At 36.2% G+C, this 57,671-nt stretch carries 42 protein-coding genes and 1 pseudogene (1 of these 43 running past the window's edge); 20 read left to right on the plus strand and 23 right to left on the minus strand.

What is annotated here, in order from left to right; translation table 11 throughout:
• A pseudogene (locus tag CWS31_RS10015) lies at positions 1-242 on the minus strand (DUF5011 domain-containing protein); the annotation flags it as partial.
• A gap of 1,136 nt (positions 243-1,378) precedes the next feature.
• On the opposite strand from CWS31_RS10015, the gene CWS31_RS10020 reads away from it, so the two are divergent.
• From CWS31_RS10020 to CWS31_RS10040, 5 genes are all read left to right on the plus strand, one after another.
• The gene (locus CWS31_RS10020) at positions 1,379-3,553 is read left to right on the plus strand and encodes a hypothetical protein (protein ID WP_101344942.1); all 2,175 of its coding nucleotides are present in this window, start codon (positions 1,379-1,381) and stop codon (positions 3,551-3,553) included.
• 104 nt (positions 3,554-3,657) lie between these two features.
• Complete coding sequence (locus CWS31_RS10025; RefSeq protein ID WP_148747755.1) at positions 3,658-4,572, plus strand: hypothetical protein; 915 nt, start codon at positions 3,658-3,660, stop codon at positions 4,570-4,572.
• A gap of 155 nt (positions 4,573-4,727) precedes the next feature.
• Positions 4,728-5,483 carry a hypothetical protein gene (locus tag CWS31_RS10030; RefSeq protein WP_101344944.1) on the plus strand — a complete coding sequence of 252 codons (756 nt, stop codon included), beginning with the start codon at positions 4,728-4,730 and terminating at the stop codon, positions 5,481-5,483.
• A gap of 3 nt (positions 5,484-5,486) precedes the next feature.
• Entirely contained in the window at positions 5,487-6,041 is a 555-nt protein-coding gene (locus CWS31_RS10035; protein ID WP_101344945.1) for a LemA family protein, read from the plus strand.
• A 550-nt stretch (positions 6,042-6,591) separates the two neighbouring features.
• On the plus strand, positions 6,592-6,873 hold the full coding sequence (locus tag CWS31_RS10040; RefSeq protein ID WP_101344947.1) for a hypothetical protein: 282 nt from the start codon (positions 6,592-6,594) through the stop codon (positions 6,871-6,873).
• A 113-nt stretch (positions 6,874-6,986) separates the two neighbouring features.
• On the opposite strand, the gene CWS31_RS10045 is transcribed toward CWS31_RS10040, so the two are convergent.
• The 13 genes from CWS31_RS10045 to tagH all read right to left on the minus strand — a co-directional run bounded on the left by CWS31_RS10045 (position 6,987) and on the right by tagH (position 23,294).
• Entirely contained in the window at positions 6,987-7,985 is a 999-nt protein-coding gene (locus tag CWS31_RS10045) for an AgmX/PglI C-terminal domain-containing protein (RefSeq protein WP_101344948.1), read from the minus strand.
• 5 nt (positions 7,986-7,990) lie between these two features.
• Entirely contained in the window at positions 7,991-8,497 is a 507-nt protein-coding gene (locus tag CWS31_RS10050) for an ExbD/TolR family protein (RefSeq protein ID WP_101344949.1), read from the minus strand.
• A 5-nt stretch (positions 8,498-8,502) separates the two neighbouring features.
• Positions 8,503-9,060, minus strand: a complete 558-nt coding sequence (locus CWS31_RS10055) for an ExbD/TolR family protein (protein ID WP_101344950.1) — start codon at positions 9,058-9,060, stop codon at positions 8,503-8,505.
• Positions 9,061-9,678 carry a MotA/TolQ/ExbB proton channel family protein gene (locus CWS31_RS10060; protein WP_101344951.1) on the minus strand — a complete coding sequence of 206 codons (618 nt, stop codon included), beginning with the start codon at positions 9,676-9,678 and terminating at the stop codon, positions 9,061-9,063.
• A 117-nt stretch (positions 9,679-9,795) separates the two neighbouring features.
• A complete protein-coding gene (locus CWS31_RS10065) occupies positions 9,796-10,194 on the minus strand; it encodes a hypothetical protein (protein WP_101344952.1) in 399 nt (132 codons plus the stop codon).
• A gap of 93 nt (positions 10,195-10,287) precedes the next feature.
• The gene (locus CWS31_RS10070; protein ID WP_101344953.1) at positions 10,288-13,356 is read right to left on the minus strand and encodes a bifunctional serine/threonine-protein kinase/formylglycine-generating enzyme family protein; all 3,069 of its coding nucleotides are present in this window, start codon (positions 13,354-13,356) and stop codon (positions 10,288-10,290) included.
• Between the two features lie 90 nt (positions 13,357-13,446).
• A complete protein-coding gene (locus CWS31_RS10075; protein WP_101344954.1) occupies positions 13,447-14,205 on the minus strand; it encodes a PP2C family protein-serine/threonine phosphatase in 759 nt (252 codons plus the stop codon).
• A gap of 59 nt (positions 14,206-14,264) precedes the next feature.
• Positions 14,265-14,984, minus strand: coding sequence for a type VI secretion system-associated protein TagF (tagF, locus tag CWS31_RS10080; RefSeq protein ID WP_170252849.1), 720 nt, complete (start codon positions 14,982-14,984; stop codon positions 14,265-14,267).
• On the minus strand, positions 14,984-18,544 hold the full coding sequence (tssM, locus tag CWS31_RS10085) for a type VI secretion system membrane subunit TssM (protein WP_101344956.1): 3,561 nt from the start codon (positions 18,542-18,544) through the stop codon (positions 14,984-14,986). Before tssM ends, tagF begins: the two co-directional genes overlap by 1 nt.
• A 44-nt stretch (positions 18,545-18,588) precedes the next feature.
• Positions 18,589-19,530 (minus strand): type IVB secretion system protein IcmH/DotU, encoded by a 942-nt coding sequence (gene icmH / locus CWS31_RS10090; protein ID WP_211355821.1) that lies wholly within the window; start codon positions 19,528-19,530, stop codon positions 18,589-18,591.
• 24 nt (positions 19,531-19,554) lie between these two features.
• A complete protein-coding gene (gene tssK / locus CWS31_RS10095) occupies positions 19,555-20,889 on the minus strand; it encodes a type VI secretion system baseplate subunit TssK (protein WP_101344957.1) in 1,335 nt (444 codons plus the stop codon).
• A gap of 52 nt (positions 20,890-20,941) precedes the next feature.
• Entirely contained in the window at positions 20,942-21,460 is a 519-nt protein-coding gene (tssJ, locus tag CWS31_RS10100) for a type VI secretion system lipoprotein TssJ (protein WP_101344958.1), read from the minus strand.
• A gap of 109 nt (positions 21,461-21,569) precedes the next feature.
• Positions 21,570-23,294 (minus strand): type VI secretion system-associated FHA domain protein TagH, encoded by a 1,725-nt coding sequence (tagH, locus tag CWS31_RS10105; protein ID WP_101344959.1) that lies wholly within the window; start codon positions 23,292-23,294, stop codon positions 21,570-21,572.
• A 742-nt stretch (positions 23,295-24,036) separates the two neighbouring features.
• Here tagH and tssA point away from each other — a divergent pair.
• The 13 genes from tssA to CWS31_RS10170 all read left to right on the plus strand — a co-directional run bounded on the left by tssA (position 24,037) and on the right by CWS31_RS10170 (position 41,496).
• Positions 24,037-25,155, plus strand: a complete 1,119-nt coding sequence (tssA, locus tag CWS31_RS10110; RefSeq protein WP_101344960.1) for a type VI secretion system protein TssA — start codon at positions 24,037-24,039, stop codon at positions 25,153-25,155.
• Between the two features lie 71 nt (positions 25,156-25,226).
• Positions 25,227-25,742, plus strand: a complete 516-nt coding sequence (gene tssB / locus CWS31_RS10115) for a type VI secretion system contractile sheath small subunit (RefSeq protein WP_101344961.1) — start codon at positions 25,227-25,229, stop codon at positions 25,740-25,742.
• The gene (gene tssC, locus CWS31_RS10120) at positions 25,742-27,235 is read left to right on the plus strand and encodes a type VI secretion system contractile sheath large subunit (protein WP_101344962.1); all 1,494 of its coding nucleotides are present in this window, start codon (positions 25,742-25,744) and stop codon (positions 27,233-27,235) included. Before tssB ends, tssC (CWS31_RS10120) begins: the two co-directional genes overlap by 1 nt.
• 290 nt (positions 27,236-27,525) lie before the next feature.
• Positions 27,526-29,040, plus strand: coding sequence for a type VI secretion system contractile sheath large subunit (gene tssC / locus CWS31_RS10125; protein ID WP_101344963.1), 1,515 nt, complete (start codon positions 27,526-27,528; stop codon positions 29,038-29,040).
• A 38-nt stretch (positions 29,041-29,078) separates the two neighbouring features.
• A complete protein-coding gene (tssE, locus tag CWS31_RS10130) occupies positions 29,079-29,567 on the plus strand; it encodes a type VI secretion system baseplate subunit TssE (RefSeq protein ID WP_101344964.1) in 489 nt (162 codons plus the stop codon).
• Positions 29,568-29,569: 2 nt separating this feature from the next.
• Positions 29,570-31,405, plus strand: coding sequence for a type VI secretion system baseplate subunit TssF (gene tssF / locus CWS31_RS10135; RefSeq protein WP_101344965.1), 1,836 nt, complete (start codon positions 29,570-29,572; stop codon positions 31,403-31,405).
• Positions 31,369-32,553: a type VI secretion system baseplate subunit TssG gene (locus tag CWS31_RS10140; RefSeq protein ID WP_101344966.1), complete on the plus strand. Its 1,185-nt coding sequence runs from the start codon at positions 31,369-31,371 to the stop codon at positions 32,551-32,553. Before tssF ends, CWS31_RS10140 begins: the two co-directional genes overlap by 37 nt.
• 4 nt (positions 32,554-32,557) lie before the next feature.
• The gene (locus CWS31_RS10145) at positions 32,558-33,028 is read left to right on the plus strand and encodes a hypothetical protein (RefSeq protein ID WP_101344967.1); all 471 of its coding nucleotides are present in this window, start codon (positions 32,558-32,560) and stop codon (positions 33,026-33,028) included.
• 253 nt (positions 33,029-33,281) lie between these two features.
• Positions 33,282-36,002, plus strand: a complete 2,721-nt coding sequence (tssH, locus tag CWS31_RS10150) for a type VI secretion system ATPase TssH (protein WP_101344968.1) — start codon at positions 33,282-33,284, stop codon at positions 36,000-36,002.
• A 167-nt stretch (positions 36,003-36,169) separates the two neighbouring features.
• Positions 36,170-37,630, plus strand: a complete 1,461-nt coding sequence (locus CWS31_RS10155; RefSeq protein ID WP_148747756.1) for a tetratricopeptide repeat protein — start codon at positions 36,170-36,172, stop codon at positions 37,628-37,630.
• Entirely contained in the window at positions 37,630-40,479 is a 2,850-nt protein-coding gene (locus CWS31_RS10160; protein WP_101344970.1) for a tetratricopeptide repeat protein, read from the plus strand. Before CWS31_RS10155 ends, CWS31_RS10160 begins: the two co-directional genes overlap by 1 nt.
• A gap of 43 nt (positions 40,480-40,522) precedes the next feature.
• Entirely contained in the window at positions 40,523-41,149 is a 627-nt protein-coding gene (locus tag CWS31_RS10165; RefSeq protein WP_170252851.1) for a tetratricopeptide repeat protein, read from the plus strand.
• Positions 41,149-41,496: a hypothetical protein gene (locus CWS31_RS10170; RefSeq protein ID WP_148747757.1), complete on the plus strand. Its 348-nt coding sequence runs from the start codon at positions 41,149-41,151 to the stop codon at positions 41,494-41,496. Before CWS31_RS10165 ends, CWS31_RS10170 begins: the two co-directional genes overlap by 1 nt.
• 270 nt (positions 41,497-41,766) lie before the next feature.
• Here CWS31_RS10170 and CWS31_RS10175 read toward each other — a convergent pair whose 3' ends face one another.
• From CWS31_RS10175 to CWS31_RS10195, 5 genes are all read right to left on the minus strand, one after another.
• Complete coding sequence (locus tag CWS31_RS10175; RefSeq protein ID WP_246143476.1) at positions 41,767-43,029, minus strand: DUF1501 domain-containing protein; 1,263 nt, start codon at positions 43,027-43,029, stop codon at positions 41,767-41,769.
• The gene (locus CWS31_RS10180; protein WP_211355822.1) at positions 43,029-44,522 is read right to left on the minus strand and encodes a DUF1800 domain-containing protein; all 1,494 of its coding nucleotides are present in this window, start codon (positions 44,520-44,522) and stop codon (positions 43,029-43,031) included. Before CWS31_RS10180 ends, CWS31_RS10175 begins: the two co-directional genes overlap by 1 nt.
• Positions 44,523-44,894: 372 nt before the next feature.
• Positions 44,895-46,211, minus strand: a complete 1,317-nt coding sequence (gene glgC / locus CWS31_RS10185; protein WP_101344974.1) for a glucose-1-phosphate adenylyltransferase — start codon at positions 46,209-46,211, stop codon at positions 44,895-44,897.
• 76 nt (positions 46,212-46,287) lie between these two features.
• Entirely contained in the window at positions 46,288-46,602 is a 315-nt protein-coding gene (locus CWS31_RS10190) for an isoamylase early set domain-containing protein (RefSeq protein ID WP_101344975.1), read from the minus strand.
• 426 nt (positions 46,603-47,028) lie between these two features.
• Positions 47,029-48,402 (minus strand): DEAD/DEAH box helicase, encoded by a 1,374-nt coding sequence (locus tag CWS31_RS10195; protein WP_101344976.1) that lies wholly within the window; start codon positions 48,400-48,402, stop codon positions 47,029-47,031.
• 297 nt (positions 48,403-48,699) lie between these two features.
• Here CWS31_RS10195 and CWS31_RS10200 point away from each other — a divergent pair, with 297 nt between their 5' ends.
• Positions 48,700-52,104: a DEAD/DEAH box helicase gene (locus CWS31_RS10200; RefSeq protein ID WP_101344977.1), complete on the plus strand. Its 3,405-nt coding sequence runs from the start codon at positions 48,700-48,702 to the stop codon at positions 52,102-52,104.
• 226 nt (positions 52,105-52,330) lie between these two features.
• The gene (locus CWS31_RS10205) at positions 52,331-53,287 is read left to right on the plus strand and encodes an AEC family transporter (protein ID WP_101344978.1); all 957 of its coding nucleotides are present in this window, start codon (positions 52,331-52,333) and stop codon (positions 53,285-53,287) included.
• A gap of 134 nt (positions 53,288-53,421) precedes the next feature.
• Here the strand turns inward: CWS31_RS10205 and CWS31_RS10210 are convergent, their stop codons facing one another.
• The 4 genes from CWS31_RS10210 to CWS31_RS10225 all read right to left on the minus strand — a co-directional run.
• Positions 53,422-54,204, minus strand: a complete 783-nt coding sequence (locus CWS31_RS10210; RefSeq protein WP_101344979.1) for a hydratase — start codon at positions 54,202-54,204, stop codon at positions 53,422-53,424.
• 303 nt (positions 54,205-54,507) lie between these two features.
• Positions 54,508-55,746: a retropepsin-like aspartic protease family protein gene (locus tag CWS31_RS10215; protein ID WP_101344980.1), complete on the minus strand. Its 1,239-nt coding sequence runs from the start codon at positions 55,744-55,746 to the stop codon at positions 54,508-54,510.
• 347 nt (positions 55,747-56,093) lie between these two features.
• Positions 56,094-56,888, minus strand: a complete 795-nt coding sequence (locus CWS31_RS10220) for a phytanoyl-CoA dioxygenase family protein (protein WP_101344981.1) — start codon at positions 56,886-56,888, stop codon at positions 56,094-56,096.
• A 68-nt stretch (positions 56,889-56,956) separates the two neighbouring features.
• Positions 56,957-57,671: the 3' portion of a YfiR/HmsC family protein gene (locus CWS31_RS10225; RefSeq protein WP_101344982.1), read on the minus strand. 1,277 nt of this gene lie beyond the right edge of the window; only the last 715 of its 1,992 coding nucleotides appear in the window; its start codon lies off the right edge, out of view; the stop codon is at positions 56,957-56,959.

The raw sequence follows: 57,671 nt of genomic DNA on the forward strand, positions 1-57,671 counted from the left end.
GCGCTAGCACCTGCATCGATATACTCAGAGCCAACGCCGTGTGTAATAGTGCTATCGCCATTTAGAGTAATAACCGGAGCTGTTGTATCTGGGGTTGGGGTTGGGGTTGGGGTTGGTGTAGGCTCTGCAGAATCACTACCACCACAAGCACTTAATACGAGTACTGATGATAATAATAATGGTGTTAGTAACTTTGAAGCAGGTGATTGTATTTTTGATGATGGTAAAGAGGATAACTTCATAAACCTTCCCTGTGTATTGTAAGTAAAACAAATTAGGTAATTTGTTTAATAAAAATAAATTAGTAAAGCGTTTTTAGACTTTGTCTTAAAAACCTCAGAGGTTATCAAGCTCTAAGCTGTAATTAAAACAGTCAAATGTAATGATACGTTTATCGATTAACATGCCCGTAAGCAGGCTAATCAACATTTTAGTAAGCTTTTCAGCAAACATGCCCGTAAACAAGATGTAAGCTTACCGTTAAGCAATTAACTTAGTATCTTAATCTCGCATCGATTACAGTGACTTAGACAAAGTCCTTTTCGTGCGCGAAATTAACATATTTTAAACTTAATTGACACCATAATAACTAAACTTGCTCATTATTGTGTAGTAAAAAAATGTACTCGTTTGTAACGCTACTTGTCATTAAATACAGATTAAGTAGCAGACACCGTTAATAAATTATATACGTGTTAATAGCTGCTAACGGTTAAGCATAATTTAAATGAGGATTTATTAGGTGAGTTAAAATTGAAGCGTGAGCCACGACCAATAATTTGATCGACAACGGTTAAATTTATACATTCCTTGTTAAACTTATCATCGAATAAATTATTTATATTTTTATAAAATAATTACTCATTAGTTGTTAATATATCAACTAAATATCGACTTTTCGTATGAGAAAAATAAGTTATTAAATCCATTTTTTACTCGCGTTATAATTATATTTATATTTTAACAAGCATATAAATTGATAATTTCTAGCGCGCTAAAAAATAGCATAAACTTCCCCAGCTGTATACTGCAGCCATTTAAAAAATTACGGGGTCTATTTGGTCGTATTACTTAGTCGTATAACATTGTATAACTATGCCTTACACTTGCTTTTCTTTGTATATAAACACCACTTACCTTGTTATATAATTGTAACAAAAAACCTAAAACCATAATAAATCATCTAATAAAATGATGTTGTTCAATACTTTTTGTTTAACAATGTTTGAATAAAACAACCGTTCACCCTTTAGTTTTTATCCGTTCAATTAACTAACAACACTTAAAAAATCAAAAAACAACGTGCATTTACCATTAAAGCCTAGTTATAATCCCTTGCAATAATATCATTGTATTCAACGGACTGTGGCGCAATAAAATGTTAACTTCACAAGGATTTAAAAGTAGAACTGGCCAACACTATACGTTACGCCTTTCTTGTAAAAGTAATCAGTTTACTGCATCAAAAGCTGAAGCTTTTACCAACCACAACTCTGCTTTACAATTTATTCACAACTTACAATTACCTCTGTTCTTTTTAGAGAGTCTTGCTCAAAGCAATAGTTTTTACAGCTACAGCAATTGGCGTAATGCTAACCCATGGGCAAAAATTGAAGACTATATCGCGCAAACATTACTGCAAGGCAGTATTAAAGCTTATAGTTGCGCATCACCAAATGCCCTTAACGAGTCACGTCAAATTAGAAGCTTTAAAGACGCTCAAGGTAAAAGTTTTGAGTTACAACCGGCCAGCGCTTTATTAATTGATATCGCTGCTGAAGTAAAACCCGTTACCGATACAAAAAGTGCCGAAAAAATACTACAAGAACTTGCTATTACAGCAGAATCTGCCGAAGTATTAACTAAATCTCTCAACATTCCAGCAAACAGCAGTAATAGCATTGACGCACTGAAAAACGCTTTAATCAATGGCGACATAGTCGTAAAAGAACAAGCACAAGCCCTAAAACCAAGTGGCGATGGCCAGTTTATTGAAGAAGTGGTTACACAAGCAACATCTCCTGCAAATTCAGCTCCCCCAGCAAAAGAAGAAAGCGCTGAAAAGAAGGAAAAAGAGGAAGAATGTGATTTTTATAATTTAAGACTTCATTGTCAGCATAAAGTCAACGGCGAAAGAAAGTTTGAATTAGATGTTATTAACAAGCAACCAAATCATAATGGCTCTCAATACGGTTTACAGGTAATTGCTCCACCTAAAACGCCAGATTACATTAGTGTATTGTTTAATGGTGTATGCCGACAAGGCTCTGATACCTGTGGTGGCATTAAAGTTTCAGGTCCAAATACGAGTAAGGTGATAACCGACAAAACGAGCTATTGCTTTAGCGTTGCACCTAAAAAACTAGGCACAAATGAGAGCTCAAATTCTTTTATTAACTTTCTCAAAACAAACCTTATTCCTAGCTTAGATGGCCTTCAATACGAAACCTATACCGTTGAAAGCCAAAGTTGTAATTCAGCACATTCACATAAAGCAATAATTCAAGCTTTCCCTTCATTTAAATGGGCAGGTGAAATAGCCATTGGTTATAAACAAGATGCAGATAAAACCTCTGAAAACACTTGGTATACCAAAGGGAAAATAGGCGGGAACATTGGTGAGCGCACCCTTTCTTACGACACTGAAACTAAAAATAAAGCTGAAGACTATTTCCCTGGTTTACAAGGCGTTTTAGGAAACACGCTATCACAATTAAGTAAGTTTTCAGAAGCTAAAGGAAACTTCGGCTCACTAGTTAAGTTTGATATTAACTCAGCTATTTCTCTAGGCGGTAGCCTTGATTTAGAAGAATCCACTAAAAACTATGATGTTGGCTTTGGTGGTGAAGTTGCTGTTAACCTTAACCCTTTATTTGGAGCAACAGTAAGCGTAGATATTTTTGATTGGTTAGCATTATCTACCGGAGGTCCAATTTTTCTAAAGTATAAAGAAATGGCGGCTAAAGGCGAAGATCATGCCGTAGTACTTAAAGCTGTAATTTCAGTTAAGGGCGATATCATTGCAAATTTAAAATGGAAAAAAGGCGTTGATGATAAATGGCTCAGTACCGAAGGCACCGTAAGCAGTCAAGCTGCTTTAGGTGTCACTATTGGGCTTGAAGCGGAAATTAGCGCTAAATCAAAAATATTCCTGACAGAAATAACCGTTTCGGTAGGTGCAAAAGCCGCGCTACAAGGTGCTAGAAGTAATGCTGAAGGCATAGGCATCATTAGTACCCTCACCGCAACTACAGCAGAAGATAAACCAGCCGTTTCGGGAAGCATTGCATTTACCGGCGCTACTCTTTATTACAGTTATTATGCTGAAGTTGGAGTGAGTGAAGCTAAGAGTGAAACTGTTCAAAGCACTAGTGATGATGAAACAGTTGAAAGGTCTAGAGGGGGTGATGACGATGCAGGTACTCCCGCAAGCTCAAGTGAATCAAAAGTTAGAGCAGGAAAAGAAAGTAAAATACCTATTTTCAAATACAGAGAGTGGCCTAAAATAAGTACCGTTAGCGAAGCAGTCATGATCGATCAAATCAAATTCTAATTATAGGTTAAAACAGGTTCGCAATGAAAAAAATTATAACTTTAATATTAACCGTAAACATAGTGTTTATAGCTTTTTACCTATCTGCTGCAGAGGATAACAGAATGACCATATTACAAAAACAACCCGTTTTCGACTTAAAAATCGAAGGTTTAGGGGCTATGTACTTTATAGAATTAAATGGAGTTAGAGTATTAAAACAGTATAATGCAGAAGGCAAAATTTCTACAAGAATCCCTGTAAATCATTATATGAGATCAGGTAGTAATACTTTAAAAATATTAACTTGGTCTGGTGATGAGTATCCAATTAACGAGCATGCTTATGTAAATTTAGAGCTTATTGTAAGTGAAAGTAGTCAACCAAATGTAGAGTACCCTATAAGTACGATTGTATTCGATAACACCCAAACAACAGAAGAAAAGTCGAGTAACAGTAGCCTATCAGGTAAATATAACTCTTTGAATGGGTTCTCCGCTTCTAGCTCTGGTGACGTAACTGTGGAAGATATCATGTATAAACAAGTTAAAAATGTATATACATATAGCCGCACGATAGATATACCTTCATCTTTACCTCTATGGGCATTTTTTTCTAGTGATAATTTACCTAATTACAATGGGATGGAAGATAATGAATATTATCAGAATGTAGATAACTTATTAGTTGAGTACATGAAAGTACAAGAAGCCATAAAAAATAATACCACTGATCAGATTATTTCTATGTTTGAAGAGCGAAATAAAGAGCTCGATGCCGCTTTTTATTACCCGCCTGGCACGTATGAAAATAAAATAAAAGTTGCGCTAAAAGATGCCGCAAATGATGATACCGCAGAATTGGTTTCTCTTAAGCCAAACGATATATTTTTTGACTTATCGAACAATAATAAATTAAATAGATTAGCTAGAAAAGGTAAAGGCCCTGCAATTGCCCTAAACTTCAAAGATATCGAAGGCTCCTATAGTTTCGACATGATCTTCCGCATGCAAGATGGAAAGTGGATTTTAACTAGATAAGTTAACCTCTATTTATTTCCACTAAAAACAAGCCATTTGCTAATTGATTCAGTAATTAACAAATGGCTTTTGTTTTTATGAGGTACAATTGATGCACTTACCATGTCGACACCCCGCATAGATTATGTGTTTTTATAACCTCACTAGGTTCTTTTATGCTTACTAAATACCCAAAATTACTAAAATTATTCAAACTGCTAGGTTCTATCATTCTAATCTTGGCATTTTTTGCGAATACCTTTGCTTTTTTCTTTATTTTTATTGTTGGCATTATAGTAGTTAATATTTTCAAGCCTTCTACCAAAAGTAACTTTTTAAAACTACAGGCTGTATTACCTACATCAAGTATTCGCTCGTTAGCTGTTGGTTTAGCTGAAATACAAGGTAAAACAAAATGTGCGGACTTAATACCAACTAAAATAGGTAATGGCAAGTGTATCGCCTACCTTTATACTGTGAAGCGAGAAACCAAAGACAGCGACGGAAAGTCTAGCTTTGAAGTTATCGATAACGAAAGTAAAACTTCTCCTTTTTTTATAGCTGATGACACCGGAAAAATAGAAATTAACACTGATGGTCTTGATTTTGTTTGGTTACCAGAGAAAGGCTCTTATCAGTCGGGTAATATGCATTACACACAGCGTGTACTTATGCCGAATGAAGAGGTGTTATTAATCGGCAACGTGAGCAGTAAAAACGGTAAACTTACCATGGAAAAAGATGAACACAATAATGTTTTTAATTTGACTCTTGCCTCTTCCGTTTCTCAATGGAACACTTACAAGCCTTTGCTAAATTCGCTGTATGTGTTTGGTGCGTTATGCTGTTTGGTTGCAATTGTGGTAATTAAGAGTGATGTATCCATCGAAGATGGGGTTGTTTTTTATAGTTTTAGTAATTTATTTGGGTGATTTATGACTGATATCGTAATTTTGGTAACACTAATAATATTAGGTATTTTTATCTTTAAATACTTAATGGACACATACAATCGATTAGTCATGCTTAACTTTAATACTGATAAAGCGTTCGCTAATATCGATGTGGTATTAATGCAGCGTGCAGAAGAGATACCAAACCTAGTCAAGCTTCTTAATAAACACATTGAATACGAAAAAAGCACTTTAGAAAAGCTCACACAACTTAGGGTAAGTTGCCAAACAGCTAAAAATCAAAATGATAAAGTTGCGGCTCATAACGAAATGACGTCTTTACTAGGAAATGTGCTTGCTGTTGCAGAGAACTACCCTGAACTTAGATCTAGCGAGTCTTTTTTAGGGCTGCAAAAAAGAGTATCAAAAATAGAAGATATTATTAGTGATCGCCGAGAGTTTTTTAACGAAAGTGTTAACTTATACAACATTGGTATTCATCAATTCCCCGATCTCTTTTTAGCCAAAATAATGAGTTATAAAGCGAAGTCTTTATTGATTATCAGTGAACAAGAGAAGCACTACGATGGAATTTAATTTTACGTTACCCCATTACCTTTTAAGTTTTATTAATTCTCAAGACGCAGAGATGTTACTCATTTTTATCTGTTGCTTTGGGATGTTATTTTTTATGCTTATTTTGGCATTATTAATGAAGCCGTTTCAACACTACATTAAATTATATACTGTGGTTTTGCTGCCAATATCCCTAACTTGGCCAATAAGCACCCTCTTTAGTGTTGTTTTATACCAGCTTGATGTTGAAGCCATTAAAGTAATAACGATGATAGTGTTAATTTATTTTTTAATGTTTGTATACTGCATGCTAAACCTAAAGCTCTTTGTAAAATACCAACTAGATTATGCTAATAAACAAAATTGATAACCACAGCTTACTAACACTCAAAACTTAAAAATTCTCGCAAGGAAGATATATGAGTAAAGTATTCATCAATTACCCGTAATATTTTTTGAGTATTTAGCACTTCAAGTGTAATATTATTGTTAATTTATATCTTCAATAAAAACACAATATATTAACAACCCAAGTATAAAAACATACATTAAAATATTATGGAGAAATACAATGCCGGGAATTAAAAGTACTATTAAAGATACCAGAAATATTAATTGGACCTATCAAGAGATTAGTCAAAGTAGAAATAGAGGTTTACATATTTGGGGGAGTGGCGGTAACTTCAGTAGAATAGTACGTCCTGATCCACACTCGGCTGATTCAAAATATTACAATAAAAAGCAAGTTAAATGGTATCAAGAAGCTGCAGAGCAAACTATTAACTTTTTTGTTGAAAATGGTAACTGGCCTAGCAGCATTGAAGTTAATGGTTACACATACACTTACCAATAATCGGCAACCGGTTACTTATCAAAATATAATATAAATGGGTAATACCTCTTGGTACTACCCATTTATTTTTACAACGTTTTATATTAAGTATTTAAATGTATACATAAATATAATTAAGACGGTAAAAACTCTATCGGATAAGTCACAGTAACCGCTTTTACGTTTGCAGCACCAAAGTTAAATTGCTTAACTCGAGAAACAATACGTGCTTCAAGACTTTTATCATCAAGCTCACTCGAAGCAATATTTACAGCAAGCACGCTACCTTCAGGAGAAATAGTTATTTCTAATACTATTTTCCCTTTTAAACCTGGGTTACTTCTACGTGCTTTACGATATAAAGCATGCAGCTTGCTTTTGTTTTTATCCATAACATAAGCAATATCTTCTTCTGGTCGGTAATTACCCGTACGTACAAAAGCCTCCTCTTTAGCCTTACTAGCTTCTGGTTTACCTTTAACTAAAGTAGTATCGGCACGAGCTGCTAATAATTGTTGTTGCGCCGCGGCTACCTGGGCTTGGTCTAACTTAACACCACTGCCACCGCTATTAAGTACCTTAGTAGAGCTAACACCACCACTGCCCTTTGTTGCGTTAGCAGCTAACAAAGCATCACGTTGGGCTTTACCAGCTTGATTACTACCTGTGTTTTTAGCAACTTTATTGCCTACCATAGCATCAATGCTTGAGGTATCCATTAAATCAGATAACTCATTGCTCAACGCTAACAAACCGCTTTCGCTGGCCACCTCACGAGCTTTTTCTTGTTTTTTAGTCAATACTTGCTCTTTTTTAACCTGCTGTTTTTTAACTTTGGGTTTGTCTTTTTCTGGCTCTGGCTCTTTTTTAATAACCTTAGGTTTAGGCGGTTCTTTTGGAATAACCTTAGGCTTAGGTTGAGGTTTGGGCTTTTCTAATATAAATTTAGCTACGCGCTCTGGTACAACTACTTTTGCTCGCTTAGTTTCTTTAGGCAGCTCTATCGAGCCCATATAAAGTCCTAAACCAACAAACAGTAATACAAAAATTGTGGCAAAAATAACAAATGATTTATCACTTTTACTTTGTGGATGCCAATCAAGCGCTAACTGTTGATAACTAGCAATTGTCATTAATATTACCCTTTGCCTTTAGCTGTTTGTACTGCGGCAAAAGCTATTTTGGTGTAATTAGTTTGACGACAACTGGCCAGTATTTTACGCAATAGTTGATAAGGAATATTTTCATCACCCATGATAGTTATAGCCTGCCCTTCAGTTGGTTCGGCTTGTGCGTATAAGCGATTTTCGGTTCTGAAATTTAATTCTGTTACCAATTCGTCAATGAGAATTTCATCACTGTCTTGTATTGATGCTATATCAACAACTTTCTTGCCTTGTACTAACACTGCTGAATCAGTGATACTGATAATGAGCGTTTCTTGAGGAACCTTGTCGGCAACAGATGTCGGCAATGTAATATCTTTACTACTAGGTAACTGCTGTGAGCCAGAGCTAACCAATAAAAAGAATACTAGGATTGTAAAAATATCCATCAATGACACGAGGTTTAACCCGCCGTGTTTATGAAGACCTTCAAAACTCGACATACGTTTTGAACGGCCGGATAACTTAGCTTTGCTCATAATATTTACTCTTTAGCACTTTTATTACTTGTTTCACTATTGGTATCAATGGTGTCATCAACAGCTTCGGCAGTAACCGGTTGGGCGTCACCGATAGAAATATCAGGAAATAGCACGACGGTTTCTACTTCAAATCCTGAAACGACATCGCCACTACGCACTTTATCCATCACTTTGATCATGGTTTTGTAGTCAACATCAGGCTCAAGTAGCAATGAAATACTGGTCTCATCAGGAAAGCGAGTTTTAATAGCAACCATGGCTTCAGTAAATTGTTTCCACTGGTTAGGTTTTTGACTGCGCTCAATACTTTTTATCAATCCAATGTTAGCATCTTGAATATCAAAGCTATTTTCGCGTACCACCAACTCTAATTGCAGCTTTACCTTTTCAGAGGTATCACCTTTTGCATCAAGCGCAGGTAAATTTAACTCAAGTACAGTTAGTCTTGAAAAAACGGCTGTGATCAACAGAAATGGGACTAATATCACCATTAAATTTAAAAAGGCGGTGATATTCAGCTCTTCAGCTTGTTGTATACCTTTTAAGCCTCTTTTTTTCATTTAATCTCTAACCATTAAGTTAAGGGCTTTAAGCGCAGATTTTTCAATACTGTCAACTAAGTGTGCTGTTTTAGTAATTAAAAATGAATGAATTAATAACAACGGAATAGCGGCAATCAAACCAAATGCTGTAGTGTTCATTGCAACCGCGATACTTGCAGATAATAAATCTGCTTTCTCAGCTGGATCTGCCTGTGCAACAGCCGTAAATGCTTGGATTAAACCGATAATAGTACCTAATAAACCAAGTAGCGTGGCTATATTAGCTAATGTTGCTAAGTAATGGGTACGTTGCGTTAACTGCGGCATTTCATCCATAATGCCTTCTTCTAATGCCGCTTCAATTACTTCACGGCTTTTGTTGTCAATATGGCGTGAAAATCCATAATTAAGCACATGAGCTATAGGCGTTTTTACTTCTGAAGTTAGCTTTACAGCACGTTGAAAATCTAACGCTTTTAGCATAGGCACAAGCTCTGACCATAATGCGTTAGTAGCTTTTTCCGTTTTGAGTAAATAAATAAATCGCTCAATAGCGATCACTAAACCTAGTGCAAAAACCAATAAAATCGGGTACATAAAAGTGCCACCCGCTTGAAATAATTTAACGATTTCCATGAAAATACCTTTTTATTAAATGTTTAAGTTATGTGTTAAAAGTTATATGTTTAAAGTTTTATTTACTGTTTACGTTGTTTGTTACTGTACATCCGTTATAAGTTCAAAATATATACATTAACGGTTATTGCTTCCCTTAATAAAATTAAGGCATTTATCTATTTTTCCTGCAAAATAAGGTTGTGTTTTATCAACATCATTCTGATTTAACTCATTTTCGTCATCAACTTGTTGAAACTCAACATGCTTGCCATTCACCTCATTTGCTTCAACACCAGTACTTTCATGTTGGTTTTTATCAAAATGAGGTACCGTATTGTTATTGTCGCCATTATTCATTACTGTTGCTTCAGATAAATGCGATGTAACGTTAAAAGGGGTTACGCCATTAATGTTTAAATCAAGGTTGTCTAATAGCTGCTTACGCTCATAACGATAGGTATCCACCGAGATACTATAATTAGCATGAGCTTTGCTGATCTTTCGTAATTGCTTTGAGCATTCAGTAATATTCATTATCTTACCTGACTAGTTTACTAGTTCATTTTCAATTTATTGATTAATAAGTGGGTTAATTATCAACTTAGTAATCTAAGTTTCTTCTTTGTATTAATTGCCCACTAAATCTCTAACTAAGCGAAAGCCTGTTACCTTGTCCGCTTCACCGGTGTGACTTATAGTTTCTTCACTGGTACAAACATCCATCGCGGTTTGGTATGAGCCGCCTACCGCTGCCACTTTTTTAGCTGAAACATAAACAAGCTCTTGTGCATTACCCGCATAATTAACCACTCCCCAGCTATTTTGTTTACCTGTAGTGGTTTTAATTAATTCATCACCTTTTTGGATACCACGAGAACTAATTTGACAGTTACGATTAGAGTCAAGTTGATTATCGTTAGACTTAGCCGCATGTAACCATTCACGTTTATGAGGTAAACGATAGGTTTTACCTGTGGCTTTATTCAACCAATCTATATAGCCAGTAATATTTGCTAAGCTAATATTAGTAACGGGTAGACGAGAGTCTGCACTGGTTATTTCACTACACGCTTGAGATTTATTACAATAAACATTGTATTGATAAATAGATACTTCATATTTACCAATAGCAAAGGGCTGAATTTTATCATTACCAGGAATAACAAGCATTGTTGGGCCTGTACCACCGACTTTAAGCGTGTCTTTACACACAGCACGATTGCCTCGAGCACCTAACCCCGCAATAGACATTTGACAGCCATCTAACTCTTTAATTTCAACGGCGGCTAATTCAGCGCTATCAGCAAAGAGTAATAAAGCATATCGCTTAGCATCTTTTGCATAATCTGGGCTAATCTGCCCCATAGAAACAATACAGGAAGCTAGGCTTTTGGTTATATCATTTTCTGCTTTTTGATAGCGTGAAAAGTCCAAAGTACGCAGTTTTTCAATGGCAATTTTAAAGTCTCGCATGTTCAAGCGTTGCGAACATTGCAGTTGCTCTTTTACGTTGTCCATGGCTAAGTTATATAAATTAGTGGTAGTTTTTTTATCAACTGCTTGCTCTTTTTTAGCAATAGCTTTTTCGGCATTAATTGCTGCTTTACGTTGTTTCTCTATTTCAGCAAGTCGCTTCGCTTCCGCTGCTTTTTTATCTGAGGCTGCTTTTTCAGCAAGTTTGGTTGCTAAGTTAAGTTTATATTGATCGAGCTCTGTTTGGTCATCGGTATAAGCTATGGCATTCTTAATTAATTCATTCGCACGAGTGAAACTTGTCGCTGAAATCGCTTTACCTATTTGCACTGAATACAACTGATAAATCTCTTCACGCTTAGTGAAGTACCATGGCGTTGGTTTTTCAGGAAATAAATCGGCCATTGACTGAACTTCTTCACGTAGTGAGGCCTGCCACTCTCTTGAAAAACTAGGTGATGCAATAAAACGTTCAATGTTTTCTTGTAACACTTGATAACGAATTTTAAACTCCATTTTATTCATTAATTCAGCTTGAGATACTTTAGGTAATTCAACTTTTGTCACTTCGTGATAAGCAAAACCAGCTAAACCTAAGGTTAATGCGATGCCAAACCACATACCGCCCGTGGAGGTTTTATGCTCTGTTATTTGCTTGTAAAACGCAGCGACAGAAACAATGCGATCTTTTCGTTCAAAAGCTAATGCCGCTTCAATGGCTTTCCAATAACGTTTTTTAATACCTTGAATTCGTTTAGGTTTTAATTTTTTATCGTAAGCTTCATCGGCAGGTAACCGAGTAAATGGATGATCACCTGTTAAAATTTCATACGCGATACAACCTAACGCATAAATATCGTCTCGTACGTCAGGTACTTGCCCTAACAACATTTCTCTACTGGCATATGCAGGCGTTAACGCACCAAGGTTGCCCGCATCAAATACCGTGCGGTCTTTTTCGTTATGGCTACGATCAATTTTTTGTACGGCGCGCGCAATACCAAAATCAAATATTTTAGCGGTGCCATTGTCAGTAACAAAAACGTTTCCTGGCTTTAAATCAGAATGAACAATATCTTCTTTATGTGCGTGTATTAACGCTTCACACATACCATATAAAATATTCCACGCTTCATTTCTAGGTAAGCCGGTGGCGTGATATTGCTTTACCATTTGATCAAGTGGTTGTCCTACCATGTATTCCATGGTCATAAAAACCACGTCACCATCACGGTCAAAATCGTATACTTTTACAGTATTTTGATTAGCAATATGTTGAGCTTTTTTCGCTTCACGCTGTAATGAAATAAAGGCTTCAGGATGAGTTCTAAACTCTTCACTTAATACTTTAATGGCAATGTAGGGATCTCTATCTTGCGCTTCAACTTTAAGTAAGTCTTTAGCTTTATACACAACTCCCATGCCACCAATACCTAGAATATCTTCTAGCTGAAAACGTCCTTTAAGTAGCTTTAACTTACCGTTAGCATTACTTGTGGTATCAACTGATAAATTGGGGGCGGTATTGTCTGAGTTATTACCTGATATAGTATCAAAAGCTTGAGCGTTTTCTTTAAAATCACTGCTTCCATTAATTAAATCAACAGCACTACCACCATTAGTTTGAGTGGTGGGTTCACTTGCTCTAATGCGCGGGGAAAAAATAGTTTTGTCTGAATTAACATCATCCACGCTTTCACTTGGTAAACCATTGTTACTAGTTACAGCATTAGGCGAAAATCGCGTGGCATCCTCTTCAAAATTTTTAACAGTCGGTTGAGGTGCTACTCGAGGTGCGAAAACAGTTTTGTCTGAATTAACGTCATTAATTTTGTTTTCAGTAGCAAATTTTTCTTGAGTTTGAGCTGTGCTAGGTGCAAAACGCGTAACATCATTTTGACTATTGTCAGTTTCAATCGTCGGTTTTACAGGTGCTCTAGGCGCGAATACAGTTTTATCTGTGCTTAGTTGAGCAGCATCAGTCGCGCTTTTTTCTTTAGCTAATGCTACCGCTTTGGCTATCTCTTGTGCTTTACTTTTAGAAATAGGCTTTCTAAATACAGTTTTTCCCGTATTATCTTCCGTGTTATCTTCCGTGTTATTGCTTTTTATATGAGCAGATTCTATTAGATCATCCGAGTGGCTTTTATCAACATATTCGTTAGAACTATTATGCTGCTCACTTTTATTATTATTATTGTTTTTATTATCTTGATTCGACATAGCTACTTATCAGTTACCGCATCATTATCTATCGACTCACTCTTATAGCGACTCACTAAATTTTATGACTGGGTAAGTACTCCATTACGCTTATACACTGACATTTTGATGAATGCCTTTGACTAAAACTACCGACACATTATCAGAGGCTTTATTATTTAATGCTGTTTGTATTAATTGATTTACTGAGCTATCTAAAGCACTTTCACGCAGACACTGCATTATTTCATCGTCTGTTACTGCGTTATATAAACCATCACTGCAAAGTAAAAACAAATCCCCTACTCTAACGTCAAACACGTCAACATCTATATCAAGTCGCTCAGAGGTACCTACAGCGCGAGTGATCACATTGGCTTCGGGATGATTTTTTGCTTCCTCTTCAGAGATTAAACCTTCGCTAACTAACTCAGCAACATGGCTATGATCTCTACTTATCTGGCTTAGTTTATTTTGTCTGAATCGATAAAGCCTTGAATCACCAGCCCATAAACAAACCCCAATATTACCTTTAATTAATAGCGACACAAATGTGCTACCAATAATTCGACCGTTGAGCTCAACTTTTGAATATTCTAATAATCGATTATTCGCATCGGTAACTGTGTTTTCAATGTCAGTTACAAAATTATCTAAATTAGCTTTTGACTGTAAGCGACTCAAGTTTTCAACGATCATTTGACTTGCAACACTACCGCCATCATGTCCGCCCATACCATCAGCAACTGTCCATAAGCATATTTCTGGCTGGCAAAGAAATGAGTCTTCATTTAAAGGTCTTACAGTACCAACATCTGTTGCGCCTTCGCTAACCCAAGTTAAGGGACGCCTTACTGTTATGTCATTCATAATTAATTCTTTCTTGTTTTAATGTCGCTGAATTAAGATTTTATTCATTGCGAATAACACTAATTAGCTATATAAGTTTTTGGCCAACCCCAATGCGCCCAGTTACCATCCATCATCGCGGGTAACTGACTGGCAGGTGGTAAACCTTGCACATTAAAAAGGCAAGGTGAGATATTCTCAGAGCCACTAGTAGACCAAACACTGTAACTGTTTAAGCTAGAAGTAAGTACACTATCAAGTAAATGTGCGTAAACAGTCATCGGCAATTCTTCGGCAAATGACAAGTCTATATGCTGACTAGATGTTGTTAATTGTTGGCCAGTTTTTTTGTAAGCCATAGGTACCATTAAGTCTTGATGGTTTGCTTGTTCCAGTAATTCTTCAAGGGTAAATTGACCATCTAGTGCCTGTAATGCAAGCTCTTCAAGATGAGCAAACCAGCGACTATTTGTCGACATAAACTCTAGTGGATTAACATTATTAGGTAATGGTACAACAAGAGTAAACGGGTAATAACGTCCAACTTGATCAACACTTGGCAATACAATGCCGGCCCAGTTATTTTCGTCAATAACACCTGAAGATAAAACAAAACGCCAAATTGGACTGGTTAAATAAATATCTAGCCAATGTTCGCCTATTTGTTCTTTTGAACTAGCAACAAAAAGTTGTAACCATTCATCCCAAGTAGTAAGAAACTTTGTTGGTAAGTTACGGTGAATAAAGTCACCATAACTTGGTAATTTACCATATAAACCTAAAGGGATTTCAACCTTCATTAGATCCTCTCTGGGCATTTAAATAAGCTTAACAATTGTTTTTCAAAAGGATTGTTAATGCTATTGGCTTTAATTTTATAAGTAATTTTGTATTGCGCGTCAAAAGACTGTTTTTCATCATCTGTATTATTAGCAATCGCATAAGTAACTAAATAGGTACTCGATTCATTCGTTTTAGTTAATTTAGATTGTGCTAAAAGCCTAAACCAAGCCCAAGGTCCTTCAAATGTTTCACTGTGTTGTTGTTCATTTAAGTCTTCAAAAACAATACGAACACGACTTTGCTCGCTATCAGCCGACCACTTTAATGACTTCCAAAATTTAGGACCATGACTATAAGCTATTCTGGTACTGCCTACTTCAAGCATAAATCTCACGTTATTTTTAGGCATAGCGTCAGGCTTTAAACTAAAGCCTAAGCTTGGTGTTTCAGCACTATCTCTAAACAACACGCTTTTAATTTCTAAAGCTCGCTCTATTTGTGACAATGTTGCTTTAGATAAGCCAAGGTTATATTTATCAACCGTTTTGTTCTGCCAACCACCACGTGTGGTGATAAACGGCTTTACGTTTTCTTGATAAAAGGTATCAACAGTGCCATTAGGTTTAAAGAAAGCGACAAAATCAAATAAGGCTATGTCATTACTTGAGTTTTTAGCTACAGGGTAACGCCCTTCAATACTATCCATGTACGGCTGATAAACAGTATTTCGCCATTCATTATTAATGTGCTGATGCGCTGATTTTAGTATTACTCTCCATGTTTCATCACCTAAACTAGTTAACCAACGTTTAACTGGTTTAGGCATGTTTTTAGCATAAGAATGCAAAGCGGTAATAGCATTATCGGCGCCATTTTGATATCGAGCTTTAACTAACTGAAAGGCTTTTCGACTAGGATCTGGTGATAAACTAATACCATTTATCAGTTCTTGCATCTGCGATATTTTAAGTAATGCTGTGTTAATAGCTGCAGGTTGCTTTTGGCTTTCGCGCAATAATACATTCAAGCTTCTATAGCGTTTATCTACACTTGTCCAATTGGCTTTAGATGCGGCAAAGCTTGCTAGCTCACCAGTAATACCGGTTTCATTATCATCAGATAAATTAGCTGCTGTTTGGCTTGATAATTGAGTATTTGCTGAAGTAACGTTCAGTATTGCAACAATAGGCGAATAAATAGGATCTGAAAAACTCGCTAATAAGTTACTTGCTTGTTGTATATTTTGAACGGGTTTGATATTTAACGCGTCGTATATTTGTTGCCAATATTTATTGTAATCAGCCAAGTAAAGATCTTTTACTTTATTACTGATGTCATCAAGATCATCACTCACAAAAGCAATATCTTGTGTTCCTTCATCATGTAATAACCAGCGTTCATTAGCAATGTTTACAATAAGATCTGAATCAGCAGAGAAGTCAATTGCATCGAAACTCGTTTTAGTAAAGAGCATCGGAATAGTTAAGTTAGCTTCTATCGCTGGCGTTATTTGGTAACTGTCTTGTACTGCTCCGCCCATTTCGGCAAGTATATTTATAGGTTGAGTATACTCTGCTTTACTACGTATACGCTGATAAATACGCTGCGAAATAGGCATGCGTAATAAACGATTACGCGTAGCCGCAACTAATGATTTATTAACTTTTGCAGGTTCAATTGGCAAGGCAAGTAATGCATTTAAATGCGCTTCAAGGGCGAGTTTGTTATCTGTTTGTTGTGAGTACTCATTTTGCCATTGTGTTAAAAACCACTCTTTAACTAATGCTTTATCCATATATTCAAGTTTGTTGAACATAATGTAGCTTCTAAAAGCGCTATAAAGCTGTTCATTAGTTGAATTATTCTTTAAATTTATCTCTAAGTACTGAATTAACTTAGGATAAAAAACATGGATTAAATGACTTTGGTAAGCAGCATTAGCAGCTTCATCGACGCCACTGTCGTACATACCTAAATTACTTAACCAAGGGCTTTTTTCTTGATCATAAACAATACTGGCTTTTGCTAAGGCATTTAGCGTCGGTAGAGTATTGCGAAGATCTGAAGACCAACGACTTTGGCTCTTAGCATTTTCTTGGTATTCTGCCGTATAACCTTTAACCTCATTCATGTAAGTTTCATGTTGAGTAAAAGCGCCAGCCCAAAGTACGACTAAAGCAACAGATATACCTGCCATCGTAGTATAGGCAATACGTTGCCCCCATTTGATGAGTTTTTCATAAAAACGATTAGAGCCAACCAGTTCAGATTCAGTAAAAATAACTTCCTTAAATAACTTTCCTAAGAAATAACTTTTACCTTGTTGTAAAGCAGAGTTTCCGCCCGTATTAGCAAAACCAAAGTTAGAGGACACCGAGGCCATTAATCGGTCAATAGGTGTACCGTCTTGTGTTCCACTAGTAAAATATACACCGCGTAGGTATGGCTGTAATTTATACCTATTTTGTACAAATGTTTGTTGAACAAAACCATCTACTAGCTCTTGTAAGTTTTCCATTTGCTGTGGAAAGCCTTGAATAGCACTACGACGCTTAATATCACGTTCATTGTGTACTCTAAATAATACTCGTTGATATAAGCCTTTAATTATATTTCGATATTCTTGGCTGAGCTTAGCAAAGTCAGGTGCTAATGATGGCTCTGGAGAATCAGGTAATGAAATACCTAGTACTTGTTCACGCTCCTCTTTACCTAAGTCTTCAAAAAACTCAGTAAAACCTGATACTAGATCGCATTTAGTAAACATTAGATATACGGGAAAACGCACTTCGAGTTTTTCCATTAACTCATCAATACGGGTACGAATAATTTTGGCGTGTTTAGCTCTTTCTTCTTCGGTTTGTGTTAATAACTCTTGTAAGCTAATGGCTACAATTGCACCATTAATAGGTCGTCTGCGACGATGTTTTTTAAGTAAGTTTAAAAAACCTTCCCACGCAGAGCTGTCAACAACCTTATGACTGTCTTGTGTGGTATATCTACCTGCTGTATCAATTAACACGGCGTCGTTAGTAAACCACCAATCACAATTTCGAGTACCACCAACCCCTTGTAATGCACCTTTACCAAATTGCTCTGCCAAAGGGAAGTCTAAACTTGAATTGACTAATGCTGTTGTTTTACCAGATCCAGGAGGACCAATAATAATATACCAAGGTAATTCATATAACGCGGCTTTAGCACCACGGCCATTAAAGTTAAGTTTTTTAAGAGTCGCAAGCGCTTGCGTAAAACGCTCGCTCATTTGTGTCATTTCATCTGATGTTTGATCGGCAATAATATCGCCCGCCGATGCTTCTTGAGAACTTTGTAAATCATTAACAAGATTGTTATTACTCTGCTTTTCTTGATGCTGAATTCTAAGATTGTTAATACCCCATAAAAGTGAGATCACTAATATAGTTATCAAGCGTGCGCTTTCTGACAATAATGGCGCACTATTCTCTTCACCAAATTTTATAGCTGGGCCAATAAACCAAATAAGTAAGGCGACTATGACTAAACCAAAAACGGAGATGACAATTCTATTTTTAAAAAAAGCTATGATATTTTTCATTGAATACTCAGGTGTTTTAAACGACTGCTATACCAAGCCTAACGTTATTGCACGTTAGATTTTGGTATGTCCTTAGCTATAGGGCTATTTTCATTTTTTATTTCAATTAGCTGTTGGCTTGTTGATGCTGAAGATTGATCTAACCAATATCTAAAGCCGGAATAAGTTAAGGCCATTAGCCCTACGACAACACTGGCAACAACCCACATAGGTACATAGTTTAAAAGGGTATTTCTTGAATTAGCCAATCCTTGCCAACATGGAGATAACGAACGTTCGTATTCGCCTCGATAGCTGCGAATAATATAAAACAGATCATCTCGTAACTGCTCTAACTGATCTCTTCCACGTGCCACAACGCGGTATTTGCCCTCGTAACCTAAGCTTAAACAAATATAGATAAGTTCAAGTACATCGATGTTTTCAGAAGGGTTATTACGTAATCGATCTAAAATGGCAAAAAACTTTTCACCACCAGCAGTTTCTTTATGAAAGATACCGAGTAATGTTCGTTGATTCCAAGCGCTTTCTGCGCCCCATGGAGTATTTAACACCGCTTCATCTAAAATGGTACAAAGTAGGTAGCGGGCAACCATAACGGTATCTTCTTTAACTCCCGCATTACGTGCTTTGATATCAAATTCTTTAATTTCACGATCAAGTTGTTGATGTAAACCACCAACATTGGGATGACTAAGGGACTCTCGCGTTTTTGAAAACACTGCCAATAAAGTAGAAGCAGCATTAACCAAAGGGTTAAGACCATAAGTTGTTGAAAAATCTTCAGGTATATTATGTCTGGGCATGCTCATAGGTTGAGCTTGCTGAGGTTGATATGGCGGAGCCATTGGTGGTGGACTAGCTGCCTGGTTATTAGCTACTTGGTTACTTGGAGCGCGGCCACCTGGCATTGGACGAACAACCGTACCATCACCGCGGTTAATCGGTTGTCTAAATACCGTTTTATCTTGGTTATCAGCTGACATAGTTATTCCTTTAAAGTCATTAAATTATTGGCGGATTGACCAAAGTTCAAGCTCTAATTCAGGAAAATCAGCGCCAATATGAAAAGCAAATCCACCAGAGTGACTAAGCTCTTTCCAAAAATCATTGTTTCTTTCTAATTCAAAGTAGCAATAACCAGCATGATATGGAATTTGTCTTGGTGCAACAGGTAAGGCTTTTAGAGGAATACCTGGCATAGCGGCATTTACTAATTGACGAATACGTTCAACAGGTCCGACTTTAACGGTAGCTGGAAATTGATTACGTAGTGTATTTTCTGGCATTTGTGCGCGAACCGCTAAAACAAACACTCCCGAGCTAAGTAAACTTCTATCAGTAATTTGCGCAACGCGAATACCAAATTTCTTTTCAACTAATGGCATTGATACAGCAGTTTGTTCATAAACCATGCTTAAACATTGTCTAAGTGAGGCCATAACTGGCGTAAAAGTTTGTTGTAGATTACCGTGTAGGTAGGCTGCAAAATTTGGTGGCCTTTTGGTTTCCGTAACAAATGTTGAAAACTCGCCGACCATTTGCACTAATTCTGCATAGAGTTCTAATGGATGTAGTGTTTGCAGTTTTGATAAATGTGTTGCTAGTGGTTCAAGTCTGTTGATCATTTGCAGCATCATATAATCTGCAATTTCAGCAGTTCCGCCACGTTGAGTATCCGCTAAGCGACCTGCAATAGACTCACCACGGTGATGAAGTAAACCAACAAGCTCGGTTAAAAAACCTGATAATTTTGCGGTTGCTGAGCAATCAAGCACTGTAGGAATATAATTATCATCCAGTAAAATATTACGATCTTCTCTGGTTTCAACAATTTTAAATAATGGAATGGTGGCATAACCACTTAAATCATCTGAGGCAAGTAATAAACGTAATCGTGGTTTACCTACCGCTATATCTAACGATTCCCCACCTTCGAACGAGACATCTCTAATGGCTTGTTTAGCAGAATAATAACGTGCTAGCCCTTGCGAGTCATCATTAGATAATATTTCAAGCGCACCAGGGCGTTTAACAGGAATCGCTAAGTAAACAAGCTGATTCGTAGTGTTTTCAGGTACTTCAAACACGTCAGGTCGGTCATTATGATCAGGAAAACTAAAAGGGCTACCATCGGGGAAAATTCCAGAGGCTCTACTCAAGGAAATTTTCCCTAGCTTTAGAAGATCTTTATCTAGCTCAACTAGACTTATTCCCCATGCATATGCCCCCATGGCTGAACATTTACCTTGAATATATCGTTCTAGGTAACGCTCTTGCTGTTGGAAATGGTGAGGATTTAAAAACATTCCTTCTGACCAAACTACTTTACTATCTAGTGACATAAATTCCTGCTACTTTTATTATTATTCCATTTAAGGGGTTTAGACATAAACGTTATTTTAAAATAACCATTTGATTATTAGACAAGTACACTTTTGCAGTAGAGCTAACAACATTGGTTTCTGCAACCGGTATAATGACTTTATATTTAGCATCTTCATAGGCTAAAAATTCTGCATATAATCCAACAAATTTCGTTCCTTTGCTTAAAACAAATGTAGACGCTCTGTCTTCGCCTGGCTGAATTGGTTTTAATCTCAGCTGGCTGATCATGGTTTTACCTAAAACCTCTGTATCTCTTTCATATAAATCAATAAAGTTAGCATTTTCAAAAGCTTTGGTCGATTTCAGCTCGTACATACGAACAATCAAAGGTGATGATACTTGATTATCATCAGGGTTTAGTTGTTTACTCACTGAAAAATTTACTTTTAAATCGGTATCAAGATCGAGTAAACCACCAACTTTACTATTCATTGAGCTACATGATGAAAGTAAGAGCATTAATGCCGCCACTGAGAATAATACCGAAAATTTATGTTTTATTTTTTGTGTAAGCTGTTGTTGAATCATCTTTATCCCATTTTTAATTTAATAACTATCTTTATAAATTTTAAGCTTTTATTGAATATTTATGTTGAATAAAATTATCCTAGCTCAATATTCAAATTAGCTAAGTGGTTCATTTTTTTTCGTCATCCGTAACTGAAAGCCTAGCACTAATTAAATGCTGCATTTGTTCTTCATAAGCCTGAACAAAATCATAACCAAATAAATGTTGAAAAGAGTCGTCAATATTTTCCGTTAAGCCTTGATGATATTCTTTATATGCAGACCAACGTTTACCTTTTTGACCAATACTTAACAAACTTGATGTTTTATATTTTTCGAAGCGATTTTCTAAATTATTAGGGTCAAATCGGTCGATCATTCCTCTAAACGCAGCTTGCATACCTGCAATTACAGCAACTTGGTGCTCTGCAATGCCTTGAAACCCCTCTTTAACTGCATCAATAGGTTGCTTGTAAGCGTTATTCTCTTTAATAAACATATTTTCCATAGCGTCATCAATATTCGCTGAGAATTTTAAAGGGTTATTTTCAATAGATTGTATTGTCGTGACATTAATTCTAAATTCTTCTTTGATTTTCTTTCTAAACTTCAATACTCGCATCATACCTTGCATGGTTTCACGCATTAATAATCCGACGGTATTATTTATTTGTGCCACTTTGGCATCACTTAAATTCCACTTTTCTAGACCCATAGCGTTAACAACACTTTGTGTTTCTTTGCTCGTGGTATTGCTGGTTGGCTGTTGAGTAGCGGCCTGGCGGTTTGTAGCTATTTCAGCTTGAGATAATTGCAGTTTTAATTGTTCAACTTCAAGTTTTAACTGTTGATTTTGTAACTCTAGTTGCACATATTCAGCTTCAGTACGTTGTTTTACTTTTTGTTCTACCGCTGACGACGCTGCCTGATTAGCTATTGATATTGGTGCTTCAACTGATTGATTAGTTGTTTGTTGACCTGCTACGTCATAATTCTGAACAGCAGATTTTGCCATAGGCGCAGGATTAACCGGCATAGGCGGAGCAACTGGAGGCATAAAGTCTGACATTAAATCATCATCATCCCAATCATCAGGGATTAAACTTGTATCGTGATTTACAGAAGGCCAACTAATTGAATCTGTAGCTGCACTATTACTTTCAATTGACGTACTGGTACTTGCTGTAAAGCTATCAGGGATATTGTTTCGCTGAGAGATACTGTCTTTAGATAATGAGTCTTGAGAGAAGCTTTCAAGCCCCTTCACTGGTTGAGCAAAAGGATCGTTCGTCGCTTTTGCGTTATCTAGTAATTCAAGTGGGTCTATTTGCTCTGCATCATAGCTTGAAATAGAAGAATCAGCTGAGCTATTTTGTTTAACGCCAGAAGCAAAAGGGTCATTGCCTGAAGCGTTAGAGGACATAAAGTCATCTTGTTCAAAAGCTGGTGAATGTAGATCATCAAAATCAGCAAAGGGATCTGAGCCTACATTTGCACCATTAGGTGTTGAGAACTGTCCTGTTCCAGACATAGCATTGGCAATATTAGCTATAAACTCATAATCGCTAATTGTAAATTGATCACCATCATTTATAACAATTTGGTTTCCATTACCTAAAGGCTCTGAAGCGCCATTAATGAAAGTACCGTTAGTACTTAAATCAGTTATATAATATTGATTTGCCACAGAAGTAATTTTGGCATGAACCGATGACATGTATTTATTAGGATCATCTAAGACCCAAAAGTTGTTGTTTCCGCGTCCTAGCGTACCACCCTCAGCAGGAAATGTATGGCTAGTTTGACCTACATTAGCATTGCTGGGTGAGTTAATAATGGTTATTTCAATTGGCATAAGATCATTCCTTGATAAGGAACCTCATCATCATTAATCCAAGAACATCATGTTCTTATTTATGTCAGTCACTATCAATCTATAATTAAATATCTACTAATTAACAAAGCGATAACAGTCACTACTGCTTATTTTATATTTTATTTCTGTACGGCTAAGCATAATAATCAAGCAAATCTAACGTTATATAAATGTTAAACTTGTTAGCTTTTACTTAAGCTATAAATACCAAACAGCTAATATTTTAACGGTTAAAAACACATTGAGCATAATAAATTATAACGCTCCAAAAATGAGTCTATTACCTTTTAGCGCTATAGGTTAACTTGATTTTATAGTTTTATGTAGCCGTATTATTTTCCTAAACTTATTCAGAAACAACATAAAAATCGACTACTCATGTTACAGATGATTAAATGTAAAAGCTATCAAAATTAATATGCTAGCGTTAAGAATTTCGACCCCATGATTACTTACTCAATTCTATAAGCTTTAGTTTCACGTTTGCCCCCTTTAATTAAGTTTAAGAATTACGTTTAATTTTACTTGAGCCGCTTTACTTAACAGCAGTAAATATATTTGAATTTAAACTTTTTATCGAAAGCCCTAAACCTCGCTTACCTAGCGATGTAAGCAGACTGTTAATAATTATTTAGCGAGACTCTTGCAAATAAAGCCATTACATAATAATCTTCTCTGCCTGACGGACTAAAATTAATAAAATACGGAGTTCATAGTTTCAATGTCATCACCTGCATTAATCGATATTTCAGCTTTACTTGCTCCTATTGAAGGAGGATTGAACGTAGGTAATGATCTACGCGAAGATACCTCTCATTCATCAGATTATTCCAAAATAAAAGATGCTCGCCGCGCAGCACGTGATGCTGAACGTAATAATATGTTTGACGGTGATAACACCGAAGCACAAGAGCAATGGGGTAAAATATTTGCATTAGCCCCTAACGTTATTGCGACTCAAGCTAAAGATTTAGAAATAGCTTGTTGGCTTACCGAAGCTTTAGTGAGAAAAGCAGGCTTTAGTGGCCTTAAAGATGGCTTTACTCTAATTAGACAATTAATTGAAACCTACTGGGAACAAGGTTTATATCCTGTAGAAGATGAAGACGGCATAGAAACTCGTGTAGCTCCAATTGCAGGGCTAAATGGAGAAGGCGCTGATGGCGTTTTATTAAGTCCTATCCGTAACTCACTTATTACTGAAGATGCTTCTTGCGAACCCTATAGTTTATGGCAATATCAACAAGCGGTTGATGTAAGCCGTATGTCTGATGAACAAAAACAAGCCGACCAAATTGAAAGAAATGGCTTTTCTATGGAGCACATTGAAAAAGCCGTTAATCAATCTTCAAATGAATATTTTGCTGAACTGTACAGTGATATTGAAGTTTGTATCAGCGAGTACAAAGCCGTTGATGCCTTATTAACTGAATTTTGTGGAAGTTATGAAGCGCCACCAACCAGTAAAATAATCGAATTACTAGAAAGTGCTAAAGGCGCGATAAATCATATTGCTAAAGCTAAGTTACCTATCGTTGTTGAAGAGAACGATACTGAAGCTGATAATGAGCAAGCTACTGAGCAAGCAATAAATTCCGCCTCACCACAATCATATACGGTTAATACCGCACTCAATTCACGCGAAGATGCTTTTAAACAGTTAAATATTATCGCAGATTATTTTAAGAAAACAGAACCTCATTCACCTATATCGTTTATGTTAACTAAAACGGTACGATGGGGAAATATGCCACTTGAAGAACTGATGAAAGAACTCATTCCAGATTCATCTTCAAGAGAAACATATAGCTCTCTTACCGGAGTAAGTGTTGAAGACTGATCATTATCGCTTAATATAAGTTGATAAATAATCGTTAATAAACTAAATCAATTTTTTATACGGAGAAAACCATGGCTGAAAGTATTCATAGCAAACTAAAAAGAGTAAGGAAACCTCGTGTACACATTACTTATGATGTGGAAACAAATGGCACTGTAGCTAAAAAGGAATTACCTTTTGTTATGGGTGTTATGGGTGATTACTCTGGTGATAACACAAAAGATAAAAAAGCATTAAAAGACAGAAAATTTTCTCAAATTGATCGTGATAACTTCAATGACATCATGGCAAAAACAGCACCTAAGCTAAACTTACAAGTAGAAAATACTTTAGCAAATAATGGTACTCAGATGGAAGTTAACCTTGATTTTAATCATATGGAAGACTTCGAACCGCATAAAATTGTAGAGCAAGTTGAACCGCTTAAAAAATTACTTGAAACACGTGATAAATTACGTGATTTATTAAGTAAAGCAGATCGCTCTGAAGAGTTAGAAGATCTTTTAGAAAATATCCTAAATAACACTGAAGCGCTTTCTACTTTATCGGGCGAGCTTGGTGTTAATAAAAATGAGGGAGATAAATAATGTCTGCAGAAGAAACATTAAATCAAGCGGAAGCAAGTGCAGCGGAAGCGGTAGAGCTTAGCTTTTTAGAACAAGCCATCTCAGCAACCAAACAAACCCCTAAAGATGAAACCGAAGCGTTATTAAGAACACTTACCGAAGAAGCGATGAATGGTACTGTTTCTTGGGATAAAAGCTTAACCGTTACTATCAATTCAGCAATTGATGCAATTGACGCCGCTTTATCTAAACAGCTTTCAGTTATCATGCAAGACCAAAAGTTTAATAAACTTGAAGGCTCATGGCGTGGTCTTCATCACACAGTGATGAACTCTGAAACAAGCTCACAATTAAAAATCCGTGTGCTAAACATTAGCAAAAAAGAAATCTATAAAGATCTTGAAAAAGCAGTTGAGTTTGATCAAAGTCAAACCTTTAAAAAGATTTACGAAAGTGAGTTTGGTACTGCCGGTGGCGAACCTTATGCTGCACTAATTGGTGATTACGAATTCTCATCACATCCAAATGATGTTGATTTATTATCAAATATTTCTAACATTGCCGCAGCAGGTTTCTGTCCATTTATTGCAGCAACAGCCCCTGAAATGTTTGGTTTTGAATCATTTGCTGAGTTATCTAAACCGCGTGATTTAGAAAAAATCTTCGATTCTGCAGAATACATTAAATGGCGTAGTTTCCGTGACAGTGACGATTCTCGTTTTGTTACATTAACCATGCCACGCGTATTAGCACGTTTACCTTACGGTCAAGCCACAAAACCAATTGAAGCCTTTAATTTTGAAGAAGGTACACTTGATGAAAACGGCAACCAGCTGCAAGGTGCACACGACAGCTACTGTTGGATGAATGCGGCATACGCAATGGGCGCAACATTAGCTCGTTCATTTGCTGAGTATGGTTGGTGTACCAGTATTCGCGGTGCTGAAGGTGGTGGTAAAGTTGAAGGTTTACCAAGTCATACTTTTGTCAGTGATGATGGCGATATTGATCAACAATGTCCTACTGAAATTGGCATTACTGACCGTCGTGAAGCAGAATTAAGTAAATTAGGTTTCTTACCACTTTGTCACTATAAAAATACTGATTATGCAGTATTCTTTGGCGCACAAACAACGCAAAAACCTAAAAAGTTTGACGATCCAGATATCTCTGCTAACTATGAAATTTCTGCTCGTTTACCATATATTATGGCAACAGCGCGTATTGCACATTTCTTAAAAGTTATGGGCCGCGATAAAATTGGTTCTTTCGTTGAAGCATCTGAAGCAGAAGAATGGCTAAACAAATGGATCAACAGTTATGTGAATAACAGCTCTGATGCAAGTGCTGAAATGAAAGCACAATATCCATTACGCGAAGCAAAAGTTGAAGTTAAAGAAGTACCTGGTCAACCCGGTTCTTACAGTGCCATTGCGCATTTATGCCCATGGTTACAAATGGAAGAATTGAGCGCCTCACTTAGACTAGTTGCTAAAATACCAAAAGCTAGCTAATTGACTTATACAATGCAATACCTTGTGATTTAATGTCATAAGGTATTGCTTGTTATAGCCATAATTTAATTAAAGGATTAAATATGAAGCAGGCTGGGACGTCGAAAACATATTCTTCATCAATTAACGATGAGCGAGATATAGTGTTTTCATTAATACCAAGTGTTTTACACTCTTTTCTTCAATTAATTACTTCCTTGTTATTGCTAACTACTCCATCGATTAATACAGAACGTTGCACGTTTACTGCTTTATCTAACAAATCTTAACGTGGCCTACTTCCTATACTCATGAGCAATGAAAATTCTACCGCTATAGACCCTGAACCAATTGGCTCAGTTCCCTTTGATATAATATTAGAGCAGCCGTCTTACATCACGAATTTGACCCAACTAATCAATGAGAAAGATGACAGTAAAGCATTACAATATTGCATTGAAACCTTCGTTGATAAGCATAAATATAGTTGTACGAGTAAAGTACGCAATGCGTTACTGATGCTAATAGCAGATCTTGATCAACAAATTAATGAACAAGTAAATCATATTATTCATCATCCTAAACTGCAAAAACTAGAAGCCTCATGGCGTGGGTTATGGTTGCTTGTAAAGCAAGCTGAAGGTTACCGTAGCATCAAAATTAAAGTGCTTGATATACGCTGGACTGAAGTAGTTAAAGACATCAGTAAAGCTATGGAATTTGATCAAAGTCAGCTTTTCAAAAAAATATACAGTGATGAGTATGGCACGCCTGGCGGAGAGCCTTATGGTGCCATTATTGGTGATTATGAAATGAGTCATCGGGTTAGTAAAACTCATCCTACTGATGATATTTCTACACTCGCAGGTATTGCACAAATAGCTGCCGCTGCTTTCTCTCCTTTCATTACTTCGGCCTCAAGTGATTTATTTGGTATGGATGATTTTTCAGGACTCGGATTACCTATCGATTTTGATAAAGTGTTTAGCCAACCAGAATATATTAAATGGAATACCTTAAGAGCATCTCCAGATACTCGCTTTATTGGTTTAACTTTACCTAAGATTTTAATGCGCCGTCCTTATCAAACTAAAATAGGCAGCTATAAAGGCATTAATTTTAATGAGTTAAATGCTCAAAATGCTGAGAATAATTTGTGGGGTAATGCTTGTTATGCTTTTGGTTGTATTTTAATTAGAGAGTTTGCTGATATAGGCTGGTTTGGGCATATTCGTGGTGCACCACGTAACCAATTGTCTGGTGGTATTTTCAAAGAATTAGCAGTAGATAGCCACGACACCGACAGTAATGAAATGGCAATAAAACCAACAACTGATGTCATTATTACTGACGCAATAGAAAAAAACATTAGTGAGTTAGGTTTTATTCCCTTATGCCAAGGTTATTTATCGCCTTACACCACCTTTTATAATAATCAGTCAATCCATAAGCCTAAAAAGTACAATACATTAGATGCTAATACTAATGCTCAAATATCATCAATGTTACAGCATATACTCTGTGGCGCTAGAATATCGCACTTTATTAAATTAATGGTTCGCGACAAAATTGGCTCATTTATTAGCGCAGAAAAATGTGAAGATCACATTAGACAATGGTTAATGCAATATACTACTGGCAGTGAAGATCTTGACTGGGAAGAACAAGCAAAATACCCCCTCAAAGAGGGATATGTACGCGTTAAAGAACACCCAAATAAACCTGGTCACTTTTTATGTGTTATCCATATTCAGCCTCATTATCAACTCGACCAAATGGTTTCAGAGTTAGAACTAGTGACTGAATTAGCGTCTTTTAGAAAGTAGTTATGATGTTGAGAGTAAAATGGTCTTAGGAATTAACGATGGCACGTATTGAGAAAGATAAGAAATTAAAGCCTTCCATTTTAGATCGCCTTTTTGATGATGAACCGCATAATAAGGTTGAGCAAAAAATGGAACATCACCAAGTGTTAAAGCAATTACGTAGCAGTATTCGTAGAGATTTAGAGTACTTATTAAACACTAGGTTTCATTTAATACAACCTAGTAGCGACTTAATAGAAGTAGACAAGTCTATTTTCAATTATGGCCTGCCAGATCTTGCTACCGTAAATATTATGGATATTGAACGACGTAAAAAGTTTATAACTCACTTAGAAAATACGTTAAGAACTTATGAACCGCGATTTAAATCGGTGCGTGTATCATTTATTGAAAACTCGGATAGTATAGACCGTACTTTACGCTTTAGAATTGACACCGTTATTTATGCCGATCCATTACCCGAAGTTGTTGTTTACGACTCAATGCTTGATTCTGTTACCCGCTCGGTAAGCGTTAAGGAACTATAATTATGTCTGATGAACTACTCCCCTTTTATGAAAAAGAGTTGGTATATATTCGCCAACTTGGTGCTCAATTTTCGAAAGAACATCCTAAAATTGCTTCACGCTTAGGGATTAATAATGACAGCATTGAAGATCCGCATGTTTCACGGTTAATCGAAAGTTTTGCCTTTTTAAATGCCCGTATTCAGCATAAGTTAGATGATGACTTTCCTGAAATAAGTGATGCACTATTAAGTACTTTATATCCACATTATCAGCGACCAATACCGTCCATGTCTATTGTGCAATTTGTTGCCGATAAAGATCAACTTGACTCAAATTACACTATTCCCAGTGGTACGTTGTTAGAAACAACTCACTTTAAAGGTGAAAATTGTCGATTTACGACTCGTTATGAAATTCCGCTATTACCCATAGAAGTAATATCGGCTACGTTAATGGCTAAGCCGTTTTTCACACCCGGTTCAGCAAATATTAGAGGCGCTGACAGCGTACTCAAAATTTCACTTAAAACATTCTCCAAAGACATTAACTTTGCCGATTTAGACATTAATAAATTACGCTTTTATCTTAAAGGTCAGGCGCAACATATTAACCCTTTATATCAAATGCTATTAAATGATTGTAATCGTACTTTTATAGCAACCTCTGAGCAAGATACTCAGCCTGCAGATATAGGTTTAAATGCAATTCAACCAGTAGGGTTTTCAACAGATGAAGGTATGCTGCCCTACCCGGCGTCTTCTTTTATTGGCTATCGACTACTTACAGAATACTTTGCTTTTCCCGAAAAATTCATGTTTATAGATATTGTCGGTTTAGGTAAAAAATTAATTGAACATCAAGGCGATACTTTAGATTTATATATCTACCTGAATGATACTAACGTTGAGCTTGAGCACAATATTTCTAAATCTACATTCAACTTAGGCTGTACCCCCATTGTAAATTTATTTAAACACAGTGCTGATCCAATAAAGCTTGATCATACTCAGCACGAATACAAAGTCACCCCTGATTCCCGTCGAACAACAGGCTTTGAAGTTTACAGTATTGATAAAGTTACTGCGGCGTCTTATTACGGTGATGATGTTGATTTTCTACCTTTTTATGGTATGAATCATGAGCAGCAAGAAAGTAATTCTCATGCGTTCTGGTTTGCAGCACGCCGTAACGCCAAACTTGATACCTATGATAGGGATGAAGGGACTGATGTATTTTTATCGTTAGTCGATTTAAACTTTAATCCTAACATACCTGAAGATCGCACCATCACCCTAGAAACAACCTGTAGTAACAGGGATTTACCACAAAAGTTACCTTACTCAGTTGGTGAGTCACACTTACAATGTACTGACAGTGCACCGCCTTGCTCTGCTATTCGTTATCTTATGCAGCCAACACAAGTAATTAGACCACCATTACGCGATCACGCAAGATGGCGATTAATATCGCATTTAAACTTAAACTTTTTATCCTTAACGGGCGGCAATGACGCTTGTTTAGCCCTAAAAGAAATATTACGTTTATACGACTTTAAAACCTCAGCGGTAACACGCACATTAATAGAGTCAATTACGCAAGTGCAAGCAAAGCCAATTAGTGCCCCCTTAACGATTGATGGACATACGGCCATGTGCCGAGGCATAGAAATCACCGTAAATATTGATGACTCACTACTAAGCGGTAGTAGTGTTTACTTATTTTCAAGCATGTTAGAGCATTTTTTTGGTTTATATTGCTCTATTAATTCATTTACTCGATTACTGATAAAAACAAAAAATAAAGAAGGTTACTTTAAAAAATGTCCACCACGAGCTGGCGAAAAAATACTGCTGTAATAGATAAATTAGCACAATACCCACATCAGTTTTCTTTTAAGCAAGCAGTGAGGGTTATTGAGCGCAGTAATAATTATAACGACGCTTTTACAATATCTGCCATTCAATCGGTGGGGCATTTTATGCCGCCACTATCTGAGTGTATTCGTTTTACGAGTAATCAATCATTATCATTTCCTTCTTCTGAAATATACTCGATTGAGCCCTTATACCCAAATCATCAAGATCTGGATGGTAACGACAATAATCAATGGAAAATGACATTAAACTTTATTGGCTTAACCGGCAGTAATGGCGTATTACCTTATCATTATACTGAAACAGTATTAAAACGACTTAAGGTAAAAGATAAAACAGTTAGTGAATTTTTTAATTTATTTAACCACCGAATCGCCTCATTGTTTTTTCAATCGTCTGTTAAATATTTTGCCCCATTAGAGTATGAGCGTTGCCGACTTAAGCAACGAGTCTCAAACACGACGAATACTACTGAGCAATACAACTCAGTATTAGGTAAAAGTGTCAATCAAAGTGCTAGTAAAGCAAAAACCGATAATTTTACCAAAATGTTGTTGTCGTTAGTTGGCTTAGGTACTGACAACCTGACTAACCGACTTTATACAAAAGATGAATCTTTGCTACACTATGCGGGTTTGTTCAGTAACTCTGTGCGAAGCGCATCTGGGCTTAAGCAAATTCTTGAGAGTCACTTTAGTTTACCCGTTGAAATAAAAGAATTTGTTGGACAATGGCAACCACTAATTGATGACGTTAGATCAAGGTTACCTATGACAGGAGGCCTTGGACAAAACAATCAACTGGGCCGAACAGTCATGCTAGGTAAGTCAGGCTTTTTCGCACAAGGAAAAGTCAATATTATTCTAGGCCCATTAACCGCTGCGCAATTAAAAAAGTTCAGCCCACATACACCTTATTTAAAGGCGTTAGATGAGTTAGTACGTCTCTATCTTGGGTTTGAACATGACTATAGTTTTACCTTACGTACCTTAAAAAAAGAATTACCCACTGATGTCAGTTTTGCCGCTAAAAACAAACCAATTTTGGGTTGGACAAGTTGGTTATCAAGCAGCAAAAATAAAACCGAACATGGCAATACTGTGGTTGATATTCCAATTTCGGCGAGATAACAAGATGATAAATATTCGTAATAATAACCTTATATTTAATACCATTGTAATGAGTGAAAAATCACGTTTTTTAATAAGAAACGTAATCAGTTTAAGCTTGTTTTTATTATTTCTAATGACTCTCAATGCTTGCTCAACAAATAATAATCCTAACGAGTTAACAGAAGTCAATGTGATTGCTCAAGGCCAAAGTATTGCAACAAGGCCGGAAATGGTTGACTCCTGTAAAGGTTTTTTTGTTAGCGCGGAAAAATTAAAAAGTTTCTATCATTACTCTTCTTCAACTAACGAGGAGAGTATAAGTGCTAAAGCGAAAAGCCTACCGTGTTTTGTCTCTGGTGAGGCCTATATTGGTGATCAAAAGTATCAATGGATATTACGCTCTGGTGGTATAGGTGAGTTTTATAATGAACACAATACGGTTACTAAAATTTGCGGCATCGCGTGTTGTAAAAATGTACCTGGCGTTTGTTAATTAATAGGGTCTGTTGATCTTTCAGGGTTAAAATTTATTCAATTTACAATGTATTTAATCGCGGTGCGAGCTTTGAATCATAGTCATTCTATTTTAAGAAGCGAGCAACAAAGCGTAAATTCGTTTTAAATGAACCTAAAGACAGTACTTGTAAAAGTAATATCGAAAGATCAACAGATCCTAATAAAAGTAAAAAAATAGAAAATAAGTGACAATACTTAACAACAAATCAGTAATAAATTAGGGAATAAATATGGTTACAATTGATTTAAAATCATTAGTGGGTAGATTAAACGAAACCTCACGTAATGCGCTAGAAGGCGCGGCAGGACTTTGTCTTGCTCGTACACATTATAATGTTGAAGTTGAACATTGGTTATTAAAGTTATTAGAAGTACCTGATAGCGATATATTAGCTATTTTTGATAAATTTGAAATTGATCTAGGTAAACTACACCAAGATCTAAACCGCGAGTTAGATCGTATTAAAGGTGGTAACACCAGAGCCCCTGCGTTATCTCCAACCATTGTTGAATTAAGTAAAAATGCATGGATGCTTGCCTCGGTTGAATATGGTCATAATGTTGCTACTTCAGCACATATTTTAACAGCCTTAATGTTAGATGACAGTATGCGTCAATCAACTGCCGCTTTATCGGGTGAATTAAAGAAAATTCAGCCTGAATCGTTACGCGAAGTAACCCGATCTATTGTTGGTACAACGGCAGAGTCACTGTCTAATGCTATGGGCGACACATCAAACACTTCAGCTGCAGCCACTGGCGCGCCAAGTAAAACGCCATCATTAGACAAGTTTACAGTCAACTTAACCGAAGATGCTAAAAATGGCAAAATTGATGCTATTTTAGGTCGTGATGAAGAAATTCGTCAAATCATCGATATCTTAATTCGTCGCCGTCAAAACAACCCTATATTAACCGGTGAAGCGGGTGTTGGTAAAACCGCTGTGGTTGAAGGATTTGCTCTGCGTATTGCTTCTGGTGATGTACCTGACGCCTTAAAAGGAGTTTGTGTTCGCTCACTCGATTTAGGATTATTACAAGCCGGCGCGAGTGTTAAAGGAGAGTTTGAAAACCGCTTAAAATCAGTAATCGCTGAAGTAAAAGCGTCACCTCAACCTATCATAATGTTTATTGATGAAGCGCACACCTTAATTGGGGCTGGTGGTAAAGAAGGTCAAGGCGATGCTGCAAATCTATTAAAGCCAGCCTTAGCTCGTGGTGAATTACGTACTATTGCAGCAACTACATGGGCAGAATACAAAAAATACTTTGAACGTGACCCTGCTTTAACACGTCGTTTCCAAGTAGTTAAAATTGAAGAGCCTAGTGAAGAAAAAGCCATCAACATGATGCGCGCAATCGCTCAAGTATTACAAAGTCATCATGGTGTTCGAATCATGGATGAAGCGATTGTTGATTCAGTTAAACTCTCAAGCCGTTATATAACGTCACGTCAGTTACCTGATAAATCAGTTAGTTTACTTGATACCGCCTGTGCTCGAGTTTCATTAAGCCAAAGTGCAACACCTGAAGCGATTGAAAACACTCGTCGTGGTATTACACAAGCGCAAACAACGATAAAGTCATTAACCCGTGAACAAGCAACTCTAGGCGATCATCAAGCAGCTATTGATGAATTAAATGCCGAACAAGTAAGGCTTACTGAGTTACTTATTGCACAAGAAGCACAATGGAAAGAAGAACTTGATATTGTTAGTAAAATACACGGTTTACAGAAAAAGATAGAGAAAAGTCTAACCCTTTCTGAACAACCTGATACTAACAATAAATCTGCAGATAAAGACATTTCTGGCGAAGATAAGCCAATTGAAGACGCTGGTTTACTTACTGAAGCAGAAATTACCGCCGCCAAAAATGAATTACATGCATTAATGGCAACATTAACGTCAATGCAGGGCGATGAGCCGATGATTCAAGTAAACGTGGGTAGCCAAGCCATTGCTGAAGTTGTCGCTAACTGGACAGGTATTCCTGTGGGTAAAATGGTGGCTAATGAAATTAAATCGATTATGGGTTTAAAAGACATTTTACAAGAGCGCATTATTGGTCAAGACCATGCGTTAGAAGCCATTGCAGAATGTATTAAAACGTCACGCGCTGGTTTAACCGATCCGCGTAAGCCTGTTGGCGTATTCTTTATGGTTGGTTCAAGTGGTATTGGTAAAACTGAAACCGCCCTTGCCCTTGCTGATGAATTATATGGCGGTGAACAAAACATTACCTGTATTAACATGTCTGAGTTTAAGGAAGAGCACAAAGTATCTATGCTACTTGGCTCACCTCCAGGCTATGTTGGTTATGGCGAAGGTGGTGTTTTAACTGAGGCTGCTCGTAGAAAACCACACAGTATTATTCTACTCGATGAAATGGAAAAAGCGCATCCGGGTGTGCAAGATATTTTCTATAACTTGTTCGACAAAGGCACCATTAAAGATGGTGAAGGCCGTGATATCGATTTTAGAAATACAGTTATCATTATGACCTCAAATGCGGGCGAAGAGCATATTCGTGCTATTTGCGCCCAAAGTGAAGAGTTGCCAGATCCAGAAGTATTACTTGATAACTTCAGACCGCAATTACTTAACTACTTTAAACCTGCATTTTTGGGAAGAACCACAGTTATTCCTTATTACCCGCTGGGTGATGATAACTTACTGAAAATATGTAAAATCAATATGAACCGAATTGCTAAACGCGTTAAAGAACATTACAACGCAGGCTTTAGTTATGATGAAGAAGTATTGTTACATATTCTTGCCAGAAGCCAAGAAGTTGATACTGGCGCGCGTAATATTGAAAATATATTAACCCGTACCTTGTTACCTGAAATGGCAGTAGAGTGTTTAACTAAGCTTTCAAATAACGAGCAGATATCGCACATTGAAGTCAATGTAACTGAAGATGGTTTATTTACTTACCAGTTAACTTAACTTATGTGAGCTTAACTTATGTGAGCTTAACTTATTTAAGTAGAACCTATCTTAACTAAGCATATCTATTGATAATATATAACACGATAAAGTATAACTTTATCGTGTTATATATCGTTAAACAAAGCATTCCCTGAAACTAACTATTTAATAAAATGATAAAAAAGATGAGTATTACTAACATTAGCATGAACACCATTTATAAAAGTTTACTATGCTTATTTTTACTCACTCAGCTCACCTGTTTTGCAACAGAAGTAAATAGCTTTGATAACCAGCGACAAGCTGTTGATCAAGCACATCAAAAATTTGCCAATATTTTTTATAAAAATATTATTCAAACACCTCAAATTCAAGCAACACGATTCAACTCGATTGCTGAATTATCAACTGCTGTTGAAAATGAAAATAATAATAACCAATCCGTAAAATCGGTTGCACTTATCCTAAGAAATGCCTTCTTACTTACTCGCGATTATGATAAACCTCAAGTTATCTCTTTGGTTAAAACTGTCCTGGATAACAACGCGTTAATTAATGCAAAAATACTCATTACCCAAATAAATGAACAAGGTGATGATAGAATTAATACGCAACTGAACTACCTACTTGCTGATTTTTACTTTCAACGGGAACAATGGGCACAAGCCGTAACTTACCTTGAAAATGATTTAGGACATTTACCACAAGAGCAATATAACCATGCTTTATTAATGCAAGGTATTGCTCTACAAAAACAAAGTAAGCATCGCCTCTCGATGACAACCTATGAAAAAATCCCTAATACCTCAACTTACTATACTGCGGCGCAGTTAAATATAGCTTTAGCGAACCTTCGCCAAGGTTGGTGGACAGAAGGTCACCAAATAATATCAGAATTACTTGAAGCACATAATGCATTACCACAAGTACCAGAGAAAACCTTAAATAGACTCTATATCACTTTAGGCTACTCATTACTCAATCAAGCCTATTACCGCAATGCTAGAAAAGCGTTTCAATCTGTTGGGGTTTCTAGTCGTTATAGCAATCAAGCATTACTGGGTATCGCTTTAACTGCAGCACATCAAGACGATTATATTGGTGCTTTAAATACAACACGCGTATTAAAAGCTAAAGAAGAGGATGACTTACCCGTCGATGAAGCTTACTTATTAATGCCCTTTTTCTATGAAAAATCTGAGCAATTTGATACCGCATCGCTAGGCTATTCACAAGCAGCCAGCTTTTATCAAACTAAAATATTCGTCTTAAATAGCTTAATTAAATCTCCAATAAACTTTAATCTTCATCCTATAGACTTAGCTAACGGGGCCAACTTACATATTGATGATACGCGTATCAATTTTTTATCTTTATATCCTAAATATACCTTTATTCAGCGTAATAATGCTGAACAATTCCAAGCCTTTATTGAAAATTCGAATGAGACATTACCCGACCGAAAAAAATTAATACAAGGTATTGATGAACTAAACAAACAGTACAATTTATTAGCCGATAAAATGGCATCACACCTTATTAGCATTAGAGTGAGCCACTTACAAAGCTATTTGAATCAATCAAGGTATGGCTTAGCTAGGCTGTTCGATAATAATACTGATAAAAATAATGCGGATACACAATAATGTTACGGAAAATATCTACACTACCACGACTAAATATCATTGTTTCGTTCGCCTTTTCATTTTTATTGATGGCTTGTAACGACAAAACTGTTGAAAGACAAACGCTACACAATATCGAAAGTACTAACGTCAATACAAACTCAAAAGCTGAGGCTAAACAAGATAACACAATCGCTAAATCTGAAAGTGATATTCGAGATGCCTACATTAACTATTTAAAAAATGCCTCAAAATCAGACTTATCGCGCGCCGATGCATTAAATAGATTAGCGAGTATAGAATTTAAACTGTCTGAAGAGTTACAGCAAAGCTCTGCAACTGAAACCGCAGAAGCAGTACTTGCAAGTGAAAAACTCAACCGAACTATTGAGCTATTAGAAACATCAATTAAAGACTACCCCAATGCTAAGCATAACGATGTAACTCTTTATCAATTGGCTAAAGCTTACGATCAACGCGGTGATTATGAAGAAACCCACAATGCATTAAGTTTGCTAGTCAAAGGTTATCCAAAATCAAAATACTATTTAGAGTCTCAATTTAGGCTAGCTGAGTATGCCTTTAGCGCTAAACAATATCGCCAAGCGGAAGATAAATATACCGATATAATTATTGCTAAAAATAATTCTGTTTTTTATGAAAAAGCCTTGTATAAACGCGGTTGGTCTCGTTTTAAGCAAGAGTTTTATATTGAAGCTGCAGACGATTTTGTACAAGTTATTAATTTCAATGACTTTCAAGAATATGATCAATTAACCGCTAGTCAACAAAATTTGTTTGATGAATACTTTCGGGCTATGGGCTTATCTTTTTCCTACTTAGGCGGTGCAGAGCCACTTAATTTGTACTTTCAACAAACCGATCATATAAATAACTTGTATCATGTTTATAGTAATTTAAGTGATACGTTTCTAAAACAGCAGCGCTATAACGATGCGGTAAACACCTTAGATAGTTACATTAAAGAATACCCTAACGCTGAGTTTTCAGCACAAGCCGCATTAAAGATAATAAACATTTGGAAAGAAGCTGGGTTTGTTGAACAGCGAAAAGCCGCTTTCGAACAATTTTATTCAAACTACCAACCAAGCAGTCGTTACTGGGTTAATAATAAATATCGTTATAAAAAACAATATGAACTGAGTAATAGCGCCCTTAAAGACCACATTTTAGTGGAAACAGCAACTTACCATAATGCTTATCAAAAAAGTAACAATTCTGCCGACTTTGCACGTGCTGAACGTTGGTATAAAAATTACTTAACGCATTTTTCTGCTTTTTCTCGTCAAGACAATATCAATCTTTTATTAGCATCTTTGTATTTACAGCATAACGATAAAGCGCTTGCCTATACTTATTATCAACTTGCTGGGTTTGACGAACAAACTATAACTAATAAAGATGCAGCCTATCAGGCTATTTTATTGGCTGGTGATTTATATCAAAGTGCTAATAGTGCAAGTAGCAGCAAAGCAAAAGACAAAGCTGATTGGCTTAATCATGTTATTGACTATTCAACCTTATATGCGCAGCAATACCCTACCGATAAACAAACCATTAACGTGATCGCCCATGCAACTGATTTTGCATATAGCAATGAAAGATACTCTGATACGCTTACCCTAGCTGAGATGATGGTAAGCGATAAAAACACCACTTTAGTTAATAATATAAACCGAGTTAAAGCCAATGCTTATTTTCAAACCAAGCAGTATTTAGCCGCCGAAAACACTTTTATGGCTTTAGTTGATAACCCTACACTCAGCAATAGAGCGCGAATTGATGCGCAAGAAGGACTGGCTTTAGCTATATTCTACCAAGGTAGCAGTGCAGCTGAGCAAAATGAAACCCAAATAGCGATTGAGCATTACGCAAGAGTTTCTCTACAAGTGCCACAATCAGACACCGCCTCTGCTGGTTTATACGATGCTATTGCTTTATCAATTCAAACTGAACAATGGTTACAAGCAATTGAATATATTAAACGCTATAGATTGTTATACCCTAACGATAAAAATGCCAACGATGTCACTAAAAAGTTATCCCTTGCTTACCTAAATTCAAAACAAGATATTGCTGCTGCGAATGAATTAGAGAAACTATCGAGTAATGAAAACAGTAAAGATTATAAAATGGCCTCATTACTCAAAGCGGCTGAATTATATCAAAGTAATGGTGATATAGCGTCAGCAATCAGAAGTTATGAAAAGTATGTTAATACCTACACTACGCCGTTTGTACCCTACTTTGAATCATTACACCAACTAGCAAAATTAAACACCGCGCGTAATCATCATAAAACCAGTATGACCTGGCAAAAGAAAATTTTAGCTGTTGATAAGAAGACGCCTAATTCACTCAAAAATGGGCACACTAAATTTATTGCTTCTCATGCTGCACTTTCAATAGCACGTGCTGAGCAACTTCGTTTCGCCAAAATAAAACTTATTGCCCCATTAAAAGTTAACCTTAAAAATAAAAAACAAGCCATGCAAAGTAGTGTTAATTATTACGCCAGAGCATCATCTTATGGTATTGCCGAAACCGCAACTGAAGCTACCTATGAAATTGCCAATATTTATAATGACTTTGGTCAGGCGTTATTAACCTCTGAGATACCTGAGCATTTAAACGAAGATGAAAAAGAACAATATTTATTTTTATTAGAAGATCAGGCTTTCCCATTTGAAGAAAAAGCTATCGAATTTTTTGAAGTTAACTTGTTATACACCAAAGATGATATATACGACCAATGGATAGAAAAAAGTTATCAAAAATTAGAGAAATTATTTCCGATAAGATATCAGCGTGAGCCAAAAATAGAGGAGTTCATCAATGTCTTACATTAATTATTTCAGCAGTATAAAGATGATAAAAACAAATGCAAAGCATATGACGTTTCAACTTACACAGTGCATTAAAGTACTCTTGTCACTAACTTGGAGCATTATTTTAGCTCTATCAATTATAACTCTAACATCTTGTAGTAATACTAGCAGCAATAACAACTCAACTCATGATGCACAATCAACAAACTCTTCAGCACAAGATCTACAACTTTATGAAGATGCAATTGTTGCTTTAAATAATAACGAGTTAGATAGAGCTAAAAAATTATTCATCACGATGAGTGAACGCCAACCTAATATGGCAGGATCTTGGACTAATTTAGCTCTGATCAGTATTAAACAAGGTAACTTAGCCCAAGCAAATACTTATATAAAAACAGCATTAAATAAAAATCCCAACATGCCACAAGCGTTGAACTTAGCCGGTTATTTAGCACAAAAAGCTGGAAAAATTAAACTAGCAGAATCATATTATTTACAGGCAATAAACGTAAAAGCTAATTACGGGTTGGCACATTATAATGTGGCATTACTTTATGATGTTTATCTGCAAAACATTCCATTAGCAGTTGAGCATTATCAACGTTATTTGACACTTAATGAACAAAAAGACGAAGCAACTGCCAACTGGTTAGAAGGTTTGAAAGCAACAATGGCGGCAAGTAATTAATGAAGTTATTTATAATTAAAAGGTTATTGATGTCGGTTAAGTTATTAGAAAAAATAATCTTAACGAAGCAAATATCTAAAAATATACCTATTATGGCTATCTTATTGTTACCACTTATAATATTAAGTGGAAACTCATCCGCAAACGATAATGATGTGATAGAAGTCACTGATAAAGTTGAGTTAAAAACAAGCTTCATTAAAGGTAATAAAGAGCTACCACAAGTACTCTATATCGTCCCTTGGCAAGAAATAAAGAAAGTTACTCAAAAACCTGACAACATGGTGTTACACAGTTTATATGGTGATGTTTTTAAACCAGTAACGCCAGAAGATCTCATTGAATAGTTATGAGTTATTTTACCTAGATGTTAGCCTAAATGGCAAAAATAGGTTAGTACAACAATTTATACGGCGTTCAAGGAGCATCCAAAAACATTATAAAACAAGCAAAATGTTCTTTAAAAACGCAGTTATTGATCACTAAAAAATCGCTAGTCGGTCACCAGAATATTATTTCCACAATAATATACATTACAGCTACTTTTTAACTTTAACAATAACTTCAACAATATTTTGAACACTTACCTGAACAGCTTACCCTTAAATTTCCGGCTGTTACGAGATCTGTTTAAGCTGTGGAAATACCTGTAATAACTCTGCATCAGTAAATCCCCAGTGTTGTGTTAATACCTTAGCTATCCAACTAAAACTATTAGTTGTTGGCATTAAATCACGCTGCTCAAATAATTCAGTATCAGTTAATCCTGGCCATTTACCTGCTATTTTACCGCCGATTAATACCTCTTTAGATGACGACGTATTAGCGACATTTCCTTTTGATGTTTCTTTTTCTGGCGACAATGCACCGCCCGCTAAAAATAATGCGCTAGCAGTACCATGATCGGTTCCACCTGTTCCATTTTCTTTTGCTGTTCGGCCAAATTCAGTACCAACAATAACAATGGTGTTTTGCCACTCCCCCCCTAAACCTGTTTTTAACGCAGCTAAACCGTCATCTAATTCTGTTAGATTTTTCTCCAATCGCTTTGCTTGGTTGTTATGCGTATCCCAACCGCCAAGCTCTAACATAGCACAGTCCACGCCTTCTTCTTTAATCATTAGTTTTGCACACGATTGGCTCAGTTCAACAAATTTGCCTTGTTTCATTTTATCTTTTTGCATTACAGCCTCTTTACCTATAACGCCCATCACTTCTAAGCCACTGATTAAGTTTGTTTTAAGTGATTCATCATCTTGGTAAAGGTTAATGAGTGATTGATATATATCATCATCGGCTGATTTTAATTTTGTTGGGTACCAGGTAAAAACATGTTCGCTACTACGTAAGCTAATAGGAATTGAGCGCGAAACGGCTAAGGCACGTTTATTTTTAACATCTATTGCTCGAGCAAGCCACCCAGTATTGTAATCAATACTGCCTGCACCACTTTCTAAATAGTCTTGCCCATCAAAATGAGAGCGTCGAGAATAGCCTGATGATACTGCAACGACAGGTGTTAATTGTTTTTGTTGGTACCATTGGTGTAAATTGACTAAAGAGGGATGTAGTGCAAAACCATTATCTAACGGTAATAAAGGCTTGTTAAAGCTTGTTGATAAATGAGGCCGTAATACCTGATATTGGGTATCAAAAGTTGGTACGACAGTATGTAATGAATCTAGCGCTCCGCGCAATAAAACCCAAACTATTTTAGGGCTTTTAGGAGAGTTTACTGCGCTATTCTTTACCGATAACGATGTTGCCAATCCTGGAAACGTCAATAACGCCAAGCTAGCGCCAGCCGCTTTAATAAACTTACGTCGTGATAGCTCAGATGAGATTTGATTATCAGTTTTGTGTTTAATATTCTTCATCATTACCTCCTTTGAAACTCAGGGCTCATTAACAATAAAGTTAACGCTTGCTCACGACTTTCGGCTCTAATTATTGATTGGTAAGTATGAGACGTTGGCGCTAATGCCAATGCTGTTTGCATTGTTTTTTCTACATTAATATTTTTTTGAAATGCAGACAGTTTAACCGACCAATCTATCCTAGCCATTAATGCGCTAGCCCCTAACCAGTCACTTTCATTATCGCTGTAACCTGCAGGAGATCCCGCTTGAAAAGGCATTTGTCCTAACGCTTTCATGCTACCTAAAATCAAGTTATCTTTTACCTTGCTGGCATCAAATGCTCGGCCGGTTGATATAATAAACTCTCTTGGTGTTTTAAATTTTTGCGGTGTATCAAGCCAGGCATCGTCATTATTAAACATAGCAATCATCACTTGTTTAATATCTCCATCGGTTTGTTGCCAAGTCATTTCCATTGAGGTGAGTAATGCTTTACTTGGTTTTTCGCTGACAAAGTGGTGGGCAAGTTTATAACACACATATTTTGCCGTAGCAGGGTTTGCTGCAATATCACGCAACATCTTTTCTCCCTGAGCAACACCATCATCAGGGTAATGTTTACCTAATAGATATCTTACGCCAGGCTCATGCCATTTAGCGTTAAAAGTAAAACCTGTGTCTTTTGTTTTACTTGGATTTAATACCGTCCAACCACTGATGCCTTTAGCAAGTTCAATTACATCAACTTGGCTGTAGCCGCCATTTACGCCTAAGGTATGTAATTCTAAAATTTCACGGGCAAGGTTCTCATTTATACCTTTGGGTTTATTTTGAGTATTCGTTTTATTAAGCTGATTTTTCTTAGATATGCTTTTTTTGCCAAAACGAGAATTAGGGCCAATTGATTTTTCGTTGTTAAGATAGATAAGCATCGCCGGATGTTGCTCTACAGCCAGTAATAAATCTGCAAACTTCCCGAGCATATTTGGCGCAATCGCTTCTCTTTCAAGAGTTGCTGACAAACCACTCATTAATCGTCCATTAGCGGTAACACTAAAGTGATTAGAAAATAAATCGAGCAAGCGCCAGCTAACACTGTTCGATGAGGAAATTGCTTGTTTAATGGTGTTTGCCGACATTGCGCGCATATTTTTACGTGCCATGCTTTTGAGATTTTGCATGTTATTGTCAACAGCTAAGTTTTTCGAACTTATTGCATTTTCAGCCATTGAACGCTCTTGCATAGACATACTTGTTGATTCGCCTGATTGGTTCATCTGCTCTAAGTTTTTTAGACGATTACGTTCTATTTTATATTGCTCATGCTGTAAAAATATCTGTTCTGAACTAGGAAAATCGTCATTAAACGTTATTGGCTGTAATTGCCCAATAATCCATTGTTTAGGATTACTTTCTGCTTGAAGCAACTCACCTTCTCGCGCGCCATAACCAAAACGATTCACCGCAATTTGGGCTTTATTAATTGTTAATGCTGTTGTGGTATTTTTAAGCATTGAGACTTTACCTTAATCGAAATTGAATAACGTATTAACTTTTTGAGGATTCACGTTTTAACTTAAATTTTAACCTTGTAACTTCACACTATAGAGCTAGTTAAGAATATAAAGTTAGTTGATTTACACAACTTTACTTTGTGTAATTTTAAGTAATAGCTTCAAGCGCTAAATTCATGCAATAACGTCAAGTGATGAGTTCAAGTGATGAATAAAACAAGGTTCTTGAACGAAATTGAATATTCGTTATTTAATATTATAACCAAAGGAATGGATAATAATGGTTGAGTAAAATAAAATTAAAGCAGTAACGTACATCGCCATTACTGCTTTAATCCCACTTATTTCAGAAAGAGACATTTATGTCATCATTCAAACTTCATAGGGTTCTCGGGTAAAGCGTACTAATTGCTCTTCTTGTTTAGTTTTTACGGCTAATGCATCAATCATTTCTTGAGTAACCAACACTATGCCTTTTTCAGATAAACGAAAGCCATTAAAGCTATCTTCTTTATTGTTATAACCGATTGTCATATTGTCAGGAATGATACAACCTCGATCAATAATCGCGCGGTTAATTTGACAGTTTTTACCCACCTCAACATTGGGCAGTAATACCGAGTCGCGTACTACACTGTACGAATGCACGTGTACACTGGAAAATAACAATGAATGCTCAATTTTTGCTCCTGAAACAATACAACCATTTGCCACTGTACTATCATGAGCTGAGCCTCTGCGAACCTCTTCATTAAAAACAAATTTAGCTGGTGCTAGTTGTTCTTGATAAGTCATTATTGGCCAATGCTTATCGTACATATTGAGTTTTGGTAGTGGTGCCAGCAAGCCCATATTAGCTTCCCAATAAGAGTCTATCGTCCCCACATCTCGCCAATAAGCATTCTCTTTGTTATCAGAATCAACAAAGGGAAAAGCTAAAACATGACAATCTTTGATAATTGAAGGAATAATATCGTGACCAAAATCACGACCAGAATGACTACACTGCGAATCTTTTTTTAATTGTTCAAATAAGAATTCACGGTTAAATATATAATTCCCCATTGAAGCCAACACTTTGCCTGGCTCTGAGGGTATTTCAGTTGGGATGGCTGGTTTTTCTTGAAAACCTTTAACACGGTTTTGAGCGTCCACATGTAGCACGCCTAACGAGCCAGCGGCTTCCTCCACGGATGTTTTTATACAGCACACTGTCATATCTGCTCCCGTTTCTACGTGTTTAGCGAGCATATCACCGTAATCCATTTTATAAACATGATCACCTGATAAAATCATCACGTATTTAGGCAATTCTTTTCTAATAATATCTATATTTTGATAAACAGCATCGGCAGTACCACAATACCAGTCTTCTCCTTTGCGTTGTGACGCAGGTAAAATTTCTACCGACTCCCCTAATTCCTTTTTAAAATGTCCCCATGCACGATTTACATGTCGAATAAGTGAGTGTGATTTATACTGAGTAGCTATACCAACATGGCGTATACCTGAATTAATACAGTTGGAAAGCGGAAAATCTATCAAGCGGAAGATGCCACCAAAATAAACTGCGGGTTTAGCCCGCCACTCAGTAAGTTCATGTAAACGGCTACCCTTTCCGCCAGCAAGGATCAAGGCGTAGGTGTCTTTGGTGAGTTCACTTATGTAACGGCGTTGCGATATTGTCATGTTAAATTCCATCTAACTTTAGCGATATTGCGAGCATAATTGCCCTAAATTAATTGTCTCTTTTTGTTTTATATATTTAGCTTTTAGCTAAGTTGACAGTAACAGTGGAAACCACACTATTTTCTGAACCAAAAACATTTGGTAAATAGTGATCAGCGGCATAGTCGTTTTCCCATTCTTTGCCATCAAGTAAATATTTAAAATGGAAGATATTGTCGTTAGGTAATCTAACTTTTGCAGTAAACCGGTTGTTCTTTCGATCAAACTTCATTGACGAAGGTTGCCATTGATTAAAATCAGCCACTAGTTCTACTTTTTTAACATCATCACGGCTGAAGATAAAAGTCACTTCGGTTTCATCTTTGGTTTTAAATGTACGTTTAGAGATCATATTTATAACATCCTGTTAATTAAAAAATCACCTTAGCTTACAACAGTACTTACAATAATGTAAACAGGAAGGTAAACAAAAAGCCCTTTAAATAAAGGCTTTTATTAAATATTTCATACAGCACTGAAATTAATAAAGAAAAATACAGACGTAAAAATGAATATAAATAAATTTTTTTCCTGATTTATTTATAGCGATCTAGAGTTGAATTAGAGTAATAAAAAACAATGCTGGCAAGTAATTGATTGTCAATTAAAAGTAATGATGATGTGAAAAATAATTATAGGAGGAATTGTATTTTCCACCTCAAAACCATAGCTATGATCTGAGGTGGTGAATTAAGGCGAAAGATAAAGTATTAAACTTATCTGTATGGTTAGTTTTAAATTTAATATTAAAGAAGTCGACGTAGATAAAGAGTCTGATTTACTCGGATTTAGTAATACCGCTCCAAATATCATCATTAATAGTCGGTTTTTTCTTTTTACGCTTTTTCTTACCTGTGCCTTCTGGTTTTGCCATTGGCTTATTTGCAGCCAGCTCTGCTGCTAATATTGAGTCACTTGCAATTTCAGACACTTCAAAGCCGACAACTTGCTCACGCTCAAGACGTATTTTATGCTTCTTTTCAATGACACTAAAATGGTGATAATCTTCATGGTCGATAAGTGATATCGCCAGCCCAACTTCACCGGCACGACCGCTTCGTCCAATTCTATGCATATAGTCTGCAGGACTTCTTGGTAAGTTAAAATTGATAACCACGGGCAGTTTATCAATATCTAAACCACGAGCTGCAATATCCGTAGCAATTAAAATATCAATCTCCCCTGCTTTAAAGCCATCAAGTACGCGATTACGTTCACTTTGACCTTTATCACCATGAAATACTGCAGCCGTTATACCACGCTTTGCTAACTTTTCGGCTAAGTGTTCACAGTGATGTTTAGCGTTTACAAAAATAAGTGCTTGTCGCCATTTATGCTGTTGAATTAAATGTGCAACTACTGCTGTTTTATCACCTTTATTAACGGTAAATACCCGCTGTACTAAGGTACTTGCATCGGCGCTTTGCACTTGTATTTCTATAGGGTTGTTGAGTAGCTCTTGCGTTAAAGATTGCACTTGCTCAGGAAAGGTGGCAGAAAATAATAAGGTTTGCTTATGCTTAGGCGTTAAAGCTAATAACGCAGTTAATTCATCAGTAAAGCCGAGGCTTAACATACGATCGGCTTCATCAAGTACTAAGCTTTTTACTTTATCAAGTTTAATAGCATTACTTGATATTAAATCAAGTAATCTACCTGGTGTTGCCACTAGAATGTCAGTTCCACCACGTAATGCTAACATTTGCGTATTCACGGATACGCCACCAAATACAGCCGTAACTTTAATATCACCATTAAAATGTACTGCGTAAGACTTAATGTTATCAGCAACTTGTTTCGCTAATTCTCGAGTTGGCACCAAAATAAGACGACTAACAAAATTACCTTTATCACTTGTTTTGCTACTACTCGTTTTACTACTGCCCACTGAGGATTTTTCACTGCGTAGTTGTTGCAATAGCGGTAAAGCAAAGGTTGCTGTTTTACCTGAACCGGTATTTGCGCCACCAATTAAATCTCGTCCTGCTAATACACTTGGAATTGCTTGCGCTTGAATTGGTGTTGGTTGCTTATAATCAAGCTCGGCTAATCTAGCCAATAATGGTGTAATTAAACCAAGCTCTGCAAAAGAGTTCGCGAAAGTATTTGCACTGGGAATATTTTTTTCAGAAAGATTTGTATCAAGGGTCATTAAGGTATTGGCTCAAACTAAAGTAAAGTGGAGTAAATTTATGTAACGGGCAATGTAACAAAGTAATTATTAGCTATTTTAGCGTATTTAGAGCTGAGTAAGGGAATTATATTTTTTAGCTCAACTAACCTCTCGGCATTACTATTTCGCTAATACTGCGACAATACTGCAATGATACAATGAATTGTTCGTCATAAGCTGTTAAGCTTGAATGTCCTTTTAAAAAGTAATAGTTAAACGTTTAAGCATTAATTTGCTCATTTATCAGTCTATTGGAATTCTTAGTAATAAAAGCTTATGGCCAACAACACTTTTACCCCTCAATTACTCGAAAAGCACTTTACCACCAATGAATGGAAAAAAGGCGTAAGAATTTTTAATGCAAAAGGCATTAAAACCTGTGCACTTGACGGTGATACAATTCGAGGAGTGGTGTTTAGTGAACGCTCTCGCCAAACCAGTTATTTAACGCGTTTAGTTTCTGACTCTAAAAACAATAATATTTCAAGTTATTGCGATTGCTATATCGGCCGAGACTGTAAACATGGCGCTGCATTGGCTAAATATTATATTGAACAGCACTTTGACTACAAAAGCATTGCTACCTCTGAAAAAATCATTGATAAATGGTTGAGTAATTTTCAAGCCCAACCTAGTCGTTACCCAACGAATAGCCAACAAAAATCGTTACTTTATTTTTTAAAACCCAATAGTTACAACGAAGATGACTTTTATACCTTATTAATCAAATCAACTCGCCCTAAAAAAAGTGGTGGTTGGAGCAGTACCCTTGGTGGTGAATATTCTACTAATGCGTTAATCAATAGCGCTTATGCTAACAATGATGACGTGGCGGTTATCACTGAGCTTATTCGTACTAATCAATTTGGTGATACGGTTAAATATTTTGATTTATTCGAGCGTATTATTAATACCAACCGTTGTTTTTGGCACAGTGACTACAACCTCGACGAGCCTTTACAATTAGGCGAGCCATTAGCAGCACAGTGGCAGTGGATAGCGCTTGATAATCAACTACATACTTTAAAACTCGTTTTTGACAAACCATCAAGCAGTATTCAAATTATTAAAGCTCAACCGCTTTGTTACTATGATTCTGACAATAATACTTTTGGTAAAATTAATACCAATACCCAATGTGAATTTGAGGCCGACTTACTTAACTCGCCTATTTTTGAAGAAGACAAATTGCCTTGGGTGTTAAATAAATTGTCAATGTCGTTAGGTGAAGCGGTACAACGTTTGCCAAAACCGAAAACTAAATTTTCACAAGAATTGTCAAAACCTGATGTGTATTTGCATTTTTCTACACCATCAAAAAGTAGCCCTAAAACAGGCTATGTGCATGTTAATTTTTCTTATCAAGGTACCTTAGTAAACCCACATAATGAGAATGCGACAATCACAATATCTACTCCAGCTAATACTTCAGGTAAAAATAGTGTTATTGAACATGAAGCAGACATAGCGACAAACAACGATGACCATGAAGTTGAAGAGTTGCAGGAAATAAAACTCTATCGTGATTTAGCTTTTGAGCAATCTGTTATTGATAAACTATCGGCGTTAAACTTTATTGCGCAGCCTAAAGCCAAGCAATTTACTTTTACCAACCAAGATTATCTAAATAAAAATAGAGTGCCTAAGTTTTCAATGTTAATGGAAGCTCCGTACTACTGGCATCCTTTTTTACATAAAGAATTACCTTTATTACAAGCGCTTAATTGGCACATTACATTCGCTGATAACTTTTACTATAAAGCACTTTCAACAGATAGCGTGTTTGATGCACAAGTGATTGAAACCGATGATCATGATTTTTTCTCGCTGGGTTTAAATTTAACCATTGATGGCAAAAAAATGCCTGCATTTCCTATTTTGTTGAGTGCGATTGAACAACTACCGCGCTCAGTATTAATTGATCGAGAAAAAGAAAAGTTAATTTCACCAGATGCACCTATTTATGTTGATTTAGACAATGGTGAATTTGTCGCTTTACGTTACCAAAGCGTACAACCTATATTAAAACAGTTTATTGAATTGTTTATGCCAAATCCGTTAAACGATGACGGCACTATGGAGTTATCTCGTTTTCAAGGTCATCAAACCTTGTCAATGCTAGACGATCAAGGTTTGATTGCCACAGGCACAGCTAAGTTACGCGCTTTAGCAGACAAATTAAAAGACTTTCAACAGGTAACCACTGTTGCAGTTCCTGATGGTTTAAACGCGACTTTGCGCTCGTATCAACAACAAGGTTTAAACTGGTTACAGTTTTTACGAGAATATCAATTAAATGGTATTTTGGCTGATGACATGGGCTTAGGTAAAACTATTCAAGCTTTGGCGCATTTACTCATTGAAAAGCAGGCAGGTCGTTTAACTAAACCGGTACTGATTGTAGCGCCTACCAGTGTTATTTTTAACTGGGCAAATGAAATTGAAAAATTCACCCCTGAGCTTTCTTATCAAGTATTACACGGTACTAAACGCCATCAAAACTTTGGTTGTCTTGAGTCAATTGACAACAGCGAGCAGAGCGATAATGCGGAGTCTACTCCAGCTGTAGATATCATTATCACCAGTTATGCGTTAATAACTAAAGATTTAGAGCTATATCAGGAGCAAAAGTTTTACTACCTTATTCTTGATGAAGCGCACTATATTAAAAATACTAAAACGAAGCTATACCAAGCCTTTATGTTACTTAAAGCTCAACATAAATTATGCCTAACGGGTACTCCTATGGAAAACCATTTAGGCGAGTTTTGGGCACAATTTAACTTTCTACTCCCCGGATTTTTAGGTGGACAACGACAGTTCACTAAACTGTTTAGAAACCCAATTGAAAAGCACGGCGAGTTAGAGCGCAAACAGTTATTGAACCAGCGTATTAAGCCGTTTATTTTACGTAGAACCAAAGACAAAATAGCCACCGAATTACCGCCAAAAACAGAGATTATTCAAACCCTACGTATTGAAGGTCAACAAGCTGAGCTTTACGAATCAGTGCGTTTAGCAATGGATGGACGTTTAAAAGATATCATTGCTGATAAAGGCTTAAAACGTAGTCAAATAGAAGTATTAGACGCCTTACTCAAGCTAAGACAAGTGTGTAATCACCCTAAGTTATTATCACTTGAAGGCGCTAAAAAAGTTAATCAGTCAGCTAAGCTTGATTACCTGATGGAAACTCTGCCTGAGCAAATTGAAGAAGGCCGCAAAATTCTTATCTTCTCACAATTTACCAGTATGCTTGCCTTAATAGAAGACGAGTTAGTAAATGCAGGTATTAATTTTGTTAAATTAACAGGCGCGACAACTAAACGACAAGAAGTGGTTGATCAATTTCAAAATGGTGATGTGCCGGTATTTTTAATCAGCCTACGTGCAGGTGGTGTTGGTTTGAACTTAACGGCCGCGGATACCGTTATTCACTTTGACCCTTGGTGGAACCCTGCAGTTGAAAACCAAGCCACTGACCGAGCTTATCGTATAGGTCAAGACAAGCCTGTATTTGTATATAAATATATTATTGAAAATTCAATCGAAGAGAAAATTCAAAAAATACAACAAAATAAAGCAGAGCTAGCTAAAGCGTTGTTGTCTGAAGAAGTGAGTGATAATAAGCTGAGTTTAACCGATGATATTTTAGAGTCGTTGTTGGCACCACTTGGCTAATATTTATGAGTGAGTCTTCTCTGAGTGAATATCTTTTAGGTAGTAATTATTTAAGCGAATACCTTTAAGATAAGACCTTTAAGATAAGACCTTTAAGATAAGACCTTTAATATATTAGATTAAACAGCTTACTAATAGTTAATTTAAGCATTAGTAAGCGCGGCGATTGAGAATACGCCTCTTAATCACAGCCCTTCTATTACCCCATTAATGAAATAGGATACTTGTGTTTTCTGAACTTCTTTCTACCGTTAACTTTGCCTTTTCAGTCACCGGACCAATTTTTACTATGGTTGTATTAGGTGGCATTCTTAAGTATTACCGATTAATTGGTGATGTGTTTATCTCACAAGCGTCCATTATTGTTTTTAAAGTGTCGCTGCCTGTTTTACTCGGTATGAGCATGATTAAAACCGACATTGCGACGGTATTTGATCCTGTTATTATCGCCAGCGCAGGATTAGCAACCTTACTCGTGTTTGTGTTGTTAACTTTAAGTGCTTCGCTTTTTGTTAAAAATCCGCGTGATAAAGGTGTTTATGTGCAAGGGGCTTTTCGTGGCAATTTGGCCATTGTTGGGTTAGCTTTTTGTGCAAACTTATATGGTGCAGAAGGTATTGCTAAAGCCTCTATTTTAATGTCTATTTTAGTATTGATGTATAACGTGTTGTGTATTTACACCCTAACTACAACATTAACCGATAAAAAACTCAACATTAGCTCTATTCTAGTTAGCATAGTTAAAAACCCGCTCATTATCGGTATTGTGCTGGGTATAAGTATTAATTTGCTGCACATCCCTATTCATCCGGTATTAATGAAAACGGGTGATTATTTAGCTCAGTTAACCTTACCTGTTGCTCTACTTTGTATTGGTGCAAGTTTATCGTTTAACGATATGAAAAGTACTAAAATGGTGGCCTCTGCCTCGGTAATTGCCAAGCTTATTGTTACTCCTATTATTATCACCTCAATTGGTTATGCTTGTGGCTATTCAAAAATGGAACTGGGTATTTTATTTTTAATGGCTAGTACACCCACCGCTGCAGCGAGTTTTGTCATGGTGAAAGCGATGAAGGGAAATGAGACCTTAGCGGCCAATATTATTGTAATGAGTACTGTGGGTTCACTATTTACGGTGAGTGTTGGTTTGGCTTTTCTTAAATCGTTTGATTTGATCTAAGTATTTTATCTAAGCTAATTTAAGCCCAGTTAAACTAAACGAAAAAAGGTAACCCAGAATATAAACTGAGTTACCTTTTTAATTTATTTATCGCGAATAAACTTTATAATTATTTAAGGTTATACAAGTTAACGTTACACAAGCTCTTTGAAAGTAACTGTGTAGCTACCAATACCTGCGTAGCTGATTTCGGTTTTCTTATCAAAATCTACTTCAACAATACCTTTATAAGAACCAGTAGTGAACGCTTCACCTTTTTTAAAGGTTGTACCACGTTTACTCATCATGTTAATTGCCCAATAAACTGGCAATTGTGGTAATGGATTAGGATGAACACCATCAAGGTTTTTCTCGGTTACTTCACCATTTGCGTCTGTTTGTTTAAACGAAAGTTGAATTTTACTTGCTGCGAAGGCTAAATCTCTATCAATTTCAGGGCCAATATATAAACCTTGGTTAAGTAAACAATCAGCTAAACGCTCTGCAAATTCTGCTGTACAGTCTTCAGCGAAACGACTTTGCATTAATTCTAACGCCATGTGACAGCTACCAATAGCGTCATTAATTTCAGCTTCAGAATAGTCTTCATCACGTGCTGGTAAATCTTTATTTAGTACAAATACAATTTCTGGCTCAACTCGCGCTACACCATTGTCTTTCATTAATGAACACTGCTCGCCATATTGAAAAGTATCACTAAAAATTGGCGCCATGATAATTTTGTCTTCAGCTAATGGTAATAAACATTTCCAACCCGCAACACCATCACTGCGAAGTTTAATCATTTCTTGGTGAACCATTAACGCATCTTCAATGCTAATAGGTCTAATTGCTTCAGGTAAGCTGTCTGCTTTAGTACCAGGTACACGACGTGCTAAAAACTGTTGTGCTGCTTCATTAAATTTTTGAGTTGTCATAAGTATTAACTTTTATAAGTGGGTGAATTTGTTTTACGTATTAATTGAATGCATTACTTAAACGCATTATTTAAACACATTAATTGAGCATATTAATTAAACATATTTGTTGAGCGAATAAGATAGATTAACTGAAAAATAAAATAACTTATTACTGGCTAAATATTTTGGTGGCTAAATATTACCGCGATATTTAAGGCTTTGCTAGTAGTGCTATGCTGTTAACATGATAATAGCGTAAAAATAACTCCCGAAAAACGAGGAAAGTAAACGTTATAGGTGGTTACAAATATTATAACTATTTTACTTATTTCTCAGAATAAGTTGGTTATTTTCTTGATCAAGATGAAAATCAAAAGCACTGAGAAAGTTCATGCCAAGTAAGCCATCATTATGCTCACTGATGTAAGGGCTAACAACAAAGTCGAAGTCATTAACAACATAGCCTTGAATAGAAAACTCCGCAACTTGATACATGCTTGCAATCACTTGTCCGCCAGCGGTATTAAGTTGTATGTCTTTTAGAAAAATAACATCCGTATAGCGTTTTAAACCATCAAAAGCGGCTTCAGACAATAATGAAATACTCGCACCTGTATCTAGCATTAAAGAAACTTGAAAACCACCATCAATAAAAGCAGGCACTATAAAGTGTTCTCCTTGACGGCTTAACGGAATACTTTCTGGTTTCCTTAAAGCTTCTTCAATTTTTTCTAAAAGCGCTTCTGCTTTTACTTTATAATTGGGGTTATGTAAAAAGGGTTGAATCGTGTTGCGCGCATATTCAAACTCACCTAATTGATATTGGGTGCGAACAAACAACCACTGCAAATTAAGATCATCAGGATCAAATATCATTACCTGCTCGACTAATTCTCTTAATTCAATCCATAGATTATTACCTATAAGCACATCAGCTTGTTGTTTGACTAAATCTCTAGAAAAACTAATAACATCATATTTTTGAACTTCACTAAAAACATGATATTGCAATTCATAAGCATACCTTATTGCCGGTATCGCTAGTTGCTGTTGCCAATATAAGTCGATTTGTTGATAAAGAAATTCAATATCATCTTGTTGAAACCCCAAATAAGCATTGATGGAGCTTTCAGCATGGCCAAACAAATCTTGTTGAATGAGAGTTTTCGTTGCTGCCAACCAGAATTGTTTAACGTCTGCTAATTCAGCCGTAGCTTGAGATTCATTAGCTAAAGTATTCATTAAAAAGCTAGCAACAAAATAGTCATTATCAGTAATTGCCTTTTTAATTTTTGATGCAACTTGCTGTGCAATGTTATCGGGAGTGTCATCACTGTTAATCGAAGTGTTTTTTTTGTTTACCGTAGCCACTGTCGGTTTAAGGTGATCATTATTAGCATTATTAACAATAATGTGTTTGTTAGTCAGTTGTTGTGGTGAGTTAACGGTGGATTCTTGGTGGAACTTTTCTTCTATTGCGTTCACATTTAATTGCATAAACAAATAAACATTAAGTGCAACCGAACAAAAGAAACTCACTGATAAAACAAACCGCCACATAATATGTCCAAAACTTACTGATTTAAAAAGTGAATTAAAAATAGTGATTTTAATGTAGTAATTAAAATCACTATTTTTATGATACCCAAAATAGCTACCGATAACACTGATTACTTAACCTGAGTACGGGATAATGAAAGTGAGTAAAATATTAATATCAATCACCTAGAAGTTTACCTATACAATAGTTTTAACTATTCGTAGTACAAGGCTGGAAAGCGAAGCCAATAACAGGTTATTGGGAGCTTTCAAAACACAGTAATACGGATAATTAAGGCTGTTGTAGCATTTTGCTTATTCCGAACTCAGGTTGCTTATATTACTTCAATGTTCTGTATCAGTTAAACCTATGTGCATAAAGCGCGTTGCATCTTTAACTCAAGAATATTATTAAATAAACTTGCATCGTCAATTTTCGCAAGCATATCGCTATCTGGCAAACAATCGTCATCAACGTAGTCAACAAAATCACCAGCAGGATCAAACACCAATATATCTAACGCTAAACGCTCTAATCCATATAAGCCTCGATGGATCATATCTGCCGAAAAAACTAATAAATCCCCCGCCGCCAATTGAATTTTTTTCCCTGTAGAAAGCTCGTCACTACTTAACTTTCCCTGCTCTTCTTGGCGAACCGCGAATTCTTCAGCATTGTCCCAGCGTTTATGACTCCCAGGTACTAACTCCATTCCTAGTTCGTCGAATAAAGGTACCCTAAAATGTACCACTTGTGTTTCTTGAATCGCAATTTTTTGATCTTCAACATCATGATCATATTGGCAGTCTCTATGCCAAAAGTTTTTAAGATCAGGATTAACCGGGTTGAAAAATAGCTGGGTATTCATAAAAGCAGGTTTATCAGGAATGACCGATTTGATGATCGCCATCATTTTATTTGAACTAATAAAGTTGAACAATTTTATTCTATCTGTAGAGGTTAAATACTCGCTTCCGGTAATAAGCGAAGAGTTAAACGCTTCTTCTTTATAGAATTTTTCGTTGTCTTTTTTCCATAATTGATGAAACTTTAACACTACCTTTCTTAGTGATTCTATCTCACCGTTATCAAAATAATTTCTGATAACAAAGTAGCCTTGCTCGGCATAATCGATATTTAATTTACGTTCATTGATTTTCATTGAGTACTACAAGGGTTAACTATTTTAGAGGGATTTTCGATAAGAAGTCGATACAAGACGATACAAGCTTATAAATTTTTAAGCAGGGTAATAACAAATTTAGCGCCACTATCACAAGGTACACATTTTATATCACCGCCCAATTTTCTGGCGATATTATAACAAATATGCATACCTAAGCCACTGCCACCATTATTACGCTTAGTGGTATAAAATGGTGTAAAAATTTGAGTGTATTTACCTTTCTCAATGCCAATACCATTATCTTGATAGGTGATAATCACGGTTTTATCGTCACTACTAACATTAAGCTGTATAGCGCCATCTTTATCCAATTTAAAGCCATGCAAAATTGAGTTAATCACTAAGTTCGTCATTATTTGCGCAATACCACCTGGGTATGAGTTCATTGTTAACTCTTCATCACAGATTATATCTATCTCACAATTATATTTTTTATATTCTGGGTATAAACTTGATAATACTTCATTTAAGTATTCCCCCAGTAAAAATTCGCGTTGCTCTTCTGATGATTGGTCAACAGCCACTAATTTAAACTGTCGGATAAGATCATTGGCGCGGATCAAATTATTGTTAATTAAACCAGTGGCTTGGTTTAATTTTTCTAAAAAAGTGTTCATGTCTGTTCGGCTAACTTTGTTAGCTTGCACTTTAGCCATAAAAATATCTAATAAATGCTGAGCCGTACTTACCGCTGTAACACTAGTGCCTAACGGGGTATTTATTTCATGAGCAACGCCTGCCACTAAATTACCCAAGGCA

It is taken from the genome of Colwellia echini (genome assembly GCF_002843355.2).
Classification (GTDB): Bacteria; Pseudomonadota; Gammaproteobacteria; order Enterobacterales; family Alteromonadaceae; genus Colwellia; species Colwellia echini.

Coding starts and splice junctions, on each gene's coding strand:
- CWS31_RS10020 (WP_101344942.1), top strand. CDS start 1,379: ATGTTAACTTCACAAGGATTTAAAAGTAGAACTGGCCAACACTATACG.
- CWS31_RS10025 (WP_148747755.1), top strand. CDS start 3,658: ATGACCATATTACAAAAACAACCCGTTTTCGACTTAAAAATCGAAGGT.
- CWS31_RS10030 (WP_101344944.1), top strand. CDS start 4,728: ATGCTTACTAAATACCCAAAATTACTAAAATTATTCAAACTGCTAGGT.
- CWS31_RS10035 (WP_101344945.1), top strand. CDS start 5,487: ATGACTGATATCGTAATTTTGGTAACACTAATAATATTAGGTATTTTT.
- CWS31_RS10040 (WP_101344947.1), top strand. CDS start 6,592: ATGCCGGGAATTAAAAGTACTATTAAAGATACCAGAAATATTAATTGG.
- CWS31_RS10045 (WP_101344948.1), bottom strand. CDS start 7,985: ATGACAATTGCTAGTTATCAACAGTTAGCGCTTGATTGGCATCCACAA.
- CWS31_RS10050 (WP_101344949.1), bottom strand. CDS start 8,497: ATGAGCAAAGCTAAGTTATCCGGCCGTTCAAAACGTATGTCGAGTTTT.
- CWS31_RS10055 (WP_101344950.1), bottom strand. CDS start 9,060: ATGAAAAAAAGAGGCTTAAAAGGTATACAACAAGCTGAAGAGCTGAAT.
- CWS31_RS10060 (WP_101344951.1), bottom strand. CDS start 9,678: ATGGAAATCGTTAAATTATTTCAAGCGGGTGGCACTTTTATGTACCCG.
- CWS31_RS10065 (WP_101344952.1), bottom strand. CDS start 10,194: ATGAATATTACTGAATGCTCAAAGCAATTACGAAAGATCAGCAAAGCT.
- CWS31_RS10070 (WP_101344953.1), bottom strand. CDS start 13,356: ATGTCGAATCAAGATAATAAAAACAATAATAATAATAAAAGTGAGCAG.
- CWS31_RS10075 (WP_101344954.1), bottom strand. CDS start 14,205: ATGAATGACATAACAGTAAGGCGTCCCTTAACTTGGGTTAGCGAAGGC.
- tagF (WP_170252849.1), bottom strand. CDS start 14,984: ATGAAGGTTGAAATCCCTTTAGGTTTATATGGTAAATTACCAAGTTAT.
- tssM (WP_101344956.1), bottom strand. CDS start 18,544: ATGAAAAATATCATAGCTTTTTTTAAAAATAGAATTGTCATCTCCGTT.
- icmH (WP_211355821.1), bottom strand. CDS start 19,530: ATGTCAGCTGATAACCAAGATAAAACGGTATTTAGACAACCGATTAAC.
- tssK (WP_101344957.1), bottom strand. CDS start 20,889: ATGTCACTAGATAGTAAAGTAGTTTGGTCAGAAGGAATGTTTTTAAAT.
- tssJ (WP_101344958.1), bottom strand. CDS start 21,460: ATGATTCAACAACAGCTTACACAAAAAATAAAACATAAATTTTCGGTA.
- tagH (WP_101344959.1), bottom strand. CDS start 23,294: ATGCCAATTGAAATAACCATTATTAACTCACCCAGCAATGCTAATGTA.
- tssA (WP_101344960.1), top strand. CDS start 24,037: ATGTCATCACCTGCATTAATCGATATTTCAGCTTTACTTGCTCCTATT.
- tssB (WP_101344961.1), top strand. CDS start 25,227: ATGGCTGAAAGTATTCATAGCAAACTAAAAAGAGTAAGGAAACCTCGT.
- tssC (WP_101344962.1), top strand. CDS start 25,742: ATGTCTGCAGAAGAAACATTAAATCAAGCGGAAGCAAGTGCAGCGGAA.
- tssC (WP_101344963.1), top strand. CDS start 27,526: ATGAGCAATGAAAATTCTACCGCTATAGACCCTGAACCAATTGGCTCA.
- tssE (WP_101344964.1), top strand. CDS start 29,079: ATGGCACGTATTGAGAAAGATAAGAAATTAAAGCCTTCCATTTTAGAT.
- tssF (WP_101344965.1), top strand. CDS start 29,570: ATGTCTGATGAACTACTCCCCTTTTATGAAAAAGAGTTGGTATATATT.
- CWS31_RS10140 (WP_101344966.1), top strand. CDS start 31,369: ATGTCCACCACGAGCTGGCGAAAAAATACTGCTGTAATAGATAAATTA.
- CWS31_RS10145 (WP_101344967.1), top strand. CDS start 32,558: ATGATAAATATTCGTAATAATAACCTTATATTTAATACCATTGTAATG.
- tssH (WP_101344968.1), top strand. CDS start 33,282: ATGGTTACAATTGATTTAAAATCATTAGTGGGTAGATTAAACGAAACC.
- CWS31_RS10155 (WP_148747756.1), top strand. CDS start 36,170: ATGAGTATTACTAACATTAGCATGAACACCATTTATAAAAGTTTACTA.
- CWS31_RS10160 (WP_101344970.1), top strand. CDS start 37,630: ATGTTACGGAAAATATCTACACTACCACGACTAAATATCATTGTTTCG.
- CWS31_RS10165 (WP_170252851.1), top strand. CDS start 40,523: ATGACGTTTCAACTTACACAGTGCATTAAAGTACTCTTGTCACTAACT.
- CWS31_RS10170 (WP_148747757.1), top strand. CDS start 41,149: ATGAAGTTATTTATAATTAAAAGGTTATTGATGTCGGTTAAGTTATTA.
- CWS31_RS10175 (WP_246143476.1), bottom strand. CDS start 43,029: ATGATGAAGAATATTAAACACAAAACTGATAATCAAATCTCATCTGAG.
- CWS31_RS10180 (WP_211355822.1), bottom strand. CDS start 44,522: ATGCTTAAAAATACCACAACAGCATTAACAATTAATAAAGCCCAAATT.
- glgC (WP_101344974.1), bottom strand. CDS start 46,211: ATGACAATATCGCAACGCCGTTACATAAGTGAACTCACCAAAGACACC.
- CWS31_RS10190 (WP_101344975.1), bottom strand. CDS start 46,602: ATGATCTCTAAACGTACATTTAAAACCAAAGATGAAACCGAAGTGACT.
- CWS31_RS10195 (WP_101344976.1), bottom strand. CDS start 48,402: ATGACCCTTGATACAAATCTTTCTGAAAAAAATATTCCCAGTGCAAAT.
- CWS31_RS10200 (WP_101344977.1), top strand. CDS start 48,700: ATGGCCAACAACACTTTTACCCCTCAATTACTCGAAAAGCACTTTACC.
- CWS31_RS10210 (WP_101344979.1), bottom strand. CDS start 54,204: ATGACAACTCAAAAATTTAATGAAGCAGCACAACAGTTTTTAGCACGT.
- CWS31_RS10215 (WP_101344980.1), bottom strand. CDS start 55,746: ATGTGGCGGTTTGTTTTATCAGTGAGTTTCTTTTGTTCGGTTGCACTT.
- CWS31_RS10220 (WP_101344981.1), bottom strand. CDS start 56,888: ATGAAAATCAATGAACGTAAATTAAATATCGATTATGCCGAGCAAGGC.